Source organism: Enterobacter mori LMG 25706 (assembly GCF_000211415.1).
In the GTDB taxonomy this organism is placed as follows: domain Bacteria; phylum Pseudomonadota; class Gammaproteobacteria; order Enterobacterales; family Enterobacteriaceae; genus Enterobacter; species Enterobacter mori.
On record NZ_GL890776.1, the window covers coordinates 478,223 to 535,115 of the forward strand.

Below are 56,893 nucleotides of genomic sequence, written 5' to 3' on the forward strand. Positions count from 1 at the left end.
AAACAAACCTCACCCGTGCTGGCCCTGTTCCTCCAGCGCCACCGGCCATTTACGGAAGATCAGCAGCGACCAGATAAGCGCCACCAGCGCAGGGATCGCCCCCAGATAGCCAATCGCCGACATCGACACGTGCAGGCTAATCTGATTTCCCAGCAGCGCGCCCGCCCCAATCCCCAGATTGAAAATTCCCGAGAAGAGCGACATCGCGACGTCCGTGGCATCCGGTGCCAGCGCCAGCACTTTCACCTGCATGCCCAGACCGATAATCATGATTGCTACGCCCCAGAACAGGCTGAGGATCGCCAGATGGCTTTCGCTGCCCGCGGCAGGCATCAACAACAGCAGGCACGCCAGCAGCAGGCCAATGGCGCTGCTCACCAGCGTAGACGCATGCTGGTTGCCGAGCTTACCAAACAAAATACTGCCGATAATGCCCGCGCCGCCCAGAATCAGCAGCAGAATCGTGGCGAAATTGGCGCTAAAGCCCGCCACAACCTGCACAAACGGCTCAATGTAGCTGTAGGCCGTGTAATGGGCGGTTACCACAATCACCGTAAGCAAATAAATGCTCATCAGCGCCGGGCGACGCATCAACAGCGGCAGGCTTTTTAGCGAGCCGGAATGTTCGCTCGGCCATGTTGGCAGTAGCTTGATGAGGCAGACTAGCGTGATCAGCGCCCCCATGCCGATGGCAAAGAAGGTGGTACGCCAGCCGAAGTATTGCCCGACAATGCGGCCAATCGGCAGGCCGAGCACCATCGCCAGCGCGGTACCGGTGGCAATCAGGCTCAGCGCCTGCGCGCGTTTCCCCGCTGGTGCCAGGCGAATAGCGAGCGACGCGGTAATCGACCAGAACACCGCATGGGCAAAGGCAATACCGATGCGGCTAATGACCAGCACCGTAAAATTCCACGCCATGAATGACAGCACATGGCTGGCGATGAAGACCACAAACAGGCCAATCAGCAGCTTTCGCCGCTCCATCTGGCTGGTCAGCAGCATAAACGGCAGCGACATCAGCGCCACCACCCAGGCGTAGATGGTCAACATAATGCCCACCTGCGCCGTCTCCATCTGGAAGCTGTCGGCTATGTCAGACAGCAGCCCAACCGGAACAAATTCAGTGGTATTGAAAATAAACGCAGCGATGGCGAGCGTGACCACACGTAGCCACGCGACCCTGCGGGAAACCGTGTTTGTTGTCATAAAGATGTCTGGGATTGATTAACGATGAGGAGACGATCTTAAAGCTTTAAACGGCGAAAACTCAACCATAATGTGACCTAAATCACAAAATTTACCGTGCCACAGCGGTAGCGGCGGGCGAGGTTTTCCGTGAAGATAAAGAACAACATAACGATAACAGGCGGTAAGTCGATGCAGGAGATTGATTTTTATCTGGTAGATGCGTTTAGTGATACCTCATTTGGTGGCAATCCGGCGGCGGTTTGCCCGCTTAAGGCATGGCTACCGGATGAGACGTTACTCAGCATGGCGCAGCAGCATAACCAGTCCGAAACCGCGTTCTTCGTGTGCAGTAAAGGCGGGATTGAGCTGCGCTGGTTTACCACCTTAACCGAGGTCAATCTCTGCGGACACGCGACGCTTGCCACTGCGTATGTGCTGTTTAACGAGCTGGACTACCCGGATTCGCGCATTCACTTTGAGACCGCCTCGGGCCGCCTGACGGTCAGCCGGGAAGGTGACTGGATAACGCTCGATTTCCCGGCCAGTCCGACGCAGGAATTGACCCCGCCGCCAGAGATGCTCGCCGCGCTGGGGATCAACCGCTACGTTGAGGCCCGAAAGGGACGCGCCTGGGTGGTGGTGCTGGAAAATCGTGAGCAGGTGGAAGCCGTGACGCCAAACTATTCCGCGATGACGCCAGGTGAACACAAGGTTGCCGTCACCGCGCGTGGGGAGGGTGAGTACGATTTCGTCAGCCGCTTCTTCTCACCAGGGGTTGCCGTACCTGAAGATCCTGTCACCGGCTCTGCGCATACGATGCTCATTCCTTACTGGAGTGAAACGCTGGGAAAAACGACGCTGTTTGCGCGCCAGGTTTCGGCCCGTGGCGGTGATGTGCGCTGCGAACTGAAAGGCTCGCGCGTGATGATGAGCGGCCAGGCATCATTATATTTGAAAGGCACAGTATTTCTGCGCTAGAAAAAAAGAGGAAGAGACCATGCAGGAAATTGATTTTTATCTGGTAGATGCCTTCAGCGACAGGGCGTTCGGTGGCAATGCGGCGGCGGTTTGCCCGCTGGAAGAGTGGCTTCCGGATGAGACGCTGCTCAACATGGCGAAGCAGCATAACCAGTCGGAAACGGCCTTCTTCGTGCGTACGGATAACGGCTTTGAGCTGCGCTGGTTTACCACGCTTGATGAAATTAACCTCTGCGGACATGCGACGCTGGCGGCGTCCCACGTCATTTTTGAATATCTCGACTACCCGCATACCGAAATCACCTTCTCGACGCGTTTTGTTGGCGACCTGACGGTGAAGCGCAACGGAGACTGGCTGACGCTCAATTTCCCGGCATGGTCGACGGAGGTTGTCGACAATCCGCCCGCGTTACTCTTTAGCGCGCTGGGCATCAGCGGTGCACAAGAGATCCGCGCAGGGCGCGATTACATGGTAGTGCTGGAAAGCCAGCAGCAGGTGGAAGCCTTAACGCCGGATATCGCGGCAATGATCCCGCTGGATAAAATGGTCTGCGTCACGGCACCGGGGGACTCGTATGACTTTGTCAGCCGCTTCTTCTGTCCGGGCGAAGGCGTGCCGGAAGATCCGGTGACGGGATCGGCGCACAGCATGTTGATTCCGTACTGGAGCGAAAAACTGGGTAAAACGTCACTGAATGCCCGCCAGGTATCAGCCCGTGGCGGGGATCTGCGCTGCGAGTTAAAGGGCGACCGCGTGATGATTGGCGGGCAGGCGACGCTGTATCTGAAAGGACGGATCTTTTTGCGCTAGCTGAGCGATGCGCCGCCGCAGATCGCAATCTCTTGCCCGGTAATGGCGGCGGCCTCTTCGCTCAACAGGAAGTTGACCAACCCGGCGACCTCTTCTGGCCTGATAAGCCTCCCTAACGGCGGACATTTCGGCGGGGAGGTTTCCCGCCCCGGCGAACTGAGCATTGGCGTTTGGGTGGCTCCGGGAGCGACCACGTTCGCGGTAATCCCTCGTGGGGCCAGTTCGGCGGCCCAGCTTCTGATCATCCCAACCATTGCCGCTTTGGTGGCAACATACTGGGAACGTCCGGCTGCGCCGCGTGACGTTCTGCTGCCTATCGCCACCAACCGTCCTCCGGACGCCATGCGGGGTGCGAAGTGGTTAAACAGTACTTCACACGCCTGCACGTGCAACCGCCAGAGCGCGTCACCGGTAGCAGACTCCAGCAGCCCCAGAGGCGCGGCAGCCATCATTCCGGCAGCATGGATCACCGCGTGAGGCGGAGGGAGGGGCTGCAATACGGCCATCAGCGCATCAGGCTTGCTGATATCAAGGCTCAGACTGGTGAAGCTGGGCGTTTCCAGCGTGACGGGGCGTCGGCTCAGTCCGGTCACCTGCCAGCCTTCAGCCAGCAGACGTTTAACGATCGCCTCACCAATGCCCGAGCTGGCTCCGGTAACGACAGCATGGCGCATCTCATACCTCCAGCATCGTGCGGGGAATTTTGAATACCGCTTTGCGCACGGTCATGGGCGACACGGCAGCACACAGCGCCTGATGGGGCTCACCAGGGTAAAAGACGGCAAAATCACCCGCGCCGAGACGGATAGCGACGCTGTGTTCAGCGGTGGAGGCAATAAACAGATCTGGCTTGCGCTCTTCATCACCCGGCCGCCCGATGGGAAGTGCTCCGGCGTGAATATATTCTTCGCCTGCTAACAGAACCTGAATATCTGCCCACTGGTGATGGTACTCCGTGTGCCGCTCGATACGCGGCTGCGTCCTGGCAGGCCCGATATGGCAAAACCATTCGCTATTCTCCGGTTGCCAGCGACCATCCGCGCGCGCCATAAGAGCCGGGAGCGTGCACTCCGGGCGGGAAAGCAGGGCGTATAACGCCGACGGTAGCCCTGCCAGTGGCAGGGCGTTGAGATGCCCAATAATCATATTAGCCCCTTGACCCATTCTGGCGTCACCCGCACGTATTTGATGGCCTGACGGAAGTAGGTGTAAGCGATATGAATATTGCCTTCCGATCCCTGTTTGATGCTGGGATAGGAAAATTCGCGATTGAGTTTTTTCATGGAGTTGTTGGTCATACAGTAACCATCCCCCTCGTCCAGGTTACGCTGCCACGGCCAGCTTTTCCCGCCGTCCGGCGAAATGGCGACGGTCATCGGCGCACGCGGCGCACCCCAGAAGGCAGCACGACCGCGGGTGACGACCGGCTCTTTACGGTCATCACCATCATCAATTTCATCGTAGAGAGACGCCCGGCGCTCAAGCGCACCGGCGGCGCTCATGTGATTGAACACCAGCGCCAGTTCACCGCTCGAAAGCGTCGTTACCTGAATGGAGGAGTTGTTATTGGGTAGCGCCGTCGTCTCCGGTACGGACCAGCTTTCGCCGCCGTCCGTTGACTGGCTGTAATAAATATTGTCCCCCCAGCGGCTGCGGAACAGCGCCACCAGGGTGCCGTTGTGAAGCGGGGTAATATTCATATGCACGCAGCCCAGGCTTTCGGGCACCACAACATCACGCCAGGTTTTTCCGCGATCCTCCGAGATTTTCACCGCGCTGATATCGTCGTTACCTACCCATTTCTCCCCCGGCCGTGTACGGCAGTAAAACACCGGTAGCAGCCAGTTGCCGTTTTCCAGTACCACTATCGGCTGGCGGATAAAGGTGCCCGGTTTATCGAGAAGAGTATCAATCTCGCCCCAGGTTTGGCCCAAATCCAGTGACTGGCGATAGCGCACAATCGCCGTGTCCTGATTGCCGGAAATCTGGGCGGTCCACAGCAGCCACAGCACGTTGTCCGGGGCAAGGAAGAGGACCGGGTTTTGCTCAGAGCGCGTCGCGTCGTCCGAGAGTTTAACCGCATCGCTCCACTGCTGGCTGCCCTGTGTCAGGCGTGAACCCCATACGGAGATATCCGCAATCCCTTCCTGCGTCCCCCCGAACCAGACGCACATCAGCGCGCCATCCGGCAACGGCAGCAGGTTTGCGGCATGGTTTTGTGGGCAAGAGGAAGGCAGCATGGCTGTCTCCATGTGAATGTCCTGCGGGTGCGGACGAACAATCCCGTCGCGGGTTACGGTTACAGACATATCAAACTCCATTATTTTCTGCAGGGGTGGGCGCTTTTGCATTCGCTTTTCCCGGAATGAGCCGCTCTATCACCATGATGACGGCTGGGGTCAGCAGAGCGATATACATATTGTTGATACCAAACGGATCGCCAAGCAGATACCAGACCGACGTGACGACGCAGGCACCAATTAGGCCAGCGTTAGCCCCACGGGTGCTGCGGAAGAACGGGGCGTAAAAGGCGATAACGGCCACCACGGAAATCGACAGGCGAATGGCGCGGGTAAAGAACGAGAGCTTCAGGACTTCAGGCACCAGCAGAACAAAAATCAGCGGCAGGAAGCCAATCAGCAGGGAGATCCAGCGGGTGGCCTTAAATTCCTGCTCAGGCGTCGGGTTGCGCATCGGCACGTAAAAGTCTTTAACCACCAGGGAGGCGATAGCCAGCGCAACGGTACTGACGCTGACGAAAATAGACGCCACCAGAGAGGTGGTGACCAGACCGGCCAGCCACGGGTTCATGTCCTGCAGGAAAATCGGCATCGCATACAGGCTGTTAATCTCCGGGTGCAGGTATTTAGCCGCCACGCCGATTACCGCGATGGCCAGCGCAATCGGCAGACAGAAGAAGAACGCGACCCAGGTTGAACGTTTGGCCGATTTCACGTCTTTGGTGGAGGAGATGGCCTGAATCACAAACTGGGTACAGAAGATGGAACCAATGGTGCCGATGAGCCATGCGAAAATGGTCGACGCGCCGATATTGCCATCCCAGGTCCAGTAGAAGTCCGGCATGTTTTCAACCATTGGCGCGAAGCCGCCCGTCTTAGACAGCGCAAAGCCCATGATGACCAGAATGCCGAAGTATTTCAGCGCACTGTGCAGCACCGTCACCCACGCCACACCCTTCATGCCGCCAAAGGCGAAATAGAAGGTGCTGACGATAGCGGTAATAAACGCCGCAACGGGCAAATTGACCTTCAATACGGTGGAGATGGCCGCCGCACCGCTGACGTAGTTCCCTACGTTAACCAGCAGAAGGGCGTAGATCATGATGATGGAGATAATATTTTTGGTGCTGTTACCGTACTTTTCGGCAATGGCCCCGGAGATGGTGATTTTCCCGGTGTTATAGATGCGCTTGACGAGCAACAGACCAAACAGCGGAAAGCCAATCGCCGCACCGATGACGGACCAGGAGGCCGCAAACCCGTCTTCAAACGCGGCCTGCGCCGTGCCGATAGTGGATTTTGCGCCGATATATTCAGACATGAGCAGGATCCCGACAATAAATGCTGGCATTGCGCGGGAGCCTTCCATGAAATCACCGGAGTTTTTACTGCGGATCCGGAAGGTTAGCCAGGTCGTGAACAGAATGTAGACAATCACTATGCCGACAATGATTAGGGTATCTTCAGCGGTAAAATTATTCATCTTTGCCTCTCTTCAGGGCGAGTGAATCCTGGGCACCTCAGGCACCCGGTATTCTTATTGACGAAACTGACGCCGGTTAATTCAGTGACGCTGTCACTATCTGGCGTATCTGTTGCAGCTGTTGCGCGTTAAACGCCACGGCGTATCGGCTTTCTCCAACGTCTTCTCCCATAATCTGCAGCGCTTTTTTGACTGCAGCGGGGGAAAACGCGACGCTGTATAACTCCGTGCGAAGCTGGGTGACGCTTTCCTGAGCCCGGCGGGAACCGTCGATGTCACCAGCATTAAAGCGTGACCAGATGGCGTTAATGGCCGCCGGTGCCACGTTCGCCAGTCCGGAAATACAGGCGGAGCAGCCATCGACAACGCCCTGATGGATCAGCGAATCGGGGCCGTTCAGCACGTCGAATCCGTCAATGTCTTTCACCGCATTGAGGAATCCGCTCAGGCTCTCGTAACTACCGGCACTGTCTTTAATACCGATAATATTGGGATGCTCCGCCAGCGCGCGAGCGGTGTCTGGCTCAATGGTGTTACCGGTTCTCGCTGGAATGTTGTAGAGATAAATCGGCACGCTCAGCGCATCGGCAATAGCCGTATAGTGCGTGATTAGCTCGTCTTGCTTTAGGGGAACAAAGTAAGGGGTAATGACCGATACGGCATCCACACCCAGTGAGGCGATCTGTTTGCCAAGACGGATGGTCTGATGGGTAGATATTTCTCCTGCATGGGCCACAACGGGCGCGCGTCCCGCCACGGTTTCAACGCAGTGCCGGGTGACGGCAATTTTTTCTTCTTCGCTTAGCACGAAAAACTCGCCGTTGGTCCCACAGCAAAAGATGCCATTACCGGCATCCAGCTGACGCGCGATCTGCCGTGTGAGTCCCGGTAAGTTCCGGTCGCCGTCCGCGTCAAAGGGGGTGACGATAGCCGTCAGTACGCCCTTTATGGTGTTACGCATTTCTCACTCCTTCGATATTAATGTTGGGGAAACAGTGTCCGATAGATTGCCTGCACCTCGTCACGGTCTGGCTGACAGGGGGCATTATTCATTAAGCGTTTAACGTTAAGCGCGGCCTCACTGAGGGAAGCAATGTCTTCTCGCGGTACGCCCAGCGTCTCAAGGTTATCCGGCAGGTTGAGACGGCGAACCAGCGCCGCAAAGTACGTCACCAGCGCGTGGGATTTGTCCTCGTCCGACAGGGTGGTATCCGCGCCGGGCACGAGATCCCAGACCTGAGCAAACTTTGTCACCGCATGGGGGCGCACTACGCGCATGCACGGTGCCAGCAGAATGGCGTTAGCCACGCCGTGCGGCAGGTGATATTTCCCCCCGAGAGGATAGGAAAGGGCGTGAACCAGGTGCGTGCCTGCATGCGCAATGGCAACCCCGCCGTAGTAAGACGCCCACAGCATCTCCAGCTTCGCCAGCAGATTACCCGGTTCGGCGCAGGCTGTTTCAATGTTGTTCAGCAGCTTAGACAGTCCCGTCAGCGCGGCGTTATCGCTGACCGGGTTGGCAACCGTTGACGTGAAACACTCAATCAGGTGGCACAACGCATCAATACCCGTCGACGAGGCGATGTGCGCGGGCATGCTGGTAGTGAGTTCAGGCAGGAGCGCAACGTAATCCGGCAGCAGCACGGGGGAGATGATCCCCACTTTCGTATTCTGTTCCGGTATCGCCAGAATTGCGTTTGGCGTGGCTTCGGAGCCAGTACCGGCCGTAGCGGGGATCAGCAAGGAGGAAATCCGCGCTGCGGGTTTTGTCCCGGCTAGCAGGGTATCCAGCCCCGGGGACTGAGGATGACACAGTACGGAGAGTAACTTTGCGACGTCCAGCACGCTGCCGCCCCCGATCCCCACGATCAAATCGAACTTGCAAGACGTTAACCCGCCGAGCACCTGGCTGACATCGTGGTGCGAAGGTTCCGGCGGCACGTTATCAATAATCGTGATGCTGCGATTGTCCTCTTCAAGAAGGGTCCGGATCTGCTTTGCTGCCTCCAGACGTGAAATATTGCCGTCTGTGACCAGTAAAATGTGCGCTTTACCGTGAAGCAGCGGTCTGATGGCGGGAATAGCGCCAGCGCCGCTGATAATTGTGCTGTTGATGGTTACCACATTCTTCTCCTGTCCAGGTGGTCATGATTGATTTCGCTCAAATGAGATCAGTTATGGTCATCGTGTGGCTAAATTTATAATTTATTCGCAAACTGATTAACTTGATCTTGCTCACATATAATCAGTCATGATTGAATATAATCATTAACAGGATGAACGGACCCGGAGTGGGGATGAAAAAAAACAATCTATACAGAGAGGTGGTGGTCGTCGCAGATGACTTTACCGGCGCAAACGATGCGGGCGTCAGCCTGGCGCTTCGCGGGAAAAAGGTCTGCGTGGCGTTCCAGACAGTTTCTACTGAACCCACTGATGCGCTGGTTATCAATACCGAATCACGGGCGCTGGGGGCATCAGAGGCGGCTGAAAAAATTGCGCGGCTCGGGGTGGATGTCGTGAACGCGCGGTGGCTGATTAAAAAGGTTGATTCCACGCTGCGCGGGAACGTGGGCGCTGAAACCGCAGCCCTTCAGGCACTGAGCGGTAAACGGCAGATCGTCATTGCGCCAGCGTATCCCGCAGCCGGGCGCATTACGCGGCACGGCCAGTGTCTGGTTAACGGTATCCCGGTAAATGAAACCGAATTTGCCAGCGACCCGAAAACGCCGGTGCCTTCTGCTGACATTGTTGATCTCTTCTTCGGACTGGCGGGCAAATCCGTGACCGTACACGACCTGGAAACTGCGCTGGCGCAAGGGGATGGCGTGCTGATTGTGGATGCAGAGACGGAGGGTGAGCTGGATGCCGTTATTGCCGCCGCGCTGACCTGCGAGCAGACGCCGCTGCTGGTGGGATCGGCCGGGTTGTGCGATGCGCTGGCGCGCCATCTTGCGCCGGTCCGGCGCAAACAGCTGCTGGCCGTCGTTGGCTCGATGAGTGAAATCGCGCAGCGTCAGATTGCGTTTGCGCTTAACGCACCTGGCGTGTCGCGGGTGTTCATTGATGTTAACGACATGCTTAACGGCACAACGGCAGACGCATTCATCCGAATAATTCAGGCGCTTCAGGCGGGTCATCACTGCATTGTGCAGACCTGTTCGGATCGGGAGTCCCGACATCGCGTTGAGGATATTTGCAGCCAACATCGAATGACCCGCGCGGCGCTGGGTGAAAAGATTTGTACTTATCTGGGAACGCTGACCCGCGAAGTGCTGGAAAAGCAGGCACCGGATGCGCTGTACGTTTCAGGTGGCGATGTGGCGATGGCCGTTGCCAGCGCGCTTGAGGCACAAGGTTTTGAGATTACGGGACGTATTGCACATTGCGTACCTTACGGCAGATTTATGGGTTGTGCCTGGCATCGGCCGGTGATGACCAAAGCAGGGGGCTTCGGAAAGGAAGAGACGCTGCGTGAGGTTTTGCATTTTATCGAGGAGAGAATGAGTGACTAATATTATTGCTGTAACCATGGGTGACCCGGCGGGTATTGGCCCGGAAATTATCATCAAATCCCTTACTGACGGCGAGTTATCGGGTTCACCTGTTGTCGTGGTGGGCTGCGCCCGTACGCTACAGCGGGTGCTTAAGCAAGGGATCACCGCGCAAGCCGATATGCGTGTGATTGAGAAAGTCAGCGATGCGCAGTTCGCGCCAGGTGTGATTAACGTGCTGGACGAACCGCTGGCGGATCCTGATGGGTTAAAGCCGGGGGTTGTTCAGGCTCAGGCCGGGGATCTGGCTTATCGCTGTGTGAAGCGAGCCACCGAACTGGCGATGGCGGGTGAGGTAAAGGCAATTGCAACGGCGCCACTCAATAAAGAGGCTCTGCATCTGGCCGGACATCACTATCCGGGCCACACGGAACTGCTGGCACATCTGACCGACAGCAGAGATTACGCCATGGTGTTGTATACCGATCAACTCAAGGTGATTCACATCACCACCCACATCGCGCTGCGCAAATTCCTTGATACGCTCAGTCAGGATCGGGTAAAAACCGTGATCGGTATTGCCGATACCTTCCTGAAGCGTGTGGGAATCGATCATCCGCGCATTGCAGTTGCAGGTGTGAACCCGCATGCGGGTGAGAACGGCCTGTTTGGTGATGAAGAGATCAAGATTGTCGGCCCCGCCGTCGAGGCGATGAAAGCGCAGGGGCTAAACGTCACAGGACCCTGTCCGCCGGATCCGGTATTTATGCAATGCCACGAAGGAATGTATGACATGGTCGTTGCGATGTATCACGATCAGGGGCATATTCCGTTAAAATTACTCGGCTTCTATGACGGGGTGAATATCACCGCCGGGTTGCCGTTTATCCGTACCTCTGCAGACCACGGCACCGCGTTCGATATTGCGTGGACCGGCAAAGCGAAGTCTGAGAGCATGACGGTGTCTATACAGTTGGCTATGCAAATTACACGGGAATGATATGAAGGGATATAACCGGTTAGAGCAGATAATGGATTACCTGAAAGGGCATAATCTGGTGACGGTGGATCAGCTGGTGGCAATCACGGATGCCTCACCGGCGACCATCCGCCGCGACCTGATTAAGCTCGACCAGGAGGGCGTCATTAGCCGTACCCACGGCGGCGTTACCCTTAACCGGTTTATTCCTTCCCAGCCCACGACGCACGAAAAAATGCAGAGGAGTCTGGCGGAGAAACATGCTATTGCCAGTGTGGCGGCCAGCTTTGTTAAGGCGGGAGATGCCGTCGTGCTGGATGCGGGCACCACGATGATTGAACTCGCGCGTCAACTGACGCCCCTGCCGCTGCGCGTCATTACCAGCGACCTGCATATTGCGCTGTTTCTCTCGGAATTTAGGCAAATCGAAGTGACGATTATTGGTGGACGTATCGACGATTCGAGCCAGTCGTGCATCGGTGAACACGGGCGTCGCTTGCTGCAAAACGTATGGCCGGACGTGGCTTTCGTCAGCTGTAACGGCTGGGATATGACCCGAGGGATCACCTCGCCAACGGAAGAGAAGGCGGCATTAAAACGCGATTTGATCGCCAACGCTAAGCGCCGCGTACTGCTGGCAGACAGTTCAAAGTACGGCGCCTGGTCACTGTTTAACGTGGCACATCTGCATACTCTGACGGATATCGTCACGGACAGCAGGCTGGATGAGACGACACAGGCCGAGCTGAGGGCGCTTGATGTCCAACTGACGCTGGCCTCATGACATAAGTTAATACTATGTAGCCCCCTGGCAGGTCTGCGCTATGTTAAAAGAAAAATAGCAAGGAGCCTGCCATGTATTCCATCACCTCTGAGTCTGCCCGTCATCCCGACATCCTTAATCTGATCGCGGCCCTTGACCGCTATCAGAGCGAACTTTACCCCGCCGAAAGCAACCACCTGCTCGATTTGGCTAATCTGCCGGACGCGTCGCTCATTTTAATGATTATTCGCGACCAACAGCTCAATGCCGTAGGGTGTGGCGCCGTGGTGCTGAACGGTGACGGGACGGGAGAGATGAAGCGGGTGTATATCGACCCGACGCATCGGGGACAACATCTTGGGGAAAAGCTGCTGGCCGCCCTTGAAGATGAAGCCCTGAGCCGGGAATGCCATACCGTCCGGCTTGAGACGGGGATCAAACAGCATGCCGCTATCCGCCTGTATCAGCAGTGCGGATACGAACTGCGTCCGGCGTTTGCCCCGTACGTCGAAGACCCGCTGAGCCTGTTTATGGAGAAGGCGCTGGTGGTTGACGTTCGTTTAGCAGCGCTATAAAGGCTTCAAGCTGACGGGTCATTGCCCCGCGTCGCCACACCAGCCAGGTGGTGAGCCAGCGCCAGTTTTCCACCAGCGGCCACGCTGCAACCTGATGGTGCCCCGGCATGCTCTCCAGCATGGATCGGGGCATTAATGCGATGCCGGCCCCGGCAATCACGCAGGCGAGCATGCCGTGATACGACTCCATCTCATGAATACGCCCCGGCGTAGCTCTGTCGGCGTGAAACCAGCTTTCCAGATGTCGGCGATAGGAGCAGTTCGCGCGAAAAGCGTAAACATCGCTGCCGCTGACCTGGGTGGCTTTTGAGACTTCAGCATGCCCGGCGGGCGTCACCAGCATCATCTCTTCCCGATAAACCGGCATCCCTTCCAGCTCCGGATGGGATAGCGGCCCGTCGACAAATGCGGCGCTCAGGGTACCTTCCAGTACCCCATCAATCATCGTCCCGGATGGCCCGGTGGACAGTGCAAACTGAATGCGCGGATAGCGCTGGTTAAACTGCGCCAGGCTCTCCGGGATGCGCACGGCGGCGGTGCTCTCCAGCGCGCCGAGGGCAAACAGCCCCTGCGGTTCGTCCCCGGCCACGACCATCCGCGCCTCGTCTACCAGCGCCAGGATCTGCCTGCTGTAGCGCAGAAAATTATGCCCGGCTGGCGATAAGCGCAAACGCTGGTTCTCGCGGATAAACAGCTCCACGCCGAGATCCGCTTCAAGCTGGCGGATGCGGGTGGTCAGGTTCGACGGCACGCGATGCACCTTCTGCGCCGCCTGGGTGATGCTGCCGGTTAGCGCGACGGCGTTAAACATTTCAAGCTGAGTTAAGTCCATAGCGTTCTCGATTCGTGAATAAGGTGGTCAGTATTATTCATTTTTAAGAAATAGCAGAGTGGGCCACAATGAATCAACTGTTATTGCGAGGAGAACATCATGACCCTTTCATCTGCTACTCATGCACGCTCTGTTAACCCGGCGACGGGCGAAACCCTGGCCACGTATCCCTGGGCGACAGCCGACGATGTAGAACGCGCCATTTCCCAGGCCGATACGGGCTTTCGCCAGTGGCGTCGCGAAAGCGTTTCCCATCGCGCGCAGAAGCTGCGCGATCTGGGCGCGGCTTTGCGTAACCGGGGTGAAGAGATGGCGCGGATGATGTCCCGCGAAATGGGTAAACCCATTCTGCAGGCGCGCGGCGAGGTGGCTAAATCTGCCAGCCTGTGCGACTGGTATGCCGAACATGGCCCGGCAATGCTGAATGCTGAACCCACGCTGGTCGAGGATCACAACGCTGTCATCGAGTACCGTCCGCTGGGACCGATTCTGGCGGTAATGCCGTGGAACTTCCCGCTCTGGCAGGTGCTGCGCGGCGCGGTTCCCATTCTGCTGGCGGGGAACAGCTACCTGCTGAAGCACGCCCCGAACGTGCTCGGCTCCGCGGATCTGATTGCGCAGATTTTTGCCGATGCCGGTTTTCCTCAGGGCGTATTTGGCTGGGTAAACGCCACCAACGACGGCGTCAGCCAGGCCATTAACGACCGCCGTATCGCTGCGATTACCGTCACTGGCAGCGTGCGTGCCGGGGCGGCAATTGGCGCTCAGGCGGGCGCGGCGCTTAAAAAATGCGTGCTGGAGCTGGGCGGTTCCGACCCCTTTATCGTCCTGAACGATGCCGATCTGGATCTGGCGGTGAAAGCCGCAGTGGCGGGGCGTTATCAAAATACCGGACAGGTTTGCGCGGCGGCGAAGCGTTTTATCGTGGAACAGGGGGTGGCTGATGCCTTTACCCAACGCTTTGTCGACGCGGTTGCGGCGCTGAAGATGGGCTCGCCGGAGACGGAAGAGAACTATCTTGGCCCGATGGCGCGCTTCGATCTGCGTGATGAACTGGATCAGCAGGTGCAGGCCACCCTGGCAGAAGGGGCGACCCTTCTGCTGGGCGGAGAGAAACTGGCTGGTGAGGGTAACTACTATGCGCCAACCGTGCTCGGCAACGTCAACCCGAACATGACCGCGTTCCGCCAGGAGCTGTTTGGCCCGGTGGCGGCGATTACGATCGCCAGGGATGCGGAGCATGCTTTAGCGCTGGCTAACGACAGTGACTTTGGTCTGTCTGCCACGGTCTTTACCGCAAACGACGCGCTGGCGGAGACATTCTCTCGCGAGCTGGAGTGCGGCGGGGTGTTTATCAATGGCTACAGCGCCAGCGATGCCCGCGTGGCTTTTGGCGGCGTGAAGAAGAGCGGCTTCGGTCGTGAGCTTTCACATTTCGGTTTGCATGAGTTCTGTAACGTGCAGACGGTCTGGAAGGATCGCGTGTAATTTATCGCCCATCTGTGATTACGGCCCTCATTACGAGGGCCGTTGTCATGTATCTGCAATGGTTCTGTCATTTTCGTTTCGTAGACTCGCTCGCGTCTAACGTATTGTTACAGAAGAAAATTATGAACCTAACGCAAATTTTTCGCCGTATTGCGCAGCGCGTCATCCCCCGTCAATTTGGTCTGCTGGCCGGCATTTTTTGTATTATTGGGCTTTTCTCCACACTGCAACTCTCCTCCACGCTTCTGCTCACCGCCTCTCTGAAAGAGGCCCAGCGCAACGAACAGCATAACCAGCTGGCGTATCAGCAGCAGGGCAAGCTGGATCAGGCGCGCGTTTCCCTGCTGGCCGCAAGCGATTTGCTTAACCGCTCCGGCGTCTGGTTTATGCAGGATAAGGAGACCGGCTCGGAAGGGAGCTGGCACAGTCTGATGGACGAGGCGCAAAAGGCGCTGGACGACTCTCATCAGGCATGGACGGCGTGGCTGGCACTCCATCCGGCGAAAGACGAGGCGCTGGTGAACAGCTACCAGCTTTTCTACGGTGCCATTAAAGAGCAGGCGGAAGGGCTGATTAAAACGAACGCCATTGATGCCTTTTTTGCTGTTCCCGCCCAGGCGTTTCAGACCGACTTTAATGATAACTATGCGCGTTACCAGCAGCTGAGCGAGAAACAGGCCCTGCAAGGGCGGCAGACGCTGGTGTCGCAGCTTTCAGGCCTGCAAACGCTATTCCTGTTTGCGCCCGTCGTTCTGCTGGTGATTGCCATTCTGGTGTGGTTCGGGATGGCGAAGTGGGTTATTACGCCGCTGCGTCGGTTGATTGCACATATCAACCAGCTATCTGCGGGGGATCTGTCCGGTACACCGCCAGGTGTAGCCTGCTTCAACCGGGAGATGGGTCAGCTCAGCGGCAGTGTTAATACCCTGCAGCATGGGCTACTGCAGCTGGTATCGCAGGTCAGCCACGCCACGACCTCGATGGTCGAGAACATTGGCTCCCTGGCGCAGGGGAATCAGAAGCTGTATCAGCAGTCTGTACGTCAGGCGAAAGAGCTTGAGGATGTCACGGCGAATATCGCCGCGCTGGAAACGCATGTTGAAGGCAATACCGGCTATGCGAAACTGGCCAGCGCCCGCGCAGATGAGGCGCGTCAGGCTGCGGCAGGCGGCGACCAGATGATGTCAACGGTGAATGCCTCCATGCAGGCGATCGTTGACCGATCCTCTGAGATGCGCGGGATCGTAGCGATGATCGACAGCGTGGCGTTCCAGACCAATATTCTTGCCCTGAACGCGGCCATTGAAGCGGCACATGCGGGCAATCAGGGACGCGGTTTCGCCGTGGTCGCCCGCGAGGTGGGGCTGCTGGCCCGCAAAAGCAGTCATTCTACGCAGACCATTCAGGCGCTGATCAATCACTCTTTGCAGGGGATTCATGATGGCTCAAAAGCGGTTAACCGGCTGGAAGATAACCTGCAGCAGGTTATCGGGCTGGTGGCGAATTTAAGCAGCCTGCTGAATGACATCTCAGACGCCACGCTGAGCCAGGGGGAGAGTATTCATCAGATGACTCGCCAGCTTCACGCCCTGAATCAGGTATCGCGGCAGACGGATGCGCTGGTGTCTGACGCGTCGGATGCCTCTGCGCGTTTGCATCAGGAGTCCGATAATTTGCTGGAAGCCGTCTCGCGTTTTCGTCTTCCTGCCTGACGCAATATATCAGCCTCTGTTATACTCGCAGCCCGTTTTAGCCTGAGGGCAAGGAGCAAAGTGTGGCTGCGGTTATCCATAATGAGATGCTGGACGAAATTCTGGCGCAGGTCCGACCGTTAATCGGAAAGGGGAAGGTTGCCGACTATATTCCGGCGCTGGCCTCGGTCAGCGGTAATAAGCTGGGTATCGCCATATGCACGGTAGACGGACAGCGTTTCCAGGCCGGTGATGCGACCGAGCGATTCTCGATTCAGTCCATCTCAAAGGTGCTGAGCCTGGTGGCGGCAATGCGTCAGTATGAAGAAGACGAGCTCTGGCAACGTGTGGGGAAAGATCCCTCCGGCCAGCCGTTTAACTCGCTGCTGCAGCTTGAAATGGAACAGGGTAAACCGCGTAATCCTTTTATCAATGCCGGGGCGCTGGTGGTGTGCGATATGCTGCAAAGCCGCCTCAGCGCGCCTCGTCAGCGAATGCTCGAAATCGTGCGCCAGCTTTCTGGCGTGCAGAGCATTGCCTACGATCCGGTGGTCGCGCGCTCGGAGTTTGAGCACTCGGCGCGCAATGCGGCGATAGCCTGGCTGATGAAATCCTTTGGCAATTTCCACAACGATGTGGCGACGGTTCTGCAAAACTACTTCCATTACTGTGCGCTTGAAATGAACTGTGTTGAACTGGCGCAAACGTTCCTGTTCCTTGCGCATCAGGGGCATGCACCGCATCTCGATCAGGAGGTGGTATCGCCGATGCAGGCCCGTCAGGTGAACGCCCTGATGGCAACCAGCGGGATGTACCAGAATGCCGGTGAGTTCGCCTGGCGTGTCGGCTTACCGGCAAAATCCGGCGTGGGCGGCGGGGTTGTGGCCATCGTTCCCCACGAGATGGCGATTGCCGTCTGGAGTCCGGAACTCGATGAAACGGGAAATTCACTGGCAGGTGTGGCGGTACTGGAACGATTGACCCAACGGCTGGGGCGCTCGGTTTACTGATGTCGAACCTGGATCCGTTATTTGCGCGCCTGTCGCGTTCGACGTTTCGGTCGCGCTTTCGACTGGGGCCGAAAGAGCGGCAATACTGTTGGGAAAAAGGGGCTGAGACCATCGATCGCCATGCGGCGGATTTTGTTGTTCAGCGCCTTGCCCCGGCTCATCCCGCGAATGACGGTAAGCAAACGCCAATGCGTGGACATCCGGTGTTTATTGCTCAGCACGCCACTGCCACGTGCTGTCGTGGCTGCCTGGCAAAATGGCACAGCATTCCGCAGGATGTCGAGCTTACGGCGCAGCAGCAGCACTATATCGTCACCGTGATCCATCACTGGCTGGTCATACAAATGAATGCATGACGCAGACGTAGAATTATCCTGTTGTTCATCCCCATGCAGGGAGAAAGCGGCCTTGATATATATGATTAAAAGATAAATTGCTTGCTAGGTATTTTTAAGCTCAATAAGATACCGCAAGAAACATATCGGAAAAATCTTAGTATGAATGCCACTGACAAACTTAGTCCCAAGCCTCGCTTACCTGGTCGTCGGTTTGTCAAACGTATGTATCTCATGCGTTTACTTGGCACATTTCTCTGTTTTATTCCTGTTCTGTCCGTATTGATTGAACACCATCGCTCGGTCTGGCTGATGATCCTGCTAGGGGCGAATGCCTTTATTTGGCCAACGGTGGCCTGGCTGCGGGCGCGTCGTTCACCGACGCCCCTGGCGACCGAGCACCAGCACCTGGTGCTGGATGCAGGTGCAGGGGGCTTTTGGATCGCGATGATCGCGGTTAATCCGCTTACGTCAGTCGTGATTGCGACCATTTTGCTTTCAGACAGGCTTTCTGCAGGCGGTATTACGCTGCTGAAAAAGGCCGCCGCTCTGATGCTGGGCGTATTCCTGGTGACCTGGCTGACGCAGGGGATGGAGGTAGACGGGTTTGTTTCCCAGCGGACAATGTTTGCCACCTTACCGCTGATCGCCATCTACATGCTGGCCATGAGCATGCTGACTGACAGTATTGCGCAGCGTTTACGGATAAAAAGCCGCGAGCTGGAGCGGATCGCCATGATGGATCCGCTGCTGGATATCGCCAACCGTCGTCTGCTGGAAAAACGCATCGATCATGAACTGAATAAACTTCGTCAGACGTGCCGTGAATCTACTTTGATGTTTATTGATATCGACAACTTTAAAGAGGTAAATGACCGCTTTGGCCATAAGGTGGGCGACGCGATGCTGGCAACGGTATCGAAGATCCTGCATCTGGCCACGCGCCCGACAGATACCCCAGCGCGTCTGGGGGGCGATGAATTTGTCATTTTGCTCCCGGATACCAGCGTGGATGAGGCCCAGATTGTGGCTACCCGCATTATGGACGCGGCGGCAGTAATGAAGGATGTGGCGCAAGAGGCCGTGCATTGCACCCTCAGTATCGGTATCGCCTGCGCAACGCGAGACACAAGCAGCGTGGCCGACTGGCTGCAGGCCGCCGATAGTGCCCTTTACCATGCCAAGCGTGAAGGCAAGAACAGAATATTCGCACACTGACAATGTCTCTGTTTAAGCTACGCTTTTAATAACGCAAAGCGTCAGGAGACGTTATGAAAGCACCTGTAACCCCCGCTAATGAAACAGAACGCCTGAACTCGCTGCGCGAGTCTGGCCTTCTTGAAATCGACAATTCCGTGGCATTTGACCGGCTGACGCGTCTGGCTAAACGTTTTTTCCAGGTGCCGCTGGCGATGGTCAATCTCATTGATGAACATTCACTTATTGTGAAATCCGCCGACGGACAGGCACCTGACACCGTTCCGCGCAATCTCTCTTTTTGTGGTCACACGATCCTCAGCGAAGCGCCGCTGGTGGTGAGTGATATGCTTCAGGACGACCGTTTTGCCGATAATCCGCTGGTGGCAGGGGACCCAAGGGTTCGCTTCTACGCGGGTTTTCCGCTGCGCTTGCGTGACGGGGCGAGCGTTGGGTCTCTGTGCCTAATCGATTTCGCGCCACGTGAATTTTCCGCGGCGGATCTCGCCGTACTCGGGGACCTGGGCGCGCTGGCGGAAGATGAATTTGCCGCAGTCAGCGCGGCAACCACCGACGAACTCACCGGTTTATACAATCGCCGCGGCTTTAACCAGTTTGTTCGTTTCACCCTCTCTGTCGCCAGACGTCGGGCGGAGCCGCTAACCCTGGGATGGCTGGATCTCGATCGTTTTAAAGAGATCAACGATCGTTATGGCCACGAGGAGGGCGACAAGGCATTGCAAGCGATGGCTTCCCTCATGAAGGCCTCTTTCCGCGAGGCCGATCTGCTGGTTCGCTTTGGGGGTGACGAATTCGCGGTGCTGTTTGCCGATACGGATGAGCAGGGCGCCTGGATCGCCATGCAGTATTTGATCGAACAGGTAGAGAGCTATAACGCGCGTCAACTGCACCCCTGGTCGCTGCATTTCTCCTGGGGCTTGAGTGAGTTCGACCATAACAGCAACGATATTCAGCAGTGGCTTAAAAATGCCGATCGGAAAATGTATTCCATGAAACAGCAGAGGCATACTGAGAGATAACGAAATCCTATGTATTAGGTTATTGCGTTACGGAAATGTTAATAGCAATCTGGAGAGATTCATTAAAAGGACAAAACATGAACTCTCCACTGCATATTAAAACCCTCTCCCGGGACGACATTCTGTCCCACATCGATGCGCTGGCCGATATCCTCGAAAACTGTGTTAACGGCGGCGCATCCGTCAGCTTTATGCTGCCTTTTAGTCACGACAAAGCGCGCACGTTCTGGCGCGGGATTGCTGAAAGCGTTGGCCGTCATGAGCGTACCGTACTGGCGTGCGTTGATGAGCAGGACGGCATTATTGGAACGGTACAGCTCATCACCGATCAGCCGGAAAATCAGCCGCACCGCGCGGATGTCGCAAAACTGCTGGTTCACGAAAAGGCCCGCCGTAAAGGGGCGGCAATGGCGCTGATGGAGACCCTTGAGGTGATGGCGCGCGAAAAAGGGCTATCGGTTCTGGTACTGGATACCTCCACCGGTAGCGGCGCGGAGAGCTTTTACCAGCGGGCGGGCTGGCAAAAAGTGGGAGAGATCCCGCGCTATGCCTTGATGCCTGATGGCGAGATGACCGCAACATCCATTTTCTATAAATTCTTATGATTATTTTTCACAATTGCCTGATGAGTTGATCCAAACAGGGGTTCTGGTCTGAAAGGTTTGATAAGTTATTACACCAATATTATCAGGCTGTATGACTAATCGAAAAGGACCCCAATGTGAACACACTCAACCGACGTGATTTCCCCGGTGCTCTCTACCCTGAACGTATCATTCAGTTTGGCGAAGGTAACTTCTTACGTGCGTTCGTTGACTGGCAAATCGACCTGTTAAACGAGCATACCGATCTTAATGCCGGTGTGGTGATTGTTCGCCCGATCCAGAGCGATTTCCCGCCATCGCTCAGCACCCAGGATGGTTTGTACACCACCATCATTCGGGGTCTGAATGAGAAGGGCGAGGCGGTAAGCGATGCGCGTCTTATCCGCTCCGTTAACCGTGAAATCAGCGTCTACGATCAATATGATGAGTTTTTGACGCTGGCCCACAACCCCGATATGCGTTTTGTCTTTTCGAACACCACGGAAGCCGGTATCAGCTATCACGCCGCTGACAAATTCGACGATGCCCCGGCGGTAAGCTATCCGGCGAAACTGACGCGACTGCTGTTTGAGCGCTTTAGCCACTTTAACGGCGCAGCGGACAAAGGCTGGATTATCATTCCGTGCGAGCTTATTGACTACAACGGTGAAGCACTCCGCGAACTGGTGCTGCGCTATGCGCGGGAGTGGGCGTTGCCGCAGGCGTTTGTCCAGTGGCTGAATGACGCCAATAGCTTCTGCTCTACGCTGGTTGACCGTATCGTTACCGGTTATCCGCGTGATGAAGTGGCATCGCTGGAAGCTCAGCTTGGCTATCACGATGGATTTATCGATACCGCTGAACATTTCTATCTGTTCGTGATTCAGGGGCCAAAATCACTTGCCGCCGAGCTGCGTCTGGATAAATTCCCGCTGAACGTGCTCATCGTTGATGACATTAAGCCGTACAAAGAGCGCAAAGTGGCTATCCTGAACGGGTCGCACACCGCGCTGGTACCGGTAGCCTTCCAGGCTGGTCTGGATACGGTTGGTGAAGCGATGAACGATGCTGAGATTTGTGCGTTCGTCGAAAAAGCGATTTACGAGGAAATTATTCCTGTGTTGGATTTGCCGCGCGAAGAGCTGGAGTCGTTCGCCAGTGCGGTGACGGGCCGTTTCCGTAATCCTTACATCAAGCATCAGCTGCTGTCGATTGCCCTGAACGGGATGACCAAATACCGCACGCGTATCCTGCCGCAGCTGCTGGCGGGGCAGGAGGCGACGGGTCAATTACCCGCGCGTCTGACGTTTGCGCTGGCCGCGTTGATTGCGTTTTACCGGGGTGAACGTCATGGCGAACGCTATCCGGTACAGGATGATGCGCACTGGTTGACCCGCTATCAGCAACTCTGGGCACAGCACCACGATAAGCAGATCTATACCCGTTCACTGGTGGAAGCGGTGCTGAGTGAAAGCAATCACTGGGAGCAGGATTTGACGCAGGTGAAGGGATTGGTAGAACAAGTTACGTTAGATCTTGATGCCATCCTTCATCAGGGGATGCGTGAAGCGGTAAAACCACTTTGCTAACACGGTTACCCGGCTTCGGTCGGGTATGTTTACGATCTTATTTAGTTACAACATACTATTTACTCCGTTTTTAAAAACGGCTTCAACTCCGTGCGGTTTAGGCTAATCAGTGGAGAAAATGCAATGTTCCATTAACATGCTTGCAACCGTGAGGGGGATCACGTTTAATAGCCTCGCTCTTTTCCTTTCTGACACTGACTATGATTGTTCGTCCTAAACAGCACTGGCTACAACTGATATTTGTCTGGCACGGTTCGGTTCTGCCGAAAATCTACACCCGCTTGTTGCTCAACTTCCTGCTTTCCATCGCCGTCATCCTGATGCTGCCGTGGTATACCTCGCTTGGCATCAAATTTACCGTCGCACCGTTTAGCATTCTTGGCGTGGCGATCGCGATCTTTCTCGGTTTCAGAAACAACGCCTGTTATTCGCGCTACGTTGAGGCTCGCCAGCTCTGGGGGCAACTGATGATAGCGGCGCGCTCGCTGTTTCGCGAGGTAAAAAACACCTTACCCGACGATAAACATCTGGGTGAGTTTGTGCGCCTGCAAATTGCCTTTGCCAACTGTTTACGCATGACGCTGCGCCGGGAAACAAACGCAGAACAGCTTTCACCTTATCTGGCGGCAGAGGATTTACGTAAAGTGATGGACGCCAACTCTCCGGCGAACCGTATTCTACTGATCATGGGGGAGTGGCTTGCCGTACGGCGTCGTAACGGGCAGCTGTCAGATATCCTGTTCCACAGTCTGAATAACCGTCTGAACGATATGTCGATTGTCCTGTCCGGCTGCGAGCGCATTGCGACAACACCGGTGCCGTTTGCGTACACCCTGATTTTGCACCGCACGGTGTATCTGTTCTGCATCATGCTGCCGTTTGCACTGGTTGTGGATCTGCACTACATGACGCCGTTCGTCTCCGCGTTGATTTCCTATACCTTTATCTCCCTGGATACGCTGGCGGAAGAGCTCGAAGATCCGTTTGGCACCGAAGATAACGATCTGCCGCTGGACGCCATCTGCAACATGATGGAACGCGATCTGCTGCAGATGAACGATGAAGAGAACATTCCGGAAAGGTTGTTCCCGGATAAACACTATCAGCTGACCTGACGGGCATTCCACTCGTCACGGGTGATCTCCCATAACTCGGAATCCAGCATTCCGCTGACGTAGGCTTTCTTTTCCGTTCTGATTAACCGCATGCCGCTGCTGTCTGAAATACGTCGGGAGCGGCTATTGGCGGCAGCCTTCGGGGCGCGTAGAACGGGTTTGTTGAGCGTGTTAAACCAATAATCCGTCGCGGCAATGCTGGCTTCGCGCATAAACCCTTTCCCCTGAAACTCCGGCGCCAGCCAGAACCCTCGGTTGTTATCCTCGACGTCGTAGAGGCAGATAATTCCCATGAGCCGATCCGGCGCTTCACGACGGCGGATACTCCAGAACCAGGCAATCCCTTTTTCCATATCCGGCAGCGCCACGTTGTTGACATAGCTTTCCGCACCGTTTTCCGGGTAGGGCCAGGGCACCGAAGAAACCATATAGCGTACGATTTCCCAGCGCGGATACAGTTGTTGAATCTGGACGGCATCTTCAGCAACCAGCGGTTTCAGCAGCAGGCGTTCTGTCGCAAGCGTCGGTATCGTCATCTGCGGATCTCCATATTTAAGCGTTATGCTTTTGTTTGCGTTCTGGTATTTTCATCATTATCACATTCTGATGAGTTGTGCTTTTCGCTGGCGGTATTCTGATGAGATTTCTGAGTTTTTTAACCGGACGTGTATTCATGGATCTCCTGCAGCATGGCAAAGAGATTGAGGAATCTATTGCTCGTCGTGATACCCGTCTTTTGAATCATTCCACTCCCGAGCTGGAACGGTATTTTTCTCGTCCTCTCGACGAGCTTCCGCGTCAAAATCCTTACCCGATAGCGGCGCTGTTACCTCTGTTTTTAGTGGCATTTGCGTTAAATCTTCTGCCTTTTCTCCACACGTTGCAGGGGTTGTCGCCTTTACATCATGCACTGAGTTTTTTCGTACCGTCATTGATAATCCTTGTCACGCTCATTGTTAGTAGCGTGCTTCTTGCCCGAGGTGTGACGTCAGGTTTGCTGGGCGTTATGGCATTGTTCATCATCCTACTGGTCATGACCCTCGTTCAGGCGCTACATCTCCTGTTTTCTCATGGCGGAAGCCTTTGGCCAATTGTCATCGCATGCTTCACCCTGTTACTTTGCCGGGTGGTGATGAATAGCAGAGGTTTTGTGCTGTTTACCCTCTATTGTCGCACTCAGCGTCTTGCCAGACTGGCACGTGAAATCCGGTTAAAAAGCCGTTAAGGGGAGGTATGACGTTACGAAAAGCTAAACCGCAGGAAGCCGAAATACTCTGGGATATTCGCAATCAGGCGATTCGTCACGGCTGTAAAACCAGTTACGACGCGGATGTGATTGCGCGCTGGACGCCCGACCTTATGCCCGAACACTATCGAAAAATGGTCATAGATTACCCCTTTTATGTGGTGGAGGATGAAAAGGGTGACATCGCGGCGACGGGTTATCTCGATCTTGATACGCATAGCCTGGAGGCGATATTCACCTTACCTTCAGCATCAGGTAAAGGAATGGCGACACGGATCGTCGAGGCACTGATCAACGAAGCCCGCAGCCGTGGAATTACGCGCTTGCTGCTCGATTCGACGCCAAACGCCCGGTCGTTTTATCATAAGCTCGGTTTTGTCACGCTGGGCGAAAAGCATCATCACTCACGTATGGCGGGTGCTGATTTACGCTGTTTTGAAATGGCAATCACGTTGTAATGTGAGGAACACATGGCTGTCACGGTAAGATCGTTGCGCGCAGATGACTATTCCCAGTGGCGACCGCTGTGGGATGGCTATACCCATTTTTATGATTGCTACCTCGATGAATCCGTTACCGCGTCGACCTGGGAAAGGGCGCTCTCAGATAACTCACCCCTATTTTGCCGGGTCGTAGAGAAGGATGAACAGGTTATCGGTTTCGCGATGTGTATTCTGCATGAAGGCACCTGGTCGACAGCCCCCATCTGCTACCTGGAAGATCTCTTTGTGAATGCTGCAGAGCGCGGGGCGGGAGCAGGAAAGGCGCTGATAGATGCCTTGATTGCGGAAGGCCAGCGCGAAGGGTGGTCAAAACTTTATTGGGTCACCCGGGAGAGCAACCCGGCGCGTAAACTCTATGATAAATATGGTGAGGCTGACGATTACGTCCGATACCGCATACCCCTTTAACGTCAAATCGCCTGTGTTTGTATCACACTGTATCAGCGTCCCGGATACATACACAGGCTTGCAATAAACCCGCTTTCGCACATATCCGCTATACAGTGACATGTTGTTATATCTCCGTGAAATGTACACAACCGGAGATATCAACATGTTTAGCAAACTCGCTTACTCGACTCTTGCATTGACCGTTTCTCTTGGCACCGTCATGTCCTGCCATGCGGAAGCCACGGGCAACGATTTCGCCTCGGCATTTGATCACCCTCAGCAGATTAACGCTGGCGATCTCAACGTCGGCTATGTCGACATCGGACCGAAAACCGGTCAGCCGGTGATTTTGTTACACGGCTGGCCCTACGATATTCATAGCTATGCGGAAGTGGCGCCCGCACTCGCGGCAAAAGGCTATCGTGTTATCGTGCCTTCACTGCGCGGATACGGCACCACGCGGTTTATCTCGGATAAAACACCGCGTAACGGTCAGCCTTCCGCCATGGCGAAAGACGTTGTTAACCTGATGGACGCGCTGAACATTAAGCAGGCCGTTTTCGCGGGTTACGACTGGGGGGCCCGCACGGCGGATATCGTCGCCGCGTTATGGCCAGAGCGCGTTAAATCGCTGGTCTCAGTGAGCGGTTATCTGATTGGTAGCCAGGCCTTAGGCAAACAGCCCTTGCCGCCGAAAGCCGAGGTTCAGTGGTGGTATCAGTTCTACTTCGCAACCGAGCGCGGCGCGGAAGGCTATGCTAAAAATACCCATGATTTCGCGCGTCTGATCTGGACCCAGGCATCACCGGACTGGAAATTTAGCGAGGCCACCTTTAACGCCAGCGCCAAATCGCTTGATAACCCAGACCACGTTGCCGTAACGCTCAGCAATTACCGCTGGCGTTTAGGCCTGGAGAAAGGGGAGCATAAATACGACCGCTACGAGCAGAAGCTGGCAATGCTGCCGAACATCACCGTGCCTACGATCACCATTGAGGGCGGTAATAACGGCGCGCCGCATCCTGCACCCGCGGCCTATGCCAGCAAATTTACCGGAAAATATGAGCACCGAACCTTTGGTGCCACCGTCGGGCACAATCCTCCCCAGGAAGATCCGCAGGATTTCGTTAAAGCGGTCGTCGACGCTGACGCGCTTTAAAATGTGCTATTTTCAATCCGTTACCCTTCATTCTGGAGCTTGCGGTGGAGCATATTGATCATATCCTTGTCGTCGATGACGACAGGGATATTCGTGAACTGATTGTCGCTTATCTCATTAAATCCGGCTATCACGCCTCCGGCGCGGCGAACGGTAAAGAGATGCATGCGGCGCTTAATAAACAGCACGTCGACCTGGTTGTGCTGGATGTGATGATGCCGGGCGAAGACGGTCTGACGCTGTGTCGACAGCTGCGCAGCAGCAAGCATAAAGATTTGCCGATACTGATGCTGACGGCCCGCAACGAGGAGACGGACCGGATCCTGGGGCTGGAAATGGGCGCCGACGATTACGTGGTTAAACCCTTTGTTGCCCGCGAGCTTCTGGCACGCATCAAAGCCATTATGCGTCGTTTTCGCACGATGCCGCCCAATATGCAGGTCACCGAAGCAGGGCGGTTGGTTGAGTTTGGCGACTGGCAGCTCGACACCGTTGCTCGTCATCTTATCGACCCGGAAGGCACGATCGTGGCACTTAGCGGTGCGGAATATCGCCTGCTGCGCGTTTTCCTTGACCATCCCCAACGTGTTTTGACGCGCGACCAGCTGCTGAACCTGACTCAGGGGCGAGATGCCGAACTGTTTGAACGTTCGATCGATCTGTTGGTGAGCCGAGTCCGCCAGCGTCTGAATGAAGATGCGCGAACGCCGGCCTACATTAAAACCGTTCGTAGTGAAGGCTACGTTTTCACCATGCCGGTGACCATTAAGGAGGTTAATGAATGAGCCTCTGGCCGCGCTCGCTGCTGACCCGGCTGCTGATTATTGTGCTGGTTGGGCTGCTACTGGCTAATGCGCTCAGCCTGACGCTGGTTATGGTGGAGCGCATGCGCAGCGCCCGCACGGTGATGTTGGGTAACCTGGAATATGATGTTGCTACCAGTGTCGCCATTCTTGACCGTCTTCCGGCGAATGAACGTCCGGCATGGCTGGCGCGGCTTGACCGGGGAAATTACCGCTATATTCTTGGGCCGGGCGAACCGGGTGCGGCCCCGCAGGACAAGCGGTCGCAAGATGCTGTGCGCACCCTCAAAGAGACGCTTTCTGCAGACTACCCCCTTTATTTTACGGCCGTTGCCGGGCCGGTGTCGCACATTCAGGCGCATATCACCTTAAGCGATGGTGCGCCGCTTACGATTGATCTCATCCCCCGCATGCCGCCGGTCGCCAGTTGGCTACCCGTGGTGCTGATTTTACAACTGCTGCTTTTGGCCACCTGTTCGTGGGTTGCCGTGCGTCAGGTGGTGCGGCCATTCTCGCAGTTTACTCGCGCGGTCGACTCCCTGGACCCGTCGTCACATGCCGCCATGTCCGAGCAGGGGCCGATCGAAGTGCAGCGCGCCGCGCATGCCTTTAACGCCATGCAGTCCCGCATTCAGGCTTACCTCCGCGAGCGCGGGCAGATCCTGGCGTCCATTTCACACGATTTGCAGACCCCGATAACCCGTATGAAGCTGCGCGTTGAAATGGCCGAACAACCTGTACTGCGTGACAAGCTGCTTAACGACCTCGACAACATGTCGCGTTTGGTTCGGGAGGGTATTGCCTATGCCCGGTCATCAGAAATTCTTGAAGAAGCCACGGTGAAGATGGAGTTAAACGCCTGGATAAATACCCTTGCCAGTGATTATCAGGATGTCGGTAAGAACGTGCAGTTTCAGGCAAGCGACGAAAGGCTGCCCATCGTCACTCGCCCCCAGGCGCTGCGGCGGGTAATGACCAATTTGTTGGACAATGCGCTTAAATTCGGTGATTACGCCGAGATTGAAATTGAGCCTCAGGCAGAACAGGTTGTTATTCATATCAAAGACGGCGGGCCGGGAATTCCTGATGCCGAACTTGATGCGGTATTACAGCCTTTTTATCGTATTGAAACATCCCGTAATCGCGATACGGGAGGAACCGGGCTTGGCCTTGCCATCGCGGCGCAGCTCACCGCGCAGCTGGACGGGAAACTTCACCTGGCGAATCGCACCGAAGGGGGACTGGAGGTTTCCGTCGCGCTGCCGCGCCGTTGATTGTACGGTTTTGTATCTGCGTTCCGTACGGATACGGTGGCAGACAAATCGCGCAGATTTGCACATCATCTGAACACATCAGTACGTTGAAATAACCTCACTGCAGCTACGCAGTCAATCTGTTATGTGAGGTCGTTATGTTTCTGATTATCCCTTTTTTAGGCGGGATGATTAGCCTGCTGAGCCCCTGTACGCTCCCCGTTATTCCGCTGCTGTTTGCTGGCTTTCAGGGGCAGCGGCGACACGTCGCGGCGCTTCTCGCGGGCATGGTTGTGATGTTCACCCTGGTGGCCCTGGCCGTTACGGCTGCCAGCGAGTGGATCGTGCAAGCCACGCTGGTAGGGCGCTGGATCGCACTCATGATTTTGGCCACCGCAGCCCTTGCGCTGATTTTCCCGCAGTTTGCTCAGCGTATTGCCACACCCGCGGTCCATGTCGGCAATGCGCTGAATACCCGAAGCGGACAAACGCGTGGAGTGTCTGCCGCATTTCTGGCCGGGCTCGCGGTCGGGCTGCTCTGGTCTCCCTGCGCGGGCCCCATTCTTGGCGCGATCTTCAGCCTCAATATCGCGGGTCACTCGCCCCTTACCACCGGAACGCTGCTCATCGCCTACGGAAGCGGATGCGCGCTGATGCTGGGATTGCTTGTTGCCGGAGGCCGTAAGTTGATTCAGCCGTTAAGGGCGAAATCGGCGCTCATGGGACGACTGCGTCAGGCGGCAGGTGCAGTGATGTTGGCCGCGGTGGCATTTAACGTCACGGGGATGACGTCGGCCTTAAAAGGGGCAAATGGCATCGCCGATCGGCTCGAAAACTCACTGTTAAACCTGGCAAAACCGTCGACCTCAACCGTGAAATTGCAGCCGGTGGTGGACAGCGCACCGAGCAGTGAATTACCGTCATTAAGCGGCGGCACCGGATGGCTAAATGGTGACCCTGTCACGTCTGAGTCACTACGAGGGAAGGTGGTTCTGATCGATTTCTGGACCTGGGACTGCATTAACTGCCAGCATACGCTTCCCCACGTCCGGGACTGGGCCAACAAATACCAGTCTCAGGGACTCGTGGTGATTGGCGTTCACACGCCAGAATATCCATGGGAAAAACCGCTTTCGTCCGTAAAAAATGCGGTCAATAAATGGCAGCTCCCGTACCGGGTGGTGGCGGATAATCAGTATCAAATCTGGAATAGATTTGGAAACCATTACTGGCCCGCGCATTACTTCTTTGATGCCAAAGGACAGCTACGCTATACCTCATTCGGCGAGGGTAACTACGACAAACAGGAGCAGGTCATTCAACAGCTTCTGAAAGAAGCCCGCTCCTGGACGCCACCTCAGGGTTGACGCTGAGCGACGATGAAAAGCCGTGGAAACGCCAGCAGTATCTGCCCATTCTCCTGGAGCGGATACTGCTCTTCCAGCAACGCCTGATAGCGCTTCAGGTAGGCTTTTCGCTCGCTTTCGTTAAGATCCTGCAGCCACGGACGCAATCCCGTGGCGCTGACCCAGTCAATAATAGCCTGGTGCGAGCTCATCTTGTGGAAATAGGTTGTCCGCCAGATATCCACCTCGCATCCAGCCTCCGTCAAAATATCATAGTAGGCATGCACGCCGGGCAGCGGCTCACGGCCACGGTCGGGATAGCCTTGTTCGTAAGCCACTTCGCGCATTGAAACATGCGTAGGTTCAAGCCAGTTGTCGGGCATTTGAATCGCCAGCACGCCATTCAGACGAAGCAGCGAAATCAGGTGCGGCAGCAGATCGTAATGGTCCGGGATCCACTGCAAAGAGGCGTTGGCGTAAATCACATCGAGCGGCTGGTGTGGTGTGAACTGGCGAATGTCTGCCTCTACAAAGTGGCATTCAGGCAGCGCGCTGCGCGCTTCTTCCAGCATGGCGGGAGAGTTATCCACCCCTGTTATGTGTGCCGACGGCCAGCGCTGCTTCAGCAATGCGGTACTGTTGCCCGGACCACACCCCAAATCAACGACGGTGGACACCGCATCCAAAGGAACACGCGCCAGAAGCTCGGCGGCAGGGCGTGTGCGTTCCGCGCTGTATTGCAGGTAGAGAGAAGGATTCCAGTCGGCCATGTTCGCAGCTCCATTTCACGGGATTAAGGAAGAATAGCACAGACAAATACCCGCACAGCGGCAGGTATCTGACAACGCGATGTTTATAGGATCCCTTTCAGGGCGACGTGGTAAATCAGCATGATGGTTTTGCCGTCTACAATTTGGCCGGTCTCGATGCCGCGGAGCGCCTCGTCCAGCGTCACTTCAAGCACGTCGATATCTTCCCCCTCTGATTTGATTCCGCCACCTTTGCCGGTTTGATCCTGAGGGTGATATTCCGCCAGGTAGAAATAGAGTTTTTCCGTTACCGAGCCAGGGCTCATATAGGCTTCGAAAATTTTCTCTACGCGCGACACCGCAAACCCGGTCTCTTCCTCGGCTTCCGCTTTGATACGGCTTTCAGGATCCATATTGTCGAGCAGCCCGGCAGCGGCCTCTATCAGATCGCCTTCATGACCGTTGATAAAGACCGGAAAGCGGAACTGGCGGGTGAGGATGATTGTTTTTTTGTCTCGATTGTAGAGCAGTATGGTGGCTCCGTTGCCCCGGTCGTACACTTCTCGGCTTTGGCGCTGCCACTCGCCGTCGCGGCGTCGTTTATCAAAGGTAAATTTTTTCAGTATGTACCAGTTATCAGATAGGGTTTCGCTCTCGATAATGCGGATATCTGCGCGTTTTGATTGCACGTTCGGCTCTCCTTACGTAGAGTTAAGATCATAAACAGCACTATCGTGCGCCCTCAAGATAAAACATGCAATATCAGGAAAGTCCGATGCTCACCAGTCAGCGAAAACAATTGATTCTGGAAAAACTCGAAGCGGAAGGTCAGGTACAGTCGACAGCACTCAGTGTCCATTTTTCAGTATCTGAAGACACCATCCGGCGCGATCTCCGCGAGCTGGCGGCAGAAGGGCGTTTGCAGCGCGTGCACGGCGGTGCGCTGCCGGCATCGTCGGCGGTAGTACCCTTTGCCGAGCGTAAAACCGTGAAAATGGATGCGAAGAAAAACGTTGCCCGAAAGGGCGCTCAGCTCATTTCGGCAGGACAAGTGGTGATTATCGACGGTGGCACGACCACCGCTGAGTTAATCACGTTTTTGCCCCGAGACCTGCAGATTACCGTCGTCACGCATAGCCCGAGTATTGCGCTGGGTCTGGTCGAGCACCCTTTGATTGACGTTATCCTGATCGGCGGACGTCTGTACAAGCACTCGATTGTCACCGTAGGTGCGGCAGCTATCGAAGGCATTGGGAACATACATGCGGATCTGCTCTTTATGGGGGTAACGGGCATTCACCCGGAGGCAGGGCTGACGACCGGCGATTTCGAGGAGGCATGCATCAAACGTGCATTTTCCGGCAGAGCCGCGGACACCATTGTGCTGGCTTCACCTGAAAAGATTAATACCGCCTCGTCATTTGCGATCGGCGATGTGTCGCTGGCGAATACGATGGTTGTGGAAGAAGGCACGGATCAGGCCTGGATAAATGCGATAACAGAGAAGGGCGTGACGATCGTTAAAACCGCTGATCGGACACATGAATAACCGTTTTTCTGCCAGCTTTTTGGTCAGGCTGTCCTTGCGGTAAAGGTTATTGATTAAGCGAGTTCTTATACTGCTGATTTTCAACAGTATAAGGGATTCCATGGCAGACATTTCAATTTTAACGTTCGGGGCAGATCCGAGTGCTGAACGTATATCAACGACGGCTATCCAGCAGGCTATTGCGAAAGCAAAGCCTGGCGACAGCGTGGTGATCCCTGCAGGCCGTTATCTTACCGGCGCCATTTTTCTTAAAAGTGATATCACGCTGCATCTGGTGCAAGGTTCGGTGCTTTTAGGCAGCCAGCACCTGGAAGATTACCCCTTAATCGACACTCGGGTTGCCGGCATTGATATGCGGTGGCCAGCAGGAATAATCAATGTGATTAACGCGCAGAACGTAAGCCTCACCGGAACGGGTACCCTCGACGGGCAAGGGCGGATCTGGTGGCAGCGATTCTGGGGAGATGATGAACACGGCGGCATGGTTGGGGACTACAGCGCCAACGGTTTACGCTGGGTGGTGGACTATGATTGCCAGCGGCCACGCAATGTTCTGGTGTATGAAAGTAAGAATATCCTGCTCAAGGATTTCACCAGCTGCGAGTCCGGTTTCTGGAATGTTCACCTTTGTTATTCCCGCGATGTGGCAGTCGAGAACCTGAGTATCATTAATTCAGCGGGGCCAAGCACCGATGGAATTGACATTGATTCTTGCGAACAGGTTCGAATTGAGCGCTGTACGGTTTCCTGCAATGACGACAATATCTGCATTAAGGCGGGCCGCGGGCGCGAGGCTGCGCCAAAAGCCCGTACGGCCAGGGCCATTGTTATTCGGGAATGCGTGTTGAACAAGGGATCAGGCATCACCCTGGGCAGTGAAACCTCTGGTGGGATCGAGCACGTACTGATCGAAAACAACCGTTTCAACGGCACGGGGGTTGGGTTTCGCATTAAGTCAGCCCGCAATCGCGGCGGGTTTATCCGCCATATCACGGTGCGGAATTTGCTGCTTCAGAATGTGCGTTTCCCCGTACTTATCCAACTGAACTGGTTCCCGCAATACAGCTACGGTGATAGCGGCAACCTGCAGGATAAGCCTGAGCACTGGCGCAAACTGGCTGACGGGGTAGAAGGAGAGGCGGGTTTGACGGAAGTGAGCCACCCGACGCTTAGCAATATCACTGCGCGCCGTTCAGACAGCAACTTATTCTCTCGTGCGTTTTTTATCGAAGGCTATCCGGACCGTCCTGTATGCGGGTTAACGCTCGACAATATTTCCGTCGATGCCACCGAGTTTGGGAAAATATCGGGTGTTGAGGGGTTGCGCTTCAATAATGTCCTGGTCACCGCGAATGAACTCACGCAGGACATAAATGATAGCTACGAACGCTGATGGGGATTCCGTCAGGCCTGAGGAATGCTCTCTAAGCTGGTGTAGACCTGAAGACCACGCTTGCGCGCGACCTCAATATCCATATCTGCGCCTTTTGATGCACCTTCGATGCGATAAATCGCGTCGCATTTACCAATGAGGCGATGGGCAACGGGATACAGCATCGCTTCACTGATTTCATCATGCAACGAGGTTGACCCTGCGGCCTTCGCCAGCGGCAGGGCGAGCCATTCACCAATGACCGGGATGTGCCCACGTTCGTACACCGCAAGCGCTGCGTTTTCTAATCTTGCCAGATTGGCATCGATACGTTCCTGAATACCATCCGTGCCGCTACGATAGGGTCCGGCGATTAAAATCAGCTGTTGAGTCATATCTACCTCTGTGAGTGATTATGCATGTTATTGCACGATAATTGCTGTTTTGCAGTGAGATTAAACATAACAGGCATTACCATGCAAGATCAAGTGGAATCATGCATACTGATCACCGAAGTAGCGGTAGTATCAGTCCAATAAGTCGCTTTCAGGTGCATGACAAACCGCCTCGATATTATGACCATCGGGCGCAATGACAAACGCGGCATAATAATTTTTGCCGTAGGAGCGTAATCCCGGCGCGCCATTATCTTGCGCGCCCGTACGAAGCGCGGCATTGTAAAAGTCATCAACTTGCTGACGCGTTGTGGCTACAAAGGCGATATGCAATGGTGCTGGCTTATCATGTGTCTGATACAGGCAAAGTGAAACATCACCGGAACTCATTTCTACGCCGTAGTCTGGAGTGCCTTCATCGATAATGTTTACGCCAAGCGGCTGCAGGGCCTCGAGGAAGAAGGTTTTACTTTTTTCATAATCACTTACGCCGAATTTAACATGGTCAAACATTTGAGCCCCCAGTAAGTAGCGGTGAAATATGGAGTATAGAAGCGGAGCGTGATTATGGTGGATTGGATGCCTGGTAATGTGGGTTTGAGCACGTTCGTTGACGAAGGACAAGGAGGACCATGAAATGCTGGATTTTGCCTTAATCCATTTTAGTGCGCATAATGTATATTATGTTAAATGTTATGGATTTGTTCTTAAGTTCATGAATTCAGCGTATCGGTATCCCCGCTGCGGGAGTATCCCCCAGGACTAAGCGTACCGGTGCTCCAGTCGTAATTTCTGTCCATCGCATCAGAGACGCCTTTATCCCATTTGGCATACGTGGCAAAGAAGCGCAGCTGTGGACGGCTCCAGAATCCAGAATCGAAGGTGAGCGTTGGCGCAATGGTCACCTTGGTCAGCCCCCCTTCCCTTTGCCGTTTACCCCCATGTAGTTTTTATCATCCAGATATTCGTAACCCACTTCATATTGCATGGCGAAATAATAAAATCACTCTGGAGCCCCAATTTCTGGGGGACAAACACATCATACCGAATGAGCGAACCATTAATAATCTGGTGATCGTCGAGGTAAAGCCTGATGTTCCAGTCGACGCAATGCTGCGCTGACAATCGCGTGGGTTTTGCCGATACCCGCTGGCCCAACCAGCCGTAAGGAATGTGCTGTTGCGGCACCAAGGAACTGAGAAGTCAGCAAATTTTGCAGTTGCTGCGCCTGCTCTTCCCATTTTCTCGCCGCATCCATATCTCCGGCAGGAAATGCACACATATACTCTGCGTGGAACTGTCGGAACGATTCTGTATCACTATGCTTGCCATGCTTTTCATAAAATTTATCTTCTTGAGCATGGCGGGCATCAGCGAAAAGTGTCAATAGGGATGACAGATGTTCAGAACGCTGAATGAAGTACGGGAAATTACGGAACACTCGCAGAATGAGTACAACAGCGAGCGTCCCTATGGTTCCCTTAAGAACCTGACGCCGAAAGAATACCGGCTGTTGGCTGAATAAACGGAACGCTCAAAAGTGAGTGAAGTAAACTAGGTTTGCTTACACTACTTGTCTTTGGCCTCAATATGTATGGACTCCTTTAGTGAGTTAGTATCGGGTAGAGCTTTAGTCCACATATGATGGGCTTCTGTAGCAAAACTAATCACTTTTGATATAAGTAACTTATCAGCACCTACATCGCTGGTTTCCTCATAATCCCCTGTTTTGTATTTGTAATGAATTAGAGTAGTTTCGATTTTTCTCTGTGCTGTTCTGTAAACTGACCAAAGATTTTGAGGTTTTCTTAGCTGAAGCCATGCGGTAGAAAATGCGGCTATCGCCGATAGTACTGATGGAATAACCTTTGACAACCACACGCCTTCCCCGAGACTGACGAATAAAGGAGCAAGTAACGAACAAATCATTACTCCACGAAAGCACCAAATACTTTCAGCTTTGTTGTGATCTGCTTTCGATTGAAAATGCTTTGCTTGACCTAAAGCGTAACTCGCCGCTGATTCTGTGCCTAAATTGTTTAAATTAGACATACATTACCTCAATTTATAGTACTTGTTTGTTGTTTGTTCTACAGTTTCTAGCTAATAGAAATTTAAGCGATAATCCTAACCAATAGAACAATTCAAAACTTTAAATAAGTTCTTTTATTAACCCATAAACAGCCTTAGCAGATATCAAAGCAGCTACTCTATGATACTCATCTCCCTTATTAGTATTACCGTTATCTACGACAGACTTAGCACTGAAGTAGTTTGGTTTTAATGGAGAGCGTCGTGCAGCTTCATAAAGTGCGTAAGATTCCATTTCAAAGGCAGTCTTTTTTCTATGTTGTGAAGTAATGTAGTCCAACATCTTCTCGTCAGCAATTACACTACTACCACTAGATGTTGTTGCGGTATATATTTTCACATCTAAAGTTGATGACCCATCAACCATTTCAGATTCTGAAAGATGCACACCTTGCGCGACTGCATCAACAAACCCATCTTCTCTTACAATTCTATTGATAGCGATTTCGGTATCGTGAATCAGTGGAATTGAATAACTTTCTGGTACAAAACCTTTACTTGTCCATTTACCTGCATCATGCTGATCGCACTGCGAAGGAATGACTATGTCGTAAATGTTGGCATTCCCCTCTATACCAGCACAAATACCACTCATGCAGATAATTTTGGGTTCGAATAAATCAATAGCTCGCGCACTAACGATAGATGTATTAACCAATCCCATTCGTGGAGGGACAATTATAAGGCCTTTACGTCCTTCAATCATCATATCCTGACAAGAAAGTCCATACTTGATTGAAGTCTTGGGCTTTGCGTAACCGGCCTCGATATAAGCAGCTGCTTCTTTCTCTAAAGCACAAACAATAATAAAATCATAAGTAGTCTTTGGGATGCATAACTCGATCTTCCTAAAAAAAGCCGATTTCCATTCGTCAGACCCCTGCTCATAAGTTATTACATTGATGTCATATTTATTGAGGTTTGAAAAATTACTTTCAGCTGAGTCTGAAAATTGAGTGATTGCAATAACTGGTGTCTTATAGTTTTTAGACTCATAATCTCTAATTAGCTCTATAATTTTCGAAGTAACATCTTGAGGCTCTTCCTCATCCTTACCAAATATAGGCAGAACCAAATCAGCAACTACTAAATCAAATTTTTCCTTGGTTATTTCTGTGTTGAATTTAAAAATAGAATCGCATTCTTTAATGTTTATTTCAAACCCAATTCCATTTAAGACGCCCTTGATTTCCGATAACTTCTGCGGATTATCTTCTACAACTAAAACTTTCATAAATTATCCAATATGCTTTTCAAATGTTCTTGCCAAGACGATTCTTCCTCTTTGTACTCAATACAAGCCATGACATTACACCCTAACTGCGTCTTGAATTCAATTTTAGCTTGAGTTAAATCGTAAAACTTACCTGAGATATCTATATCAGGGTATTGAGTTACGACAATACATGGGTCATTCCTCTCTAAATAATTTAGTTCGAGCAGCACATCAATCCCTCCTGTTAGAAGAGATGTTGGAGAACCGCCGCCAATAACGGAAGGATGACTGGGCAGCGCCATATCCACTAAAATCAGATTAAAAATGTCACTATTCACAATGTTAATAGCTTCAGCTAAGCTTCCAGCTATCTTGATTTCTGGATCCGAATAGTAGCCAATCAAAAATTGGACTAAGCTGTCAGCCTTGAAACTATCGTCTTCGATAATCAATATATTTTTCATAGATGGCCCAACCTGTAAATCATATCGATGCAAACTTTTCGTTTAACACATTCTATGGTAATTATTTCAAAGTTCTCGTCATACTTGTCTAGGTGGTAAAGTTTTTTGATGCCACTCAAGTTTTCGACAGTTTGGGCTGTATCAATCTCAGCATCATCTAAATCGACTTTAAGTAATTGATTAATAGTAAATTCACTTGAAGAATCACAGATTTCTGAATCAAATTTCACGCGGACAAGTGCACTTAATTCATCACGCTCAATTGTGAAATTTCTGTAAACACTACCTGCATTTTTACCATGTTTTGCAGCATTGAAAACAATGACGTAGAGAGCATCATAGAGTACATGATAAGCACCTCCTATTAATTCGATGTCGTGTTCTTCATCAAAACTTGTGTCTGGTTGAAAATTTGGAAAGCTCTGCTTAACTTCAGTTACCACTACTTTATATAACAGGTTCAATGATGCTTTAGGTGATATACTTTGAGGTTTTTTGAACCAACTATACATATCAGTCAATTTGTCATTTACTAGGCGCTGAACTTCCCTATAAAAACTAGACACCCTCGATTCGTCCATTTTTGTTTGTAGCGCTTTTCTCTTAATTTCATTCAACAAATCTAAATCTACAAGATAATTTTTTCTACTTTTCAAAAAGCCATGAACAGATCTCATATCAATCTCAGCCAGCCTCCAACAATACTCATTAATTAATAAAATAGCGTTGTATGAGCTTTCACTTTTATCGAAATCAGAATAGATATTGTTAATGCAGCCGTTCAGAACTTCTATTTTGTTATGCCCTGTGATTTCTGGAGAAAGAAATCCTTCAAATGTACTGCCATTCTTTATATGAAGTTTATTTTTAACAATAGAGTCCACTTCATTCTTGTAATTTTCTTTAAAAGCTCCCCATAAAGGGAATATTAAAGGATCATCAATAATGTCATCATAAGTTTGCTCAATATCATTAACTACGCTATGATACAAATGGCCTTTAAAAGTACCATGTCGAAGTCTTCTTCCTAAATAAGATGCTATACCAAATAGGTTATTAGAGCAAAACTCTGAATAACACTTGGAAATTATTTGAATAATTTGTGGTTCATTTGTATTAATCACTTCCTTATCATGCAGTGAAAACGAAAGCACTGTCGTTAGGTCTTGCGCTATTTCATCTTGCATCCACTCCAAAAACTTAGAAGTATCTACATATATTCGATTGTCGTCTAGTTCACCTTTGACGAGGTTAATCTTGTGATCTATTCTTAGGTTTTTTGCTCTCACCTTATAGTTAGTATCACCAGTTAGATCCCCCATCCAATCATGAAGACTAGCTCTAGTTTCTGTAATTTTCTCTGTCGTACCTATGACATGACTAAGCTTAGATATAAAATCTTCCGTACATACCTCATATGTGAATTCAGCAACAGCCCGAGACTTTTCAGCGACACTATCTATAAAATTAACTAAGTTTGATTCATTATACTTAATTATATAGTTTTGTAGCTTTCTACGTAATTTATAATGGTCAGCTTCATTTTTGCTTCTCTTGTAAATCAACAATAACAACACAATCTCGGATAGCACGCCTGGTGAAGACAGTATAAAATTTTTGATAAAACTGATATTTATTGTTCGTGCTAAATCTCGAGTGTTCTCCATTAATCGGAGTAATACATCTTCAGTGGTAATTATCATGCCTTCATTTATATGAATCATTAAATTTAGGAGCGCTGAATTTGAAATTGACGACTTATTTACGGACAACTTGCTCCCACCAAACTCCAACAAGTTCTCACTGGTAAGAATTTCTTCAATACCTTCAATTCTTACATTTTTGATTATTCTCAATACTAATTCATCATTCATTTCAAAGTATGGAGATTCAGGAGAGTCATTAAAGTGGTCAATAAGCAATCTATACTCAACAACTTCATCATTCTCTAGCCAAGCACAACTACGTTGGAAAAAAACTCCTTCTGGGTCTTCATATTGCTCTGTTAGATTTACAATTTCCTGAATAGGCTTTGAGTTATTGTTAATTAATTTAAAAACCCAATCGATATTGATGTATTTAGATTTATCAAAAAGATTACTATTCACTTTCGTAATAATGATGGCATCCACTAAACTTGACTGTAAACAACTTTGCGTCAATTGAATCAGGTCTGCAGTGTTTTTGGCATGTGGATGAAATCCAATCCGTAGTAAATCTCTTGTAAATTGATTGAAAACTCCTCGGTCTTTCGTAGACATTACAGATTTTTTAACGCTTAAATAGTCTTGTTCTTCTTTAAAACAATAAAGCAAAGTGTTTACTACGTTACTTCTTACTCCATATGATGTAATAATCCTTGAAAGGCTATCAAATTTAGACATCTCATCACTGGATATAACAAATATTGCTTTCCTTAATAAAAGATGACTATGACCATGATTTTCTATAGCTTTGCTTATTAGTTTTTCTGCTAAAAAAAGATCATTTTGATATATACTTTCGTTTATCTCAAATAAATCCTCAAGGAATTTTTCAACTTTTCTTTTATTTAACTTTATTGCGTTATCTATATACGAAAGATTTTTTTCCAAACCTAAATCATCTAGCCTTATGAAGTCATCTTTGAACTGAGGCTCTTTAGGAAATAAATCTGGAAGTAACTTGCGACCTATTGACAACGCCTTGACTGCATTTTCTGCTTGGTACAACTCAGTGACATTACATTTTTCTCTTAGATTATTCATCAAATCTATAGAGTCTGTATCACTTCCAGATGCAATCGCCCTAACTTTATTTCGTGTAGAGTTCTTTAATGTTCTTAGAACGGCAGAAATATTACTTTTATTATCAAATGGAAAAATCATTATATACCTATTTTTTAATGCTTTTGGCAATTGAAGTACCGTTACGTTAGAGACGATAAGCTATTTACAAATACCTAACCTATCAGCCGCAGGACGCTGAGCCTCATTGCGACAGGTCGACAGGGACAAACTACTACTTGCCCAAAAGCTCATGCACGCAATTGTGCATTGCCTGAACATTCCTAACAGAGATAGTGGGCAGCTTGCGCGCCTGAGCTGGGACAATCGGAGAGTCATCTAGATTGAAAAGCCATACCTTAATCTTGCCATATTCCTGCTGATTTATTGCCAGACTCATTTCGTCATAACACCATGGGCTCTGGGCATACTGACGGCTCCAAAGAACTGCACAAACATCGCTGCGAAGAACCGCTTGCTCAATGGTTGCTGTGATCATCTGATCTGACCTGATCTCATCGTCACCAACTAGGACCTCAATACCCTCTTTTACTAGTACGGCCCGTAGTGCATTGGCCATTTTGGCGTCCTGATGAGCAAAACTAACAAAAACCATTTTCGGTCTCTCTAAGAGACGGCTCGGCTGCATTCGATCTAACATGAGTCGATTAGCTATCTCAATCGTATGTTCAACACCATCGACGTCGCACAAAACGCTTGGGTCAAAACCTGGATTAAGTCTCGACCAATCTCGGCGCTCGTATGAGCGCTTCGCCACTCCACCGAGGAATGCAAACGGAATGATCGGAAGGCCCCTGGCCTCAGCAAGATGCAAAAGTGTACTAGCCGTTTGCGAAACCTTCCCTCCCAGAGCAACAACCACATCAGCTTTCTCCAGCGCCTGAATCTGGGCCAAAAACCAGGACTGGAACCATGCGTCTTCCTCATTGCCCTCTGGACCAGGGTAGTTCCAATCCTGGATTACGAGGCCAGGTCGTCCAAGCGTTTTGCGTAGAAGGCATCGCTTTTCCTCAACTGTTGGATGACTGGGACTATGGAACTGGATTAATCCACCACACTTAGAGTCCGCATAGCCCATTGCTGCGTAGTAGTCGACCGAATCAGTAAATGGGCTGCATATAAGTAGCTGTGCTCCCGCTTTCGCGAGAACATGCCCAAGGGTCAACGACGCCTTGTTCAAACGTGGGAGTTCAGCATCAACATCTGCGGTCTCACCGGTGTGACCACCTATGACGAATACAGATTTCACCCGAGAATCAAGCTGCACATGTGGCGATGGCGATAATGCGACCTGCGCCAATTCTTCCTCAGCTCCGAACATCCCAGCTTGGACAGTGTGAATAAAAAACGAAACAGCGTTTCTAGCGGACAAATTTCGAAACTTACCTTTAGCTGTGTCTTCAATTTTTTCTTTTCGAGCGTCCGCGTAGTCAGAAATGCCGCGGATGGCCACGGTTCGTGGAGCCGTTGTGCGAACAGTCGCGGCATCGTATACACCTGCCGACTCCATTTCGAGGGCCGCAACCTTACGATCATGTTCACGGATGATCCAATCCACAAAACCCTTGCCTTTACCTACTGCTGGGCCGCTGGCCAACTTACGGTCATCACCGGCAAAGAGCTTACAGCTACCTCGTAGGATCAGTTCATTGCTAGCAAGGGCAAGCTGTACCTCTTCTGAAATGAGTTCAGCCTTGGCAATCTGAGTGTCTTGCTGCCAACGTTTGTAATAGTCGCCACTGGTGTGTGCGAAAAATTGAAACCTATTGAGTAGTCTCAAAGAGCTTTGAAATTGGTTACCTGAGGTAGTAAAACTCCAGTTTTTACCTTCCCCATGGGTCGCTGAATTTGCCATGTACTCATTCACAGTGTCCGGTATAAATACATCGCCAGGTTCCATGTCGTTTACCAGTGATCCTGCTATGCCTAGCACCACGATGTTGGCCGGATTCAGCTTCTCGATAAGTGCTGAAGTAAGACTAGCGGATCGGGTATTGCCCATTTTTCCTGCCGGGAACACAGCAACTTCGAAGCTTCTGTTAAGAACAGGCGAGTCGATATTGCCGAAGAAACCTGTCAGTGCAACACCTACCTGCTCTTGGGATTTAAAATCTGATCCTAGCATATCTATAACGACATCAAACTCCTCGCTTAGAGCCACGTAAAGCAAGATATCGATAGCCTTACCCATACTTATTACCTTCCTAAAGTTGATGTAGGCGGCTGGATCTGCAGCGCGCAGCAACCACTAAACTGAAACGTTCGTGTTGTTCTTAAAATCAATAGCTTGAATTTTATTGCACTTTATCAAATTCATTAAGCGGTAAGTGTGACAGACATAACCTACATCCGAACCCACGAAGGCTGGATGTATCTGGCCCTGGTGGTTGACCTGTTCTCCCGAAAAGTTATCGGCTGGTCAATGCAACCCCGCATGACAAAAGAGATTGTCTCGTATGTCGGAATTCTTTTTCTGAATGGATCAGGATATCGGGTCAGGGACGAAGGCCTCATTCAAATCCAATCAACCCTGAGAATGCTACCGCCCTCAGAGAGCTGTTCTGATTAGATTTTGGTGTATCTAAATGTTACTAAGATTCATAAATTATTCAAGAAGACAATCAGATACAACCTAAATCTTGATTTGCCGGGTTATACGATTAATTTGGGAAATACTGTAACTAAGTAAGTTGCCGAGAAATGCACATTAGACGCCCATTTCCTACTAGTTCATGAGGTTATCTGGAGGTAGACTCAACTATATATAGTGAATATACATTGAAATCATGTGGATAGCTAAATTTTGGTTTATGAACTAAATTCTCTTACAACATAAGTTAAATGCATTATGGACGCCAGAACCACCGCCCAATTAACCCCCTTCACCGTTACCTTCCCTCACACCTCAGTGCAATGGCCATTTGGCCACTGCACCTGTCAACTGATGGAGTTATCGTTTATTGAGATATTTGTTGAAGAATGCCGTGATGTTATCGAACGGGATCTTATCCATACGATCATATAAATCAACGTGAGTGGCATCTTTAACAATCAGAAGCTCTTTGGGCTGATTTGCCGCTTCATAAGCCGTTTTGGAGAAGTAAAGCGAATGCGCTTTTTCGCCATGGATGAACAGGATCGGACGCGGAGAAATTTCCTTAATATACGTCATGAGCGGGAAATTCATGAAGGCCATCGGTGTTGTCACGGACCATGAGTTACCAGAGTTGACGGCTCGTGGATGATAGCCGCGTTTGGTCATGTAATAGTCCGCATAGTCCACGAGGAACTGTGCTTCACCGCCCTTCAGTTTATTATAGGCTGGCTGGTATGCAGGTTTGCCGTTTGCCGCATCTTCCCAGCGCTGGAGGCTCATCTTCTCCAGCGCCTGCTCGCGCTGCTCCGGCGTTACGCTGTCATTGTAACCTTTCGACATCACGCGGCTCATATCATACATGGTGCTGGCAACGACCGCTTTTACGCGTTTATCCACGGCAACAGCATTCAGGGCAATCCCTCCCATGCCGCAGATGCCGATGACACCGATACGTTCACGATCCACATAGGGTTGCAGTCCAATAAAATCGACTGCGGCCATAAAGTCTTCGGTATTGATATCAGGTGACGCAATATTGCGAGGTTCCCCACTGCTTTCACCGGTATAAGACGGATCAAATGCCAGCGTCACGAATCCGCGCTCGGCTAAGGTCTGAGCATAGAGACCTGAAGCCTGCTCTTTTACCGCGCCAAATGGCCCGGAAATCACAAGCGCAGCAAGCTTCTTGTTCCCGCGATCTTTAGGAAGATACACATCAGCGGCAAGCGTAATGCCGTAACGGTTTTTAAACGTTACCTTTTGATGATCCACTTTGTCGCTTCTTGGGAAGGTTTTATCCCACGTCTGAACCAGACGCGCCGAAGAGTCTGCTGTGCCTGGTGCAGGCTGGGCAACCGCAGATTCTGTTGAAATCAGAGCCATCGCACCGGCAAGGAGTGCACCATTAAAAAAACGAGTTGAAGAATTTAGCGTCATGATATCAAAACCTTACATTAAATTTCCAGGAACCGAATTCGATACGGGTTGCGTTGTTGCTATTTTGAATATCATTAAAGAAATACGTTATTAAAATACTCTGCATTATTTGCCCGATCCTATTAACCTGAGGCCAAACCGTATATTTCAGTATTCATAACAGGTAAGTTGACGGGGGTGCATAGACGCAACAAATGTGAGGCGTTACAGATGATTTCAAACAAGTCGGTTGAGAAACGACTCGACGAACTCTCGCGGAATATTGCTCAGCGCACGCCCGATACCGGTGATTTTCCCACCGCTGTCGAAGGACTGGAATTATTCCGGCGAAACGAACCTGCTCCTCCGGTGAGCTGCATGGTGCCACCGAGTATCGTTCTGGTGGCTGACGGCGAGAAGATAATGTGGGTTGGAGGCGAACCTTATACCTATAATGCAAAAAAATTCCTGATCACCTCTCTCGACTTACCCGCCAGTTCGGAAGTGTTAAGCGCATCAGCAACTCGGCCATGCGTCGGCATAGCCTATAAACTTGACCAACGCGTGCTGATGGAATTAATTACGCAGGGAGGCCTGCCGCCAGTGAAAAAACGCGATGCGGGAACAGGTGTCGGTATAGGAACCATGACAGATGTTTTGCTGGAGCCTTTCTGCCGCCTGCTTTCATTGCTTGACGAGCCTGAAGCCATTCCTGTTCTCAGCCCGCTGATTCAAAGAGAGATACATTACCGGCTTTTGATGAGCGATCGGTCCGATCATCTCAGACAGATTGCAGCAGTAGACGGCCATGGCTACCGTATCGGTAAAGCTATCGATTGGTTAAAGACCCATATTGCTTCGCCTTTACGCATCGAGGAGCTGGCGAGTCGGGTTCAGATGAGCACGCCCTCTTTCCACCGACATTTCAGGCAGCTTGCGGGAATGAGTCCACTCCAGTATCAGAAATGGCTGCGCCTCAATGAAGCCAGCCGACTCATGCTGAATGAGCATTACGATGTCACCACAGCGGCCTATGCTGTCGGTTACGAAAGCTTATCCCATTTCAGCCGGGAATATACGCGGATGTTCGGCGAATCACCCAAGAGGGATATTACTGGGCTGAGAAAGTCTGCCGATAACCTTTAATACTCCTTTGTATCGTTTACATTTTACTCGAGCAATATCATTTGATCACCGAGTTATCACTGCTATTATCAACCTATCCCTGTTCGAAACATAAATTTCTTCAATAAATTACCCTGCTAATTAATAGTCCTCACGGAATGAAGGAGCTTCCTCGATGAACTTACCCGGTCAGCAGTCGCCTGACAGCACCCTTCCCTCTTATGATCTCTCGCGCAGCCTTGGCCTACAGGCTGGTGCTGATATCGATTTTAAAAAGCTGGCCGCGCAGCTCGACTGCACGCGAAATTTTTACAATGTCGGCATCATTTTTGATGATGGCAAGCAACGCTGGCTGGTACGTCCCTCTCGACGCATTGCTGATGTGAATCAGAGCACCGTCAGCCATGTGGTAATCAGTAAAATTCCTGATGCTAAAGAAACCAGTGCAGAAAAAGCTGTTGTAGCAACGCTAACCACTCCGTCACTTGCGACGGAAATCACCTCGACCGGTTTCGCCTGTGGCGCAATGATTGTTACGCTTGTCATGGCGTTTGGTGCCGGTGCGGCAGTGCCTTTTACCGCTGGCGGGTCCGGTGTGATTGCGGCGATCAGCCTGTCCGGTACGCTGGCAACCGGAGCACAATGCATGATTGGCGCGGGCCGCCTGCTGGCTATCCATAACGACCATGGCTCCGATGTTGCCTGGCTCGACAGCCAGGACTGGTACGTCGCCACCACGACAGTTCTGGATGTCATTTCGCTTGCTGCGGCAGGAACCGCGCTAAGAGGTACTTTAGAAACGTACAAGCTGATGAAAGCGGCATCTTCGAGTAAAGTTACCGCCTGGTTCCAGAGCCTGAGCCGTGCCGAGCGTAAGCGCATCACGGAAGAGATCATCAAAGCGCAGAATCCAGGCATTTCCAGTGCCGGGGTAAAGGCCGCGATCCGCGCAGGTGTTTATCCGAAACGTTTCCCCAGCGAATCGTTACAAAAATCACTGCAGCGCGAGCTGATGAGTGCGGTCAATAACGCATCAGCCTTTGTGGGGAGTTCACTCACTGGGACTATCCGCAACCCACAAAATACCGTCCAGTCAGGACGCTATGTGGTAGGTGTGCTGCAGTCATTTTTACCTAACTAAACGCTGAGTATTCAAATGTTTAAAGTTTTAACCCGTCGCCTGCAACGCTGTAACGAGGCTGCCGCCAGCATAAACCATGCCGCCCCGACGCAGCTGCAGCAGTTGAAGACGCAGCTGGCCGACGAAATGGGTAAGCCTGTGGGACTGCATACCATGGGTATTCCCGCGGCGGTCAGTACGCTCGGGGTGATTGTCAGTTTCGCCATTCCGCAGCTGTGGCTGGGGTATGGCGTACTCGCCGCACTCGGCCAGCCGGCCGAACGCGTATTCGTGTGGGTTGTGCTGGTCGCCCTGCTGTTCGCCGGCATTAACGGCGTGACGATGTTTATGATTGGCAAAGGCAGCATGCGCGCCGTGCGGTTACATCTTACGCTGGCGGTGATAAGCCTGATATTAACCGCAGCCTACCTGCTGGCCGCGCTGAGCGGTAGCGCTGCTCCGGGCGTCAGCCTGACCGCGGCGCTGGTGAGTATTGTCATGCTGGGGCTGAGCGGCAGCTGCATCCTCTCTACCGCTTTCTATAAGATGCTGCTGTTTACTCTGCATAACCGAGCCTGGCGCAAGCTTATCAGCCAGACGCGCTAAGCAGTCATCCTGTAAAAAGCCCGCCGCTGCCGGCGGGTTTTTTTATGGTTTTTTATGCCTGCGCAACCAGATTAGCTTGTACGCCGCAGGTATAATAAACAGCGATAGCAGCGGCGCCGTAATCATCCCGCCAATCATCGGTGCCGCTATCCGGCTCATGACCTCTGACCCGGCACCGGTACCCCACAGAATCGGCAGCAGACCGGCAACGATCACCGCAACGGTCATCGCCTTCGGCCGCACGCGCAGCACGGCGCCATGATAAAGGGCGTCATCAAGCCCTTGCTCGGTGAACGTTTCACGACGAGACAACTCCGGGTGCGCTTCAATGGCCTGACGCAGATACATCAGCATGACTACCCCAAACTCAGCCGCGACGCCAGCCAGCGCGATAAACCCGGTTCCGGTTGCGACAGACATATGGAAGCCCAGCCAGTACAGGAACCAAATCCCCCCAACCAGTGCGAACGGCAGGCTCATCAGAATCAGCAAGGCTTCGTCCACGCGGCGGAAGGCCAGATATAACAGAATGAAAATGATCATCACCGTCATCGGCACCATCAGCTTCAGTTTTTTATTGGCATGCTCGAGTAGCTCAAACTGTCCTGAGAATGACACGCTGGTTCCCGGCCTCAGTTTGACCTTCTGGCTGATGGCTGTCTTAATGTCGTTTACCACCGACACCATGTCCCTGCCCCGCGCATCAATGTAAATCCAGCTGGCGGGACGGGCATTTTCCGTTTTCAACATGGTTGGACCGGAAACGACGTTAATCTCTGCCACATCGCCAAGGGTGATTTGCTGCTTCATCGGCGTAAGGATCGGCATCTCCTTCAGCGCCTGCGGGCTGTTCCGGTAATCCTGCGGATAGCGGATATTGATCGGATACCGGGCCACGCCTTCAACCGTTTCCCCTACCGTCGCACCGCCGATGGCGGAGGAGACGAAGAGTTGCACATCGCCCACCGTCATGCCGTAGCGGGAGGCTTTTTCACGGTTGATATCCACATCAACGTAGCGCCCACCTTCCAGACGTTCAGCCAGTGCTGAGACCACGCCCGGCACGGTTTTGGCTACCGCCTCAATGTTCTGCGCCGTTGCGTCGATATCCGACAAAACGGTACCCGACACCTTGATCCCTATCGGACTTTTGATCCCGGTTGAGAGCATATCAATGCGGTTACGGATGGGCGGCACCCAGAGATTGGCAAGCCCCGGCAAACGAACCGTCTGGTCCAGTTCATCGATAATCTTGTCAATCGTCATGCCCGGCCGCCACTGGTCTTCCGGCTTGAGCTGAATGGTCGTTTCAACCATTTCAAGCGGCGCGGAATCTGTTGCGGTTTCAGCCTTACCCGTCTTACCAAACACGGAAGCCACTTCCGGGACGGTTTTGATTAACTTGTCCGTGGTCTGTAATAGCGCCGCCGCTTCTGCCGGAGAGACGCCCGGCAGGGTCGACGGCATATACAGCAGATCGCCCTCATTGATCTTCGGCAGAAACTCACCGCCCACCTGACTTAAAGGCCAGATAACCGTGAAGATGGATAACGCCGCAACCAGCAGGGTGGTTTTTGGCCAGCAAAGCACCTTAAGCAGCAGCGGATGATAGGCTCCGATCAGCAGCCGGTTCAGCGGGTTACTGTTCTCAGCGGGGATTTTTCCCCGGATCCAGAACCCCATCAGAATCGGAATGACGATGATAGCCAGCGCGGCCGCCCCCGCCATGGCGTACGTTTTCGTGAAGGCCAGCGGACCAAACAGCCGCCCTTCCTGCCCTTCAAGGGTAAAAATCGGAATGAAAGATAAGGTGATGATCAGCAGGCTGATAAACAGCGCGGGGCCAACCTCCACGGAGGCGTTGGTGATCACCTGCCAGCGGGTGGCGTTATCAATTTGCTCTCCGGGATGCTGATGATCCCACTCCTCGAGCCGTTTATGCGCATTTTCAATCATCACAATGGCGGCATCCACCATTGCGCCGACGGCGATGGCGATCCCACCCAGCGACATAATATTGGCGTTCAGCCCCTGGAAGTGCATGACGATAAAGGCAATGCACAGGCCGAGCGGCAGAGAAATGATGGCGACCAGCGCAGAGCGGACGTGCCAGAGGAACAGCGCGCAGACGATGGCCACCACGATAAACTCTTCGAGCAGCTTGCCGCTCAGGTTATCAATGGCCCGGTCGATTAGCTGGCTGCGATCGTAGGTCGTGACAATCTCAACGCCTTCCGGCAGGCTGGCCTTCAGCGTTTCCAGCCTGTCTTTTACCGCAGTGATGACCTCGCGCGCGTTTTTGCCCGAGCGCAGGATCACCACGCCACCTGCCACTTCACCCTGCCCGTTCAGCTCGGCAATACCGCGGCGCATTTCCGGCCCCGTCTGCACGCGAGCAACATCACGCAGATAAATGGGTACCCCGTTCTCCCCGGTTTTCAGGACGATATTATTGAAGTCATCAAGAGTCTGGAGATAACCGCTGGCGCGAACCATATACTCCGCTTCCGCGATTTCAATGGATGAGCCCCCTGCTTCCTGGTTGGACGATTCCAGGGCCTGCTTAACCTCAGGGAGGGTTACGCCGTACTGGGCCAGTTTTAACGGATCAACCTGAATCTGATACTGCTTCACCACGCCGCCGACCGACGCCACCTCGGCCACGTTCGGAATGGTTTTCAGTTCAAACTTGAGGAACCAGTCCTGAAGAGATCGCAGTTCCGCGAGATCGTGTTTTCCACTGCGATCGACCAGCGCATACTCAAATATCCAGCCCACGCCCGTGGCATCAGGCCCGATTTCAGCGCTCACCCCGGCGGGCAGTTTACCCTGCACCTGATTCAGATACTCCAGCACGCGTGACCTGGCCCAGTAGAGATCTGTCCCATCTTCAAAAATGACATACACGTAGGAATCACCAAACTGGGAAAACCCGCGCACGGTCTTTGCGCCCGGCACCGACAGCATGGTGGTGGTGAGCGGATACGTCACCTGGTTTTCAACAATCTGCGGAGCCTGGCCGGGATAACTGGTTTTAATAATAACCTGAACATCAGACAGATCGGGCAAGGCATCGACCGGCGTGTTGATGATGGTCCAGGTTCCCCAGACGCTGAGAAACAGCGCCCCCATCATCACCAGAAAACGATTGGCAACTGACCGCCGGATAATCCATTCAATCATCGTCGTCTCCTTAGTGACCAGCATGCGCGTCGTCATGTTTTTCAGGATGCCGCATGCGCTCCAGCGCACCGGTAATATTGGCCTCAGAGTCAATCAGGAACAGACCGCTGACCACCACCGACTCCCCTTCATTCAGGCCAGAACCAATACCGGACTGTTGCTGAGATTCGTGCAGCACGTGGATCGGTTTCGGCACAAAACGCCCCTCCGCATCGACCGTAATCACGCGCTGTTCCTTGCCGGTATCGATAATGGCCTGAGACGGGATCAGCAGCATGTCCTGGCTTTGGGTATTCAGTTTCAGATAAGCGTTCATACCCGGTTTCAGACGTTCATCTTTATTGGAAACCTGCAGGCGCACCTGCAGCGTGCGAGTGGCCGGGTCCACGCTCGGCAGAAGGTTCCATTTTTCAACGGGGAAAGATGTGTCCGGATAAGCCGGTACGGAAACGGCAAACTGCGACGTGTCTTTCAGGAGATACGCGATGGACTCAGGGATGGCTGCGCTGATCCAGACGGGGTCCATCCCCTGAATCTGTGCCACCACTTTATCTTTTGAAATATTCATTCCGGTGCGCAGGTCAAACGCGGTGATCACCCCGTCGATGGGGGCTTTAATGGTAAATCGGGTCTGAATCGTTTGGCTTGCGCGCAGCCTTTGTATATCGTCGTCTGGCATGCCTGCCAGCCGCAGCCGCTCAAGCACCCCTTTAATCTGGGTAGGCGTTCCGCCGGTGCCGGATAACAGCAAAAACTCACTCTGCGCTTCGACCCAGTCCGGGATCGTGATATCAATCAGCGGTGTACCTTTCTTCACATGGTCGCCCGTTGTCAGCGGGTACACCTTCTCAACGAAACCTTCAGCGCGTGCCTGCACAATGACAAACTGATAGTCGTTATAGCTGACGTTGGCCGGGATGGTCTGGGAATAATTCAGCTTCCCTCGCGTGACTTTTTGCGTTTTTAATCCCAGATTCTGAACCTGTGTCGGATCAATACGAATACCGGCGCTGCTTTTCTCGTCGCCTTCATCCGCATATTTCGGCACCAGGTCCATATCCATAAAAGGCGATTTACCGGGTTTATCAAATTTAACGTCTGGTTTCATCGGGTCATACCAGAAAAGTACCTTTCGCTCGGGTACTGTCTTTTCTGTTTTATCCACTGAATGCATTGCCTGCCAGGCCGTCACTGAAATCAGCCCGCCTGCGATGAGGCTGGAAATAATCATTGCAGCATATTTTATTTTAAAAGACGCCATGCTATTTCTCGCTATTTAATGCTCTTCAGTAAAGAGATATTGCCCTGCTGCACAAACGAAAAATTAACCTGGCTACCCACTTTTAACGCCGTAATACTCTCGTCAGCCTGGGTAAAGGTGAAGCGCATGGTCATCGCGGGCCAACCCACCGCCGGGATAGCATCATGAGAAATGGTGATTTTCTTATTGGTGAGATCAATGTCCTTCACAATGCCGGTTCCTTCGATTACCTGCTCTGAAGCGGCGTCGCTGGCAGCAGCCATTTCACCATGCTGATGAACTTCAGCCTGAAGGCCAGCAGAAAACATCACAGAGAGAGCACCAAATACAACGGCTTTAATGGAATTACGCATATTCATTGTCCTGTTAAATGATAAATAAGTTATTCAACCCAGCCGCCACCCAGTGCGGTGTAGAGATTAATTTCATTCACCTGTCTGGAATTGATCAGGTCGAGTAGGGTTTGCTGTGTGGCGAAAAGAGAGCGTTCAGCATCAAGCACTTCGATATAGCTCACCGCGCCGCTGGCATATAATCCTCTGGCGCGCTGAAGGGTAATTTGCAGTGAATCCAGATAACGCTGCTGCGCATCAATTTGATTGTTAATGCTGTCACGCAGGGCGAGCGCATCAGCAACATCTTTAAATGCAGCCTGAATTTTTTGTTCGTAATTTACAACCGACTGCTGCTGGCGTATTTCAGCCAACTTCAGGTTGGCGTTATTCCTTCCGGCATTGAAAATAGGAATGTCGATTTTAGGAATGAAATTCCACATCCCGCTCGCCGGTGTGAACAGGCTGGATAGCGCCGTACTGCTTGTTGAAAGTCCACTTGTCAGCGAAATGGAAGGGAAAAAAGCGGCTCGCGCAGCGCCAATATTGGCATCAGCCGCTTTCAGCTGATACTCCGCCTCCATGATATCCGGGCGCTGAAGCAGAATGTCTGATGACAGATTGGGCGGCAGCTTTACGGGTGTCAGAGCGCTATCGCTCGCACCGTTTTCTGCCGGGAGCGCGCGATACGTGCCCAGTACAAGCTGCAGGGCATTATTGGCCTGCGCCAGCTCGCCCTCTCTTTTGGCAATCTCCGCGCGGGTACTTTCGCTTTGCCCGCGAGCCTGCTCCAGCGCGAGGACGTTCGTGCTGCCCGTCACCAACTGCTGCTCTACAAAAGCATAAGACTGTTGATAATTTTTCAGCGTCTCGCGCGCAATACGCAGTTGTTTGTAGGCCAGCTGCTGGCTGAAATAACTCTGCGACACGCTGGAGACAAGCAGAATATGTACCGCCCGGCGGGCTTCTTCGCTGGCAAAAAAGTTTTGTCTGTCTGCCTCGCTCATGTTCCTGAGCTTGCCGAAAAAATCGAGTTCGTAGCTAAGCTCAAGGCCCGCGTCATACTCTTGTGATGTCGGCTTGTCACTTTTCAGCCCGCCGCTGTAAGTAATACCTGACGACGCATTCAACTGCGGATAGCGGTCTGCATCCGTGACGTTAAACTGCGCCCGGGCCTCTTCCACCTTCAGGGCCGCCATGCGCAAATCGCGATTGTTGCTCAGGGCCTCGGCGATCAGCCTTGTCACCTGCGGATCGGCAAAAAAGTTGCGCCACCCGCTGTGCTGATAATTCTGCGCTGCGGGCATCAGACCGTTGCGAGACAGTGAAAACTGCTGCGGGACCGGTGCCGCGGGGCGCTGGTATTCAGGTGCCAGGGAGACGCAGCCTGCAAGGAGGAAAATTGTGCTGATGCTAAGTCGTTTTAAGGTGAACATAACGCTTCTCGTCCAGGCAGACCTGGTAAATGATTCCAATGAAGTCCAGAGTGTTACCAGGGTTACTCTAACGAAAACATCCTGTTTGCCCGGTGACAGGATAATGACAATGTTGTCATTTTTAGCGTAAGCCGTTGATTACGGCCTTCGGCGCAATAGAATGTCGCTAGCAGCCAGTCAGGGGAGCAAGATGAAAATACTGATCGTTGAAGACGAGATTAAAACAGGCGAATACCTCAGCAAGGGGCTGACGGAGGCGGGATTTGTGGTGGACTACGCTGACAATGGCCTGAACGGATATCATCTCGCCATGACCGCCGGGTATGATCTGCTGATTCTGGATATCATGCTGCCTGATGTGAACGGCTGGGATATCGTCCGCATGCTGCGTTCTGCCGGGAAAGGGATGCCGATACTGTTACTGACGGCCCTCGGCACGATTGAACACCGGGTTAAGGGGCTTGAGCTGGGCGCAGATGATTACCTGGTAAAACCTTTCGCCTTTGCTGAGCTTCTCGCTCGGGTGAGAACGCTGCTAAGGCGCGGTAATACGGCGATAGCCGAGAGCCAGTTCAACGTGGCGGACCTGACGATCGATCTCATCTCCCGGAAGGTCACCCGCGCCGGAAACCGTATTCTGTTAACCAGCAAAGAGTTCAGCCTGCTGGAGTTTTTCATCCGGCATCAGGGCGAAGTCCTGCCCCGCTCCCTGATTGCTTCGCAGGTGTGGGACATGAACTTTGACAGCGACACCAACGCCATCGACGTCGCGGTTAAGCGCCTGCGCGCCAAAATAGATAATGATTATGAGCCGAAACTGATCCAGACCGTCCGCGGCGTCGGCTATATGCTGGAGGCGCCGGATGCACAATAAGCCCGCCAGGCGTCCATTCTCTCTTGCCCTGAGGCTGACGTTTTTTATCAGCCTCTCTACGATCCTCGCTTTTTTCGCTTTTACCTGGTTTATGCTGCATTCGGTTGAAAAGCATTTTGCCGAACAGGATGTTAGCGATCTGCAGCAAATCAGCACCGCAATGCACCGCATACTGCAGTCACCGGCCGATCCCGATGAACGAAAGGTCAGTAAAATCAAAGAGTCGATTGCCAGTTACCGCAACGTCGCCGTGCTGCTTCTGGATCCTCAGGGGAATGAACTGTTCAGTTCAGCGCAAGGCGCGGCATTACGGCCTGCGGTAAATACGGCGGATTTTGGCACACACCGCCGCGCGCAGGATGTGTTTCTCTGGACGGTAGAAGATCCGTCCATGCCCGCGCATTCCGGCCCCGAAATGAAAATGGAAACCTACCGAATTATCGCCTCTTCTGGAACGGCTGCATTTCAGGGAAAAACGCAGAACTACGTCATGCTTATCGGGCTTTCCATCAATTTTCATCTTCACTACCTCGATGCGCTGAAAAAGAATCTGCTCGCGATTGCTGCTGTTATCAGCGTGCTGATTATTCTTGTCATCCGCATCGCGGTTCGCCAGGGACACCTGCCCCTGCGTAACGTCAGCACCGCTATCAAAAATATCACCTCTGAAAATCTGGATGTGCGGCTGGAGCCGTCCCGTGTGCCTGTTGAGCTGGAACAGCTGGTGATCTCCTTCAACCATATGATTGAAAAAATTGAGGATGTCTTTACCCGTCAGGCCAATTTTTCTGCCGATATCGCGCACGAAATCAGAACCCCCATCACCAACCTGATGACGCAGAGCGAGATTGCGCTAAGCCAGAACCGGACCCAGAAAGAGCTTGAAGACGTGCTCTATTCCAGCCTTGAAGAGTACACCCGGATGACCCGCATGGTCAGCGACATGCTGTTTCTCGCGCAGGCAGATAATAACCAGCTGATCCCTGACCGGGTCATGTTTGATTTACGTGCAGAGGTGATGAAAGTTTTCGATTTCTTCGAAGCCTGGGCGGAAGAGCGCAACATCACGCTGAAATTCAACGGGATGCCCTGCCTGGTTGAAGGCGATCCCCAGATGTTCAGGCGAGCAATCAATAACCTGTTATCCAATGCCCTGCGCTATACGCCGGAAGGACAGGCTGTGACCGTTTCACTCACAGAACAAGATAGCTATTTTGTTCTGATGATTGAAAACCCCGGCACGCCCATCCCGGAAGCGCATTTGCCGAGACTGTTTGACCGCTTCTATCGGGTGGATCCGTCCAGGCAACGTAAAGGCGAAGGCAGCGGGATCGGACTTGCCATCGTCAAATCCATTGTGGTTGCCCATCATGGAAAAGTGCGTGTGGAATCTGACGCTCGCTCAACGCGGTTTATCTTGTCTGTGCCAAAGGCGATAACGCGCTAAGGCTCACTGCGCAACCTGGCAGACTTCGCGCACTTTCTCTCTCAACCAGCGGTGCCCCGGATCCTGCTCCATTCGCGGGTGCCACATCTGGGAAACCGTAATGGTCCGGGCTTTAAACGGCAGTTCGAAGACGTGCAAATTTTCCGTCATGGTTTGATTGCGCAGATACAGTGCGGGAACCATCGCAATGAGATCGGACGCCAGCGCCACGGATAACGCCGTCGGGAAGCCCGGCACCACGCTGGCCACTTTACGTTTCATACTCTGTTCCGCCAGAACGTCATCGACAAAGCCGTGTAACGAACCGTCGGGCGAGGCGACCACATGGCCCCATGACACATAATCGTTGATGCTGATTGCCGACAGCGCGGCCAGCGGATGTCCTTTGCGTACCGCACCCACAAACCGGTCCTGAAATAACCGCTGCAAACGTATCTCCGGTCCCATGTTGCTCTGTACGCCAATTTCCAGGTCAACCAGCCCCTCACGCAGGTACCGCGACGTTTTTTCAGGCTTCGGTGCGAAGCGTATACAGACCTCAGGTGCAGCCGCGGCAACGGCGGCAATCAGGGCAGGACCAAAGGCCACCACGAAGCCATCATTTGCCCGAATGGTGAAAAGCCGTGCCAGAGTTTGGACGTTAAGCGTCTCGGTGGAGGGCTGGAGCACCGCCCTCGCCTCGTGCACGGCGTTTCTGGCCCGGTCCCGGGTGGCTTCTGCCCAGGGCGTCAGCACCATGTGACGTCCGGCCCGAACCAGAATCGGATCGCCGGTCACTTCACG

General features: G+C 52.6%; 54 protein-coding genes and 4 pseudogenes (1 of these 58 only partly in view). 32 read left to right on the top strand and 26 right to left on the bottom strand.

Features of this window, described 5'->3' with window-relative positions:
* Positions 1-9: 9 nt before the first annotated feature.
* Entirely contained in the window at positions 10-1,206 is a 1,197-nt protein-coding gene (locus ENTMO_RS0112135; RefSeq protein WP_010431106.1) for a sugar transporter, read from the bottom strand.
* A gap of 171 nt (positions 1,207-1,377) precedes the next feature.
* Between ENTMO_RS0112135 and ENTMO_RS0112140 the strand changes: the two genes are divergently transcribed.
* Together ENTMO_RS0112140 and ENTMO_RS0112145 are read left to right on the top strand one after the other, a co-directional pair.
* Entirely contained in the window at positions 1,378-2,166 is a 789-nt protein-coding gene (locus tag ENTMO_RS0112140; RefSeq protein WP_010431108.1) for a PhzF family phenazine biosynthesis protein, read from the top strand.
* Positions 2,167-2,185: 19 nt separating this feature from the next.
* The gene (locus ENTMO_RS0112145) at positions 2,186-2,977 is read left to right on the top strand and encodes a PhzF family phenazine biosynthesis protein (RefSeq protein ID WP_010431110.1); all 792 of its coding nucleotides are present in this window, start codon (positions 2,186-2,188) and stop codon (positions 2,975-2,977) included.
* Here ENTMO_RS0112145 and ENTMO_RS0112150 read toward each other — a convergent pair.
* The 6 genes from ENTMO_RS0112150 to ENTMO_RS0112175 all read right to left on the bottom strand — a co-directional run bounded on the left by ENTMO_RS0112150 (position 2,974) and on the right by ENTMO_RS0112175 (position 8,824).
* Positions 2,974-3,651 (bottom strand): SDR family NAD(P)-dependent oxidoreductase, encoded by a 678-nt coding sequence (locus tag ENTMO_RS0112150; RefSeq protein WP_010431113.1) that lies wholly within the window; start codon positions 3,649-3,651, stop codon positions 2,974-2,976. The genes ENTMO_RS0112145 and ENTMO_RS0112150 overlap by 4 nt on opposite strands.
* Before the next feature lies 1 nt (position 3,652).
* Positions 3,653-4,123, bottom strand: a complete 471-nt coding sequence (locus tag ENTMO_RS0112155; protein ID WP_010431115.1) for a YhcH/YjgK/YiaL family protein — start codon at positions 4,121-4,123, stop codon at positions 3,653-3,655.
* Positions 4,120-5,286: a sialidase family protein gene (locus tag ENTMO_RS0112160; protein WP_010431117.1), complete on the bottom strand. Its 1,167-nt coding sequence runs from the start codon at positions 5,284-5,286 to the stop codon at positions 4,120-4,122. Before ENTMO_RS0112160 ends, ENTMO_RS0112155 begins: the two co-directional genes overlap by 4 nt.
* Position 5,287: 1 nt before the next feature.
* On the bottom strand, positions 5,288-6,700 hold the full coding sequence (locus tag ENTMO_RS0112165) for a sodium:solute symporter family protein (protein ID WP_010431119.1): 1,413 nt from the start codon (positions 6,698-6,700) through the stop codon (positions 5,288-5,290).
* Between the two features lie 76 nt (positions 6,701-6,776).
* On the bottom strand, positions 6,777-7,661 hold the full coding sequence (locus tag ENTMO_RS0112170; protein ID WP_010431120.1) for a dihydrodipicolinate synthase family protein: 885 nt from the start codon (positions 7,659-7,661) through the stop codon (positions 6,777-6,779).
* Positions 7,662-7,678: 17 nt separating this feature from the next.
* Positions 7,679-8,824 (bottom strand): iron-containing alcohol dehydrogenase, encoded by a 1,146-nt coding sequence (locus ENTMO_RS0112175; protein WP_010431121.1) that lies wholly within the window; start codon positions 8,822-8,824, stop codon positions 7,679-7,681.
* A gap of 173 nt (positions 8,825-8,997) precedes the next feature.
* Between ENTMO_RS0112175 and dtnK the strand changes: the two genes are divergently transcribed.
* The 4 genes from dtnK (at position 8,998) to ENTMO_RS0112195 (ending at position 12,511) form a co-directional block, all read left to right on the top strand.
* Positions 8,998-10,215: a D-threonate kinase gene (gene dtnK / locus ENTMO_RS0112180; protein ID WP_010431122.1), complete on the top strand. Its 1,218-nt coding sequence runs from the start codon at positions 8,998-9,000 to the stop codon at positions 10,213-10,215.
* Entirely contained in the window at positions 10,208-11,194 is a 987-nt protein-coding gene (locus ENTMO_RS0112185) for a D-threonate 4-phosphate dehydrogenase (RefSeq protein ID WP_010431123.1), read from the top strand. The genes dtnK and ENTMO_RS0112185 overlap by 8 nt, the downstream gene beginning before the upstream one ends.
* Before the next feature lies 1 nt (position 11,195).
* Positions 11,196-11,957 carry a DeoR/GlpR family DNA-binding transcription regulator gene (locus ENTMO_RS0112190; protein ID WP_010431125.1) on the top strand — a complete coding sequence of 254 codons (762 nt, stop codon included), beginning with the start codon at positions 11,196-11,198 and terminating at the stop codon, positions 11,955-11,957.
* Positions 11,958-12,028: 71 nt separating this feature from the next.
* Positions 12,029-12,511 carry a GNAT family N-acetyltransferase gene (locus ENTMO_RS0112195; RefSeq protein WP_010431126.1) on the top strand — a complete coding sequence of 161 codons (483 nt, stop codon included), beginning with the start codon at positions 12,029-12,031 and terminating at the stop codon, positions 12,509-12,511.
* On the opposite strand, the gene ptrR is transcribed toward ENTMO_RS0112195, so the two are convergent.
* Complete coding sequence (gene ptrR / locus ENTMO_RS0112200) at positions 12,465-13,343, bottom strand: putrescine utilization regulator PtrR (protein ID WP_010431127.1); 879 nt, start codon at positions 13,341-13,343, stop codon at positions 12,465-12,467. The two genes, ENTMO_RS0112195 and ptrR, sit on opposite strands and share 47 nt — an antisense overlap.
* A 99-nt stretch (positions 13,344-13,442) precedes the next feature.
* Between ptrR and sad the strand changes: the two genes are divergently transcribed.
* From sad to ENTMO_RS0112245, 9 genes are all read left to right on the top strand, one after another.
* Positions 13,443-14,831, top strand: coding sequence for a succinate-semialdehyde dehydrogenase (gene sad / locus ENTMO_RS0112205; RefSeq protein ID WP_010431128.1), 1,389 nt, complete (start codon positions 13,443-13,445; stop codon positions 14,829-14,831).
* 122 nt (positions 14,832-14,953) lie between these two features.
* Positions 14,954-16,543: a methyl-accepting chemotaxis protein gene (locus tag ENTMO_RS0112210; RefSeq protein ID WP_029485078.1), complete on the top strand. Its 1,590-nt coding sequence runs from the start codon at positions 14,954-14,956 to the stop codon at positions 16,541-16,543.
* 62 nt (positions 16,544-16,605) lie between these two features.
* Positions 16,606-17,532: a glutaminase B gene (glsB, locus tag ENTMO_RS0112215; RefSeq protein ID WP_010431130.1), complete on the top strand. Its 927-nt coding sequence runs from the start codon at positions 16,606-16,608 to the stop codon at positions 17,530-17,532.
* Positions 17,532-17,888 carry a DUF4186 domain-containing protein gene (locus ENTMO_RS0112220; protein ID WP_010431133.1) on the top strand — a complete coding sequence of 119 codons (357 nt, stop codon included), beginning with the start codon at positions 17,532-17,534 and terminating at the stop codon, positions 17,886-17,888. Before glsB ends, ENTMO_RS0112220 begins: the two co-directional genes overlap by 1 nt.
* Positions 17,889-18,092: 204 nt before the next feature.
* Complete coding sequence (locus ENTMO_RS0112225; RefSeq protein WP_029485079.1) at positions 18,093-19,085, top strand: sensor domain-containing diguanylate cyclase; 993 nt, start codon at positions 18,093-18,095, stop codon at positions 19,083-19,085.
* A 53-nt stretch (positions 19,086-19,138) separates the two neighbouring features.
* Entirely contained in the window at positions 19,139-20,104 is a 966-nt protein-coding gene (locus tag ENTMO_RS0112230) for a sensor domain-containing diguanylate cyclase (protein WP_010431137.1), read from the top strand.
* Positions 20,105-20,181: 77 nt separating this feature from the next.
* Entirely contained in the window at positions 20,182-20,709 is a 528-nt protein-coding gene (locus ENTMO_RS0112235) for a GNAT family N-acetyltransferase (RefSeq protein WP_010431138.1), read from the top strand.
* A gap of 116 nt (positions 20,710-20,825) precedes the next feature.
* The gene (locus ENTMO_RS0112240; RefSeq protein ID WP_010431142.1) at positions 20,826-22,277 is read left to right on the top strand and encodes a tagaturonate reductase; all 1,452 of its coding nucleotides are present in this window, start codon (positions 20,826-20,828) and stop codon (positions 22,275-22,277) included.
* A 200-nt stretch (positions 22,278-22,477) separates the two neighbouring features.
* A complete protein-coding gene (locus ENTMO_RS0112245) occupies positions 22,478-23,392 on the top strand; it encodes a bestrophin family protein (protein ID WP_010431145.1) in 915 nt (304 codons plus the stop codon).
* Here ENTMO_RS0112245 and ENTMO_RS0112250 read toward each other — a convergent pair.
* Positions 23,380-23,928: a GNAT family N-acetyltransferase gene (locus tag ENTMO_RS0112250; RefSeq protein ID WP_010431148.1), complete on the bottom strand. Its 549-nt coding sequence runs from the start codon at positions 23,926-23,928 to the stop codon at positions 23,380-23,382. The two genes, ENTMO_RS0112245 and ENTMO_RS0112250, sit on opposite strands and share 13 nt — an antisense overlap.
* A 101-nt stretch (positions 23,929-24,029) precedes the next feature.
* Here ENTMO_RS0112250 and ENTMO_RS0112255 point away from each other — a divergent pair, with 101 nt between their 5' ends.
* The 7 genes from ENTMO_RS0112255 (at position 24,030) to ENTMO_RS0112285 (ending at position 30,113) form a co-directional block, all read left to right on the top strand.
* Positions 24,030-24,617, top strand: a complete 588-nt coding sequence (locus tag ENTMO_RS0112255; protein WP_029485080.1) for a hypothetical protein — start codon at positions 24,030-24,032, stop codon at positions 24,615-24,617.
* Between the two features lie 8 nt (positions 24,618-24,625).
* Positions 24,626-25,096: a GNAT family N-acetyltransferase gene (locus tag ENTMO_RS0112260; RefSeq protein WP_010431153.1), complete on the top strand. Its 471-nt coding sequence runs from the start codon at positions 24,626-24,628 to the stop codon at positions 25,094-25,096.
* Between the two features lie 12 nt (positions 25,097-25,108).
* A complete protein-coding gene (locus ENTMO_RS0112265; protein ID WP_010431155.1) occupies positions 25,109-25,549 on the top strand; it encodes a GNAT family N-acetyltransferase in 441 nt (146 codons plus the stop codon).
* 145 nt (positions 25,550-25,694) lie between these two features.
* A complete protein-coding gene (locus ENTMO_RS0112270) occupies positions 25,695-26,690 on the top strand; it encodes an alpha/beta fold hydrolase (RefSeq protein WP_010431156.1) in 996 nt (331 codons plus the stop codon).
* A 44-nt stretch (positions 26,691-26,734) separates the two neighbouring features.
* On the top strand, positions 26,735-27,475 hold the full coding sequence (locus ENTMO_RS0112275; protein WP_010431159.1) for a response regulator: 741 nt from the start codon (positions 26,735-26,737) through the stop codon (positions 27,473-27,475).
* Positions 27,472-28,767 carry a sensor histidine kinase gene (locus ENTMO_RS0112280; protein ID WP_010431162.1) on the top strand — a complete coding sequence of 432 codons (1,296 nt, stop codon included), beginning with the start codon at positions 27,472-27,474 and terminating at the stop codon, positions 28,765-28,767. The genes ENTMO_RS0112275 and ENTMO_RS0112280 overlap by 4 nt, the downstream gene beginning before the upstream one ends.
* A gap of 137 nt (positions 28,768-28,904) precedes the next feature.
* Positions 28,905-30,113, top strand: a complete 1,209-nt coding sequence (locus ENTMO_RS0112285; protein ID WP_010431164.1) for a cytochrome c biogenesis protein/redoxin — start codon at positions 28,905-28,907, stop codon at positions 30,111-30,113.
* On the opposite strand, the gene tam is transcribed toward ENTMO_RS0112285, so the two are convergent.
* Positions 30,104-30,862: a trans-aconitate 2-methyltransferase gene (tam, locus tag ENTMO_RS0112290; RefSeq protein ID WP_010431166.1), complete on the bottom strand. Its 759-nt coding sequence runs from the start codon at positions 30,860-30,862 to the stop codon at positions 30,104-30,106. The two genes, ENTMO_RS0112285 and tam, sit on opposite strands and share 10 nt — an antisense overlap.
* Before the next feature lie 83 nt (positions 30,863-30,945).
* Positions 30,946-31,530, bottom strand: coding sequence for an NUDIX hydrolase (locus tag ENTMO_RS0112295; protein WP_010431172.1), 585 nt, complete (start codon positions 31,528-31,530; stop codon positions 30,946-30,948).
* A gap of 86 nt (positions 31,531-31,616) precedes the next feature.
* Here ENTMO_RS0112295 and ENTMO_RS0112300 point away from each other — a divergent pair, with 86 nt between their 5' ends.
* Positions 31,617-32,390: a DeoR/GlpR family DNA-binding transcription regulator gene (locus tag ENTMO_RS0112300; RefSeq protein WP_010431175.1), complete on the top strand. Its 774-nt coding sequence runs from the start codon at positions 31,617-31,619 to the stop codon at positions 32,388-32,390.
* Positions 32,391-32,490: 100 nt separating this feature from the next.
* Entirely contained in the window at positions 32,491-33,783 is a 1,293-nt protein-coding gene (locus ENTMO_RS0112305; RefSeq protein ID WP_010431178.1) for a glycoside hydrolase family 28 protein, read from the top strand.
* 11 nt (positions 33,784-33,794) lie between these two features.
* Here the strand turns inward: ENTMO_RS0112305 and ENTMO_RS0112310 are convergent, their stop codons facing one another.
* The 3 genes and pseudogenes from ENTMO_RS0112310 to ENTMO_RS0112320 form a co-directional block, all read right to left on the bottom strand.
* Positions 33,795-34,157 (bottom strand): TIR domain-containing protein, encoded by a 363-nt coding sequence (locus ENTMO_RS0112310; RefSeq protein ID WP_010431180.1) that lies wholly within the window; start codon positions 34,155-34,157, stop codon positions 33,795-33,797.
* A gap of 132 nt (positions 34,158-34,289) precedes the next feature.
* The gene (locus ENTMO_RS0112315) at positions 34,290-34,670 is read right to left on the bottom strand and encodes a VOC family protein (RefSeq protein ID WP_010431183.1); all 381 of its coding nucleotides are present in this window, start codon (positions 34,668-34,670) and stop codon (positions 34,290-34,292) included.
* A 200-nt stretch (positions 34,671-34,870) separates the two neighbouring features.
* Positions 34,871-35,151: pseudogene (locus ENTMO_RS0112320) on the bottom strand (carbohydrate porin); the annotation flags it as partial.
* On the opposite strand from ENTMO_RS0112320, the pseudogene ENTMO_RS26960 reads away from it, so the two are divergent.
* Positions 35,148-35,252, top strand: a pseudogene (locus ENTMO_RS26960) (antibiotic biosynthesis monooxygenase); the annotation flags it as partial. The pseudogenes ENTMO_RS0112320 and ENTMO_RS26960 overlap by 4 nt on opposite strands.
* Here the strand turns inward: ENTMO_RS26960 and ENTMO_RS26605 are convergent.
* Positions 35,218-35,544 carry a hypothetical protein gene (locus tag ENTMO_RS26605; protein ID WP_237702328.1) on the bottom strand — a complete coding sequence of 109 codons (327 nt, stop codon included), beginning with the start codon at positions 35,542-35,544 and terminating at the stop codon, positions 35,218-35,220. The pseudogene ENTMO_RS26960 and the gene ENTMO_RS26605 overlap by 35 nt on opposite strands.
* A 12-nt stretch (positions 35,545-35,556) precedes the next feature.
* Here ENTMO_RS26605 and ENTMO_RS26135 point away from each other — a divergent pair.
* A pseudogene (locus ENTMO_RS26135) lies at positions 35,557-35,682 on the top strand (IS3 family transposase); the annotation flags it as partial.
* 44 nt (positions 35,683-35,726) lie between these two features.
* On the opposite strand, the gene ENTMO_RS0112330 reads toward ENTMO_RS26135, so the two are convergent.
* The 5 genes from ENTMO_RS0112330 to ENTMO_RS0112355 all read right to left on the bottom strand — a co-directional run bounded on the left by ENTMO_RS0112330 (position 35,727) and on the right by ENTMO_RS0112355 (position 42,905).
* The gene (locus ENTMO_RS0112330; protein WP_010431195.1) at positions 35,727-36,209 is read right to left on the bottom strand and encodes a DUF4231 domain-containing protein; all 483 of its coding nucleotides are present in this window, start codon (positions 36,207-36,209) and stop codon (positions 35,727-35,729) included.
* A gap of 100 nt (positions 36,210-36,309) precedes the next feature.
* Entirely contained in the window at positions 36,310-37,482 is a 1,173-nt protein-coding gene (locus tag ENTMO_RS0112335; protein WP_010431199.1) for a phosphorylase family protein, read from the bottom strand.
* On the bottom strand, positions 37,479-37,928 hold the full coding sequence (locus ENTMO_RS0112340; RefSeq protein ID WP_010431201.1) for a DNA-binding transcriptional response regulator: 450 nt from the start codon (positions 37,926-37,928) through the stop codon (positions 37,479-37,481). The genes ENTMO_RS0112335 and ENTMO_RS0112340 overlap by 4 nt, the downstream gene beginning before the upstream one ends.
* Positions 37,925-40,825: a hypothetical protein gene (locus tag ENTMO_RS26360; RefSeq protein ID WP_202795937.1), complete on the bottom strand. Its 2,901-nt coding sequence runs from the start codon at positions 40,823-40,825 to the stop codon at positions 37,925-37,927. The genes ENTMO_RS0112340 and ENTMO_RS26360 overlap by 4 nt, the downstream gene beginning before the upstream one ends.
* A 103-nt stretch (positions 40,826-40,928) precedes the next feature.
* Positions 40,929-42,905, bottom strand: coding sequence for a TIR domain-containing protein (locus tag ENTMO_RS0112355; RefSeq protein WP_010431205.1), 1,977 nt, complete (start codon positions 42,903-42,905; stop codon positions 40,929-40,931).
* Between the two features lie 138 nt (positions 42,906-43,043).
* On the opposite strand from ENTMO_RS0112355, the pseudogene ENTMO_RS26140 reads away from it, so the two are divergent.
* Positions 43,044-43,163 (top strand): annotated as a pseudogene (locus tag ENTMO_RS26140) (DDE-type integrase/transposase/recombinase); the annotation flags it as partial.
* 501 nt (positions 43,164-43,664) lie between these two features.
* Here the strand turns inward: ENTMO_RS26140 and ENTMO_RS0112360 are convergent.
* A complete protein-coding gene (locus tag ENTMO_RS0112360; RefSeq protein ID WP_010431208.1) occupies positions 43,665-44,747 on the bottom strand; it encodes an alpha/beta hydrolase in 1,083 nt (360 codons plus the stop codon).
* A gap of 210 nt (positions 44,748-44,957) precedes the next feature.
* Here ENTMO_RS0112360 and ENTMO_RS0112365 point away from each other — a divergent pair, with 210 nt between their 5' ends.
* The 3 genes from ENTMO_RS0112365 (at position 44,958) to ENTMO_RS0112375 (ending at position 47,577) form a co-directional block, all read left to right on the top strand.
* Positions 44,958-45,872 carry an AraC family transcriptional regulator gene (locus ENTMO_RS0112365; RefSeq protein WP_010431210.1) on the top strand — a complete coding sequence of 305 codons (915 nt, stop codon included), beginning with the start codon at positions 44,958-44,960 and terminating at the stop codon, positions 45,870-45,872.
* Positions 45,873-46,026: 154 nt separating this feature from the next.
* On the top strand, positions 46,027-46,992 hold the full coding sequence (locus tag ENTMO_RS0112370) for a hypothetical protein (protein ID WP_010431212.1): 966 nt from the start codon (positions 46,027-46,029) through the stop codon (positions 46,990-46,992).
* A 15-nt stretch (positions 46,993-47,007) separates the two neighbouring features.
* Positions 47,008-47,577, top strand: a complete 570-nt coding sequence (locus ENTMO_RS0112375) for a hypothetical protein (protein WP_010431214.1) — start codon at positions 47,008-47,010, stop codon at positions 47,575-47,577.
* 42 nt (positions 47,578-47,619) lie between these two features.
* Here the strand turns inward: ENTMO_RS0112375 and silA are convergent, their stop codons facing one another.
* From silA to ENTMO_RS0112395, 4 genes are read right to left on the bottom strand one after another with little or no spacing between them, the layout of a single operon-like run.
* Positions 47,620-50,760, bottom strand: a complete 3,141-nt coding sequence (silA, locus tag ENTMO_RS0112380; protein ID WP_010431217.1) for a Cu(+)/Ag(+) efflux RND transporter permease subunit SilA — start codon at positions 50,758-50,760, stop codon at positions 47,620-47,622.
* A gap of 10 nt (positions 50,761-50,770) precedes the next feature.
* On the bottom strand, positions 50,771-52,021 hold the full coding sequence (locus ENTMO_RS0112385) for an efflux RND transporter periplasmic adaptor subunit (protein ID WP_010431219.1): 1,251 nt from the start codon (positions 52,019-52,021) through the stop codon (positions 50,771-50,773).
* A gap of 11 nt (positions 52,022-52,032) precedes the next feature.
* Positions 52,033-52,374: a cation efflux system protein CusF gene (gene cusF, locus ENTMO_RS0112390; RefSeq protein WP_010431222.1), complete on the bottom strand. Its 342-nt coding sequence runs from the start codon at positions 52,372-52,374 to the stop codon at positions 52,033-52,035.
* A 29-nt stretch (positions 52,375-52,403) separates the two neighbouring features.
* The gene (locus tag ENTMO_RS0112395) at positions 52,404-53,789 is read right to left on the bottom strand and encodes an efflux transporter outer membrane subunit (RefSeq protein WP_010431224.1); all 1,386 of its coding nucleotides are present in this window, start codon (positions 53,787-53,789) and stop codon (positions 52,404-52,406) included.
* A 190-nt stretch (positions 53,790-53,979) separates the two neighbouring features.
* On the opposite strand from ENTMO_RS0112395, the gene ENTMO_RS0112400 reads away from it, so the two are divergent.
* Together ENTMO_RS0112400 and ENTMO_RS0112405 are read left to right on the top strand one after the other, a co-directional pair.
* On the top strand, positions 53,980-54,663 hold the full coding sequence (locus ENTMO_RS0112400; protein ID WP_010431225.1) for a copper/silver response regulator transcription factor: 684 nt from the start codon (positions 53,980-53,982) through the stop codon (positions 54,661-54,663).
* The gene (locus ENTMO_RS0112405; protein ID WP_010431227.1) at positions 54,653-56,110 is read left to right on the top strand and encodes a Cu(+)/Ag(+) sensor histidine kinase; all 1,458 of its coding nucleotides are present in this window, start codon (positions 54,653-54,655) and stop codon (positions 56,108-56,110) included. Before ENTMO_RS0112400 ends, ENTMO_RS0112405 begins: the two co-directional genes overlap by 11 nt.
* Positions 56,111-56,113: 3 nt before the next feature.
* Here the strand turns inward: ENTMO_RS0112405 and ENTMO_RS0112410 are convergent, their stop codons facing one another.
* A protein-coding gene (locus ENTMO_RS0112410) for a LysR family transcriptional regulator (RefSeq protein WP_010431230.1) crosses the window boundary here: on the bottom strand, positions 56,114-56,893 show its 3' portion. The gene runs 126 nt beyond the window's last position; 780 of the gene's 906 nt are visible here — the last part of the coding sequence; its start codon lies beyond the right edge, outside the window; it ends in the stop codon at positions 56,114-56,116.

Bases quoted from the DNA above. Each gene is read 5' to 3' on its own strand.
- ENTMO_RS0112135 (WP_010431106.1), bottom strand. From the start codon at position 1,206: ATGACAACAAACACGGTTTCCCGCAGGGTCGCGTGGCTACGTGTGGTC.
- ENTMO_RS0112140 (WP_010431108.1), top strand. From the start codon at position 1,378: ATGCAGGAGATTGATTTTTATCTGGTAGATGCGTTTAGTGATACCTCA.
- ENTMO_RS0112145 (WP_010431110.1), top strand. From the start codon at position 2,186: ATGCAGGAAATTGATTTTTATCTGGTAGATGCCTTCAGCGACAGGGCG.
- ENTMO_RS0112150 (WP_010431113.1), bottom strand. From the start codon at position 3,651: ATGCGCCATGCTGTCGTTACCGGAGCCAGCTCGGGCATTGGTGAGGCG.
- ENTMO_RS0112155 (WP_010431115.1), bottom strand. From the start codon at position 4,123: ATGATTATTGGGCATCTCAACGCCCTGCCACTGGCAGGGCTACCGTCG.
- ENTMO_RS0112160 (WP_010431117.1), bottom strand. From the start codon at position 5,286: ATGTCTGTAACCGTAACCCGCGACGGGATTGTTCGTCCGCACCCGCAG.
- ENTMO_RS0112165 (WP_010431119.1), bottom strand. From the start codon at position 6,700: ATGAATAATTTTACCGCTGAAGATACCCTAATCATTGTCGGCATAGTG.
- ENTMO_RS0112170 (WP_010431120.1), bottom strand. From the start codon at position 7,661: ATGCGTAACACCATAAAGGGCGTACTGACGGCTATCGTCACCCCCTTT.
- dtnK (WP_010431122.1), top strand. From the start codon at position 8,998: ATGAAAAAAAACAATCTATACAGAGAGGTGGTGGTCGTCGCAGATGAC.
- ENTMO_RS0112190 (WP_010431125.1), top strand. From the start codon at position 11,196: ATGAAGGGATATAACCGGTTAGAGCAGATAATGGATTACCTGAAAGGG.
- ENTMO_RS0112195 (WP_010431126.1), top strand. From the start codon at position 12,029: ATGTATTCCATCACCTCTGAGTCTGCCCGTCATCCCGACATCCTTAAT.
- ptrR (WP_010431127.1), bottom strand. From the start codon at position 13,343: ATGGACTTAACTCAGCTTGAAATGTTTAACGCCGTCGCGCTAACCGGC.
- sad (WP_010431128.1), top strand. From the start codon at position 13,443: ATGACCCTTTCATCTGCTACTCATGCACGCTCTGTTAACCCGGCGACG.
- ENTMO_RS0112210 (WP_029485078.1), top strand. From the start codon at position 14,954: ATGAACCTAACGCAAATTTTTCGCCGTATTGCGCAGCGCGTCATCCCC.
- ENTMO_RS0112220 (WP_010431133.1), top strand. From the start codon at position 17,532: ATGTCGAACCTGGATCCGTTATTTGCGCGCCTGTCGCGTTCGACGTTT.
- ENTMO_RS0112225 (WP_029485079.1), top strand. From the start codon at position 18,093: ATGTATCTCATGCGTTTACTTGGCACATTTCTCTGTTTTATTCCTGTT.
- ENTMO_RS0112230 (WP_010431137.1), top strand. From the start codon at position 19,139: ATGAAAGCACCTGTAACCCCCGCTAATGAAACAGAACGCCTGAACTCG.
- ENTMO_RS0112235 (WP_010431138.1), top strand. From the start codon at position 20,182: ATGAACTCTCCACTGCATATTAAAACCCTCTCCCGGGACGACATTCTG.
- ENTMO_RS0112245 (WP_010431145.1), top strand. From the start codon at position 22,478: ATGATTGTTCGTCCTAAACAGCACTGGCTACAACTGATATTTGTCTGG.
- ENTMO_RS0112250 (WP_010431148.1), bottom strand. From the start codon at position 23,928: ATGACGATACCGACGCTTGCGACAGAACGCCTGCTGCTGAAACCGCTG.
- ENTMO_RS0112255 (WP_029485080.1), top strand. From the start codon at position 24,030: ATGAGATTTCTGAGTTTTTTAACCGGACGTGTATTCATGGATCTCCTG.
- ENTMO_RS0112260 (WP_010431153.1), top strand. From the start codon at position 24,626: ATGACGTTACGAAAAGCTAAACCGCAGGAAGCCGAAATACTCTGGGAT.
- ENTMO_RS0112265 (WP_010431155.1), top strand. From the start codon at position 25,109: ATGGCTGTCACGGTAAGATCGTTGCGCGCAGATGACTATTCCCAGTGG.
- ENTMO_RS0112270 (WP_010431156.1), top strand. From the start codon at position 25,695: ATGTTTAGCAAACTCGCTTACTCGACTCTTGCATTGACCGTTTCTCTT.
- ENTMO_RS0112280 (WP_010431162.1), top strand. From the start codon at position 27,472: ATGAGCCTCTGGCCGCGCTCGCTGCTGACCCGGCTGCTGATTATTGTG.
- ENTMO_RS0112285 (WP_010431164.1), top strand. From the start codon at position 28,905: ATGTTTCTGATTATCCCTTTTTTAGGCGGGATGATTAGCCTGCTGAGC.
- tam (WP_010431166.1), bottom strand. From the start codon at position 30,862: ATGGCCGACTGGAATCCTTCTCTCTACCTGCAATACAGCGCGGAACGC.
- ENTMO_RS0112300 (WP_010431175.1), top strand. From the start codon at position 31,617: ATGCTCACCAGTCAGCGAAAACAATTGATTCTGGAAAAACTCGAAGCG.
- ENTMO_RS0112305 (WP_010431178.1), top strand. From the start codon at position 32,491: ATGGCAGACATTTCAATTTTAACGTTCGGGGCAGATCCGAGTGCTGAA.
- ENTMO_RS0112310 (WP_010431180.1), bottom strand. From the start codon at position 34,157: ATGACTCAACAGCTGATTTTAATCGCCGGACCCTATCGTAGCGGCACG.
- ENTMO_RS0112315 (WP_010431183.1), bottom strand. From the start codon at position 34,670: ATGTTTGACCATGTTAAATTCGGCGTAAGTGATTATGAAAAAAGTAAA.
- ENTMO_RS0112330 (WP_010431195.1), bottom strand. From the start codon at position 36,209: ATGTCTAATTTAAACAATTTAGGCACAGAATCAGCGGCGAGTTACGCT.
- ENTMO_RS0112335 (WP_010431199.1), bottom strand. From the start codon at position 37,482: ATGAAAGTTTTAGTTGTAGAAGATAATCCGCAGAAGTTATCGGAAATC.
- ENTMO_RS0112340 (WP_010431201.1), bottom strand. From the start codon at position 37,928: ATGAAAAATATATTGATTATCGAAGACGATAGTTTCAAGGCTGACAGC.
- ENTMO_RS0112355 (WP_010431205.1), bottom strand. From the start codon at position 42,905: ATGGGTAAGGCTATCGATATCTTGCTTTACGTGGCTCTAAGCGAGGAG.
- ENTMO_RS0112360 (WP_010431208.1), bottom strand. From the start codon at position 44,747: ATGACGCTAAATTCTTCAACTCGTTTTTTTAATGGTGCACTCCTTGCC.
- ENTMO_RS0112365 (WP_010431210.1), top strand. From the start codon at position 44,958: ATGATTTCAAACAAGTCGGTTGAGAAACGACTCGACGAACTCTCGCGG.
- ENTMO_RS0112370 (WP_010431212.1), top strand. From the start codon at position 46,027: ATGAACTTACCCGGTCAGCAGTCGCCTGACAGCACCCTTCCCTCTTAT.
- ENTMO_RS0112375 (WP_010431214.1), top strand. From the start codon at position 47,008: ATGTTTAAAGTTTTAACCCGTCGCCTGCAACGCTGTAACGAGGCTGCC.
- silA (WP_010431217.1), bottom strand. From the start codon at position 50,760: ATGATTGAATGGATTATCCGGCGGTCAGTTGCCAATCGTTTTCTGGTG.
- ENTMO_RS0112385 (WP_010431219.1), bottom strand. From the start codon at position 52,021: ATGGCGTCTTTTAAAATAAAATATGCTGCAATGATTATTTCCAGCCTC.
- cusF (WP_010431222.1), bottom strand. From the start codon at position 52,374: ATGCGTAATTCCATTAAAGCCGTTGTATTTGGTGCTCTCTCTGTGATG.
- ENTMO_RS0112395 (WP_010431224.1), bottom strand. From the start codon at position 53,789: ATGTTCACCTTAAAACGACTTAGCATCAGCACAATTTTCCTCCTTGCA.
- ENTMO_RS0112400 (WP_010431225.1), top strand. From the start codon at position 53,980: ATGAAAATACTGATCGTTGAAGACGAGATTAAAACAGGCGAATACCTC.
- ENTMO_RS0112405 (WP_010431227.1), top strand. From the start codon at position 54,653: ATGCACAATAAGCCCGCCAGGCGTCCATTCTCTCTTGCCCTGAGGCTG.